Source organism: Cupriavidus sp. UGS-1, from assembly GCF_021213615.1.
Taxonomy (GTDB): Bacteria; Pseudomonadota; Gammaproteobacteria; order Burkholderiales; family Burkholderiaceae; genus Cupriavidus.
Genome location: NZ_JAJQJF010000005.1, coordinates 1 through 55000 on the forward strand (window position 1 = coordinate 1; position 55000 = coordinate 55000).

Annotated in this window: 56 protein-coding genes and 1 rRNA gene (1 of these 57 cut by a window edge); 24 read left to right on the forward strand and 33 right to left on the reverse strand. The window is 68.2% G+C overall.

Annotated elements, in window-relative coordinates:
• Positions 1-5: 5 nt before the first annotated feature.
• A 5S ribosomal RNA gene (gene rrf / locus LRR16_RS08520) occupies positions 6-119 on the forward strand.
• 156 nt (positions 120-275) lie between these two features.
• Here rrf and LRR16_RS08525 read toward each other — a convergent pair.
• The 6 genes from LRR16_RS08525 to LRR16_RS08550 form a co-directional block, all read right to left on the reverse strand.
• Entirely contained in the window at positions 276-746 is a 471-nt protein-coding gene (locus LRR16_RS08525) for a VOC family protein (RefSeq protein ID WP_232205596.1), read from the reverse strand.
• A gap of 71 nt (positions 747-817) precedes the next feature.
• Complete coding sequence (locus LRR16_RS08530) at positions 818-1258, reverse strand: YciI family protein (RefSeq protein ID WP_006577246.1); 441 nt, start codon at positions 1256-1258, stop codon at positions 818-820.
• A 48-nt stretch (positions 1259-1306) separates the two neighbouring features.
• Positions 1307-1756: a nuclear transport factor 2 family protein gene (locus tag LRR16_RS08535; protein ID WP_232205597.1), complete on the reverse strand. Its 450-nt coding sequence runs from the start codon at positions 1754-1756 to the stop codon at positions 1307-1309.
• Between the two features lie 71 nt (positions 1757-1827).
• Positions 1828-2202, reverse strand: a complete 375-nt coding sequence (locus LRR16_RS08540) for a YciI family protein (protein WP_064573660.1) — start codon at positions 2200-2202, stop codon at positions 1828-1830.
• A 107-nt stretch (positions 2203-2309) separates the two neighbouring features.
• Positions 2310-2675, reverse strand: coding sequence for a YciI family protein (locus LRR16_RS08545; RefSeq protein ID WP_232205598.1), 366 nt, complete (start codon positions 2673-2675; stop codon positions 2310-2312).
• A gap of 233 nt (positions 2676-2908) precedes the next feature.
• The gene (locus LRR16_RS08550; protein ID WP_006577250.1) at positions 2909-4210 is read right to left on the reverse strand and encodes an RNA polymerase sigma factor; all 1302 of its coding nucleotides are present in this window, start codon (positions 4208-4210) and stop codon (positions 2909-2911) included.
• 470 nt (positions 4211-4680) lie between these two features.
• Here LRR16_RS08550 and LRR16_RS08555 point away from each other — a divergent pair, with 470 nt between their 5' ends.
• Positions 4681-6006: an Nramp family divalent metal transporter gene (locus tag LRR16_RS08555; RefSeq protein ID WP_232205599.1), complete on the forward strand. Its 1326-nt coding sequence runs from the start codon at positions 4681-4683 to the stop codon at positions 6004-6006.
• Between the two features lie 120 nt (positions 6007-6126).
• On the opposite strand, the gene LRR16_RS08560 is transcribed toward LRR16_RS08555, so the two are convergent.
• A complete protein-coding gene (locus LRR16_RS08560) occupies positions 6127-7083 on the reverse strand; it encodes a manganese catalase family protein (protein WP_232205600.1) in 957 nt (318 codons plus the stop codon).
• A gap of 297 nt (positions 7084-7380) precedes the next feature.
• Positions 7381-8274 carry a cytochrome c gene (locus tag LRR16_RS08565; RefSeq protein WP_006577096.1) on the reverse strand — a complete coding sequence of 298 codons (894 nt, stop codon included), beginning with the start codon at positions 8272-8274 and terminating at the stop codon, positions 7381-7383.
• Between the two features lie 207 nt (positions 8275-8481).
• On the opposite strand from LRR16_RS08565, the gene LRR16_RS08570 reads away from it, so the two are divergent.
• The gene (locus LRR16_RS08570; RefSeq protein ID WP_232205601.1) at positions 8482-9162 is read left to right on the forward strand and encodes a J domain-containing protein; all 681 of its coding nucleotides are present in this window, start codon (positions 8482-8484) and stop codon (positions 9160-9162) included.
• Positions 9163-9294: 132 nt separating this feature from the next.
• Here LRR16_RS08570 and LRR16_RS08575 read toward each other — a convergent pair whose 3' ends face one another.
• The 4 genes from LRR16_RS08575 to LRR16_RS08590 form a co-directional block, all read right to left on the reverse strand.
• Positions 9295-10281 (reverse strand): tripartite tricarboxylate transporter substrate binding protein, encoded by a 987-nt coding sequence (locus tag LRR16_RS08575; protein ID WP_006577098.1) that lies wholly within the window; start codon positions 10279-10281, stop codon positions 9295-9297.
• A 167-nt stretch (positions 10282-10448) separates the two neighbouring features.
• A complete protein-coding gene (locus LRR16_RS08580; protein ID WP_232205602.1) occupies positions 10449-11372 on the reverse strand; it encodes an alpha/beta fold hydrolase in 924 nt (307 codons plus the stop codon).
• Positions 11373-11518: 146 nt separating this feature from the next.
• Positions 11519-13933, reverse strand: coding sequence for a DUF3772 domain-containing protein (locus LRR16_RS08585; protein ID WP_232205603.1), 2415 nt, complete (start codon positions 13931-13933; stop codon positions 11519-11521).
• Positions 13934-14191: 258 nt separating this feature from the next.
• Entirely contained in the window at positions 14192-15604 is a 1413-nt protein-coding gene (locus LRR16_RS08590; RefSeq protein ID WP_023263851.1) for a PLP-dependent aminotransferase family protein, read from the reverse strand.
• Positions 15605-15800: 196 nt separating this feature from the next.
• Between LRR16_RS08590 and LRR16_RS08595 the strand changes: the two genes are divergently transcribed.
• From LRR16_RS08595 to LRR16_RS08605, 3 genes are read left to right on the forward strand one after another with little or no spacing between them, the layout of a single operon-like run.
• On the forward strand, positions 15801-16187 hold the full coding sequence (locus tag LRR16_RS08595) for a cupin domain-containing protein (protein ID WP_006577103.1): 387 nt from the start codon (positions 15801-15803) through the stop codon (positions 16185-16187).
• Complete coding sequence (locus LRR16_RS08600; protein WP_023263853.1) at positions 16184-16639, forward strand: carboxymuconolactone decarboxylase family protein; 456 nt, start codon at positions 16184-16186, stop codon at positions 16637-16639. The genes LRR16_RS08595 and LRR16_RS08600 overlap by 4 nt, the downstream gene beginning before the upstream one ends.
• A gap of 45 nt (positions 16640-16684) precedes the next feature.
• Entirely contained in the window at positions 16685-17329 is a 645-nt protein-coding gene (locus LRR16_RS08605; RefSeq protein WP_006577106.1) for an HD domain-containing protein, read from the forward strand.
• A 31-nt stretch (positions 17330-17360) separates the two neighbouring features.
• Here LRR16_RS08605 and LRR16_RS08610 read toward each other — a convergent pair whose 3' ends face one another.
• From LRR16_RS08610 to LRR16_RS08695, 18 genes are all read right to left on the reverse strand, one after another.
• Positions 17361-17792 (reverse strand): YeeE/YedE family protein, encoded by a 432-nt coding sequence (locus LRR16_RS08610; protein ID WP_023263854.1) that lies wholly within the window; start codon positions 17790-17792, stop codon positions 17361-17363.
• Between the two features lies 1 nt (position 17793).
• Positions 17794-18228, reverse strand: coding sequence for a YeeE/YedE family protein (locus tag LRR16_RS08615; RefSeq protein ID WP_006577107.1), 435 nt, complete (start codon positions 18226-18228; stop codon positions 17794-17796).
• A gap of 18 nt (positions 18229-18246) precedes the next feature.
• Positions 18247-19011 (reverse strand): arsenical resistance protein ArsH, encoded by a 765-nt coding sequence (gene arsH, locus LRR16_RS08620; RefSeq protein ID WP_232205604.1) that lies wholly within the window; start codon positions 19009-19011, stop codon positions 18247-18249.
• Positions 19008-19436 carry an arsenate reductase (glutaredoxin) gene (arsC, locus tag LRR16_RS08625; protein WP_064573640.1) on the reverse strand — a complete coding sequence of 143 codons (429 nt, stop codon included), beginning with the start codon at positions 19434-19436 and terminating at the stop codon, positions 19008-19010. The genes arsH and arsC overlap by 4 nt, the downstream gene beginning before the upstream one ends.
• A 48-nt stretch (positions 19437-19484) precedes the next feature.
• Positions 19485-20561: an ACR3 family arsenite efflux transporter gene (gene arsB, locus LRR16_RS08630; protein WP_232205605.1), complete on the reverse strand. Its 1077-nt coding sequence runs from the start codon at positions 20559-20561 to the stop codon at positions 19485-19487.
• Positions 20558-20914, reverse strand: a complete 357-nt coding sequence (locus LRR16_RS08635; protein ID WP_043438160.1) for a helix-turn-helix transcriptional regulator — start codon at positions 20912-20914, stop codon at positions 20558-20560. The genes arsB and LRR16_RS08635 overlap by 4 nt, the downstream gene beginning before the upstream one ends.
• A 93-nt stretch (positions 20915-21007) precedes the next feature.
• On the reverse strand, positions 21008-21997 hold the full coding sequence (locus tag LRR16_RS08640; protein ID WP_006577112.1) for a tripartite tricarboxylate transporter substrate binding protein: 990 nt from the start codon (positions 21995-21997) through the stop codon (positions 21008-21010).
• A 42-nt stretch (positions 21998-22039) separates the two neighbouring features.
• A complete protein-coding gene (locus LRR16_RS08645; RefSeq protein ID WP_232205606.1) occupies positions 22040-23509 on the reverse strand; it encodes an aldehyde dehydrogenase in 1470 nt (489 codons plus the stop codon).
• Positions 23510-23537: 28 nt separating this feature from the next.
• The gene (locus tag LRR16_RS08650; protein ID WP_172682446.1) at positions 23538-24746 is read right to left on the reverse strand and encodes an iron-containing alcohol dehydrogenase family protein; all 1209 of its coding nucleotides are present in this window, start codon (positions 24744-24746) and stop codon (positions 23538-23540) included.
• Between the two features lie 17 nt (positions 24747-24763).
• On the reverse strand, positions 24764-26302 hold the full coding sequence (locus LRR16_RS08655; protein WP_232205607.1) for an AMP-binding protein: 1539 nt from the start codon (positions 26300-26302) through the stop codon (positions 24764-24766).
• Positions 26303-26314: 12 nt separating this feature from the next.
• Positions 26315-27367 (reverse strand): nitronate monooxygenase family protein, encoded by a 1053-nt coding sequence (locus LRR16_RS08660; protein WP_232205608.1) that lies wholly within the window; start codon positions 27365-27367, stop codon positions 26315-26317.
• A gap of 12 nt (positions 27368-27379) precedes the next feature.
• Positions 27380-28192: an SDR family NAD(P)-dependent oxidoreductase gene (locus LRR16_RS08665; RefSeq protein ID WP_232205609.1), complete on the reverse strand. Its 813-nt coding sequence runs from the start codon at positions 28190-28192 to the stop codon at positions 27380-27382.
• 46 nt (positions 28193-28238) lie between these two features.
• On the reverse strand, positions 28239-29030 hold the full coding sequence (locus LRR16_RS08670; protein WP_232205610.1) for an enoyl-CoA hydratase/isomerase family protein: 792 nt from the start codon (positions 29028-29030) through the stop codon (positions 28239-28241).
• Between the two features lie 36 nt (positions 29031-29066).
• Positions 29067-30218 (reverse strand): thiolase family protein, encoded by a 1152-nt coding sequence (locus tag LRR16_RS08675; protein WP_232205611.1) that lies wholly within the window; start codon positions 30216-30218, stop codon positions 29067-29069.
• Complete coding sequence (locus tag LRR16_RS08680; protein WP_232205612.1) at positions 30218-30619, reverse strand: hypothetical protein; 402 nt, start codon at positions 30617-30619, stop codon at positions 30218-30220. The genes LRR16_RS08675 and LRR16_RS08680 overlap by 1 nt, the downstream gene beginning before the upstream one ends.
• Positions 30616-31608 (reverse strand): tripartite tricarboxylate transporter substrate binding protein, encoded by a 993-nt coding sequence (locus tag LRR16_RS08685; protein ID WP_064573617.1) that lies wholly within the window; start codon positions 31606-31608, stop codon positions 30616-30618. The genes LRR16_RS08680 and LRR16_RS08685 overlap by 4 nt, the downstream gene beginning before the upstream one ends.
• Before the next feature lie 119 nt (positions 31609-31727).
• Positions 31728-32459, reverse strand: coding sequence for a TetR/AcrR family transcriptional regulator (locus LRR16_RS08690; RefSeq protein ID WP_232205613.1), 732 nt, complete (start codon positions 32457-32459; stop codon positions 31728-31730).
• A 112-nt stretch (positions 32460-32571) separates the two neighbouring features.
• Positions 32572-33081 (reverse strand): hemerythrin domain-containing protein, encoded by a 510-nt coding sequence (locus tag LRR16_RS08695; protein ID WP_006578614.1) that lies wholly within the window; start codon positions 33079-33081, stop codon positions 32572-32574.
• Positions 33082-33285: 204 nt separating this feature from the next.
• On the opposite strand from LRR16_RS08695, the gene LRR16_RS08700 reads away from it, so the two are divergent.
• The 8 genes from LRR16_RS08700 to LRR16_RS08735 all read left to right on the forward strand — a co-directional run bounded on the left by LRR16_RS08700 (position 33286) and on the right by LRR16_RS08735 (position 40900).
• Positions 33286-33456 (forward strand): hypothetical protein, encoded by a 171-nt coding sequence (locus tag LRR16_RS08700; protein ID WP_023263859.1) that lies wholly within the window; start codon positions 33286-33288, stop codon positions 33454-33456.
• 19 nt (positions 33457-33475) lie between these two features.
• Positions 33476-33847, forward strand: a complete 372-nt coding sequence (locus LRR16_RS08705; protein WP_370646771.1) for a hypothetical protein — start codon at positions 33476-33478, stop codon at positions 33845-33847.
• A 62-nt stretch (positions 33848-33909) separates the two neighbouring features.
• Positions 33910-34263, forward strand: coding sequence for a hypothetical protein (locus LRR16_RS08710; RefSeq protein ID WP_006578616.1), 354 nt, complete (start codon positions 33910-33912; stop codon positions 34261-34263).
• A gap of 291 nt (positions 34264-34554) precedes the next feature.
• Positions 34555-35577, forward strand: a complete 1023-nt coding sequence (locus LRR16_RS08715) for a TolC family protein (protein ID WP_370646772.1) — start codon at positions 34555-34557, stop codon at positions 35575-35577.
• Entirely contained in the window at positions 35574-36146 is a 573-nt protein-coding gene (locus tag LRR16_RS08720; protein ID WP_232205615.1) for a hypothetical protein, read from the forward strand. The genes LRR16_RS08715 and LRR16_RS08720 overlap by 4 nt, the downstream gene beginning before the upstream one ends.
• Before the next feature lie 18 nt (positions 36147-36164).
• Entirely contained in the window at positions 36165-37337 is a 1173-nt protein-coding gene (locus LRR16_RS08725) for an efflux RND transporter periplasmic adaptor subunit (RefSeq protein ID WP_232205616.1), read from the forward strand.
• A gap of 8 nt (positions 37338-37345) precedes the next feature.
• Entirely contained in the window at positions 37346-40450 is a 3105-nt protein-coding gene (locus tag LRR16_RS08730) for an efflux RND transporter permease subunit (protein WP_232205617.1), read from the forward strand.
• Positions 40451-40513: 63 nt separating this feature from the next.
• Complete coding sequence (locus LRR16_RS08735; RefSeq protein ID WP_232205618.1) at positions 40514-40900, forward strand: hypothetical protein; 387 nt, start codon at positions 40514-40516, stop codon at positions 40898-40900.
• A 46-nt stretch (positions 40901-40946) separates the two neighbouring features.
• Here LRR16_RS08735 and LRR16_RS08740 read toward each other — a convergent pair whose 3' ends face one another.
• Positions 40947-41720, reverse strand: coding sequence for an SDR family NAD(P)-dependent oxidoreductase (locus LRR16_RS08740; protein WP_064573607.1), 774 nt, complete (start codon positions 41718-41720; stop codon positions 40947-40949).
• A gap of 152 nt (positions 41721-41872) precedes the next feature.
• On the opposite strand from LRR16_RS08740, the gene gcvA reads away from it, so the two are divergent.
• Entirely contained in the window at positions 41873-42793 is a 921-nt protein-coding gene (gene gcvA, locus LRR16_RS08745) for a transcriptional regulator GcvA (protein WP_232205619.1), read from the forward strand.
• A gap of 27 nt (positions 42794-42820) precedes the next feature.
• On the opposite strand, the gene trpS is transcribed toward gcvA, so the two are convergent.
• Positions 42821-43837: a tryptophan--tRNA ligase gene (trpS, locus tag LRR16_RS08750; protein WP_232205620.1), complete on the reverse strand. Its 1017-nt coding sequence runs from the start codon at positions 43835-43837 to the stop codon at positions 42821-42823.
• A 346-nt stretch (positions 43838-44183) separates the two neighbouring features.
• Here trpS and LRR16_RS08755 point away from each other — a divergent pair, with 346 nt between their 5' ends.
• The 8 genes from LRR16_RS08755 to LRR16_RS08790 all read left to right on the forward strand — a co-directional run bounded on the left by LRR16_RS08755 (position 44184) and on the right by LRR16_RS08790 (position 53388).
• Entirely contained in the window at positions 44184-45401 is a 1218-nt protein-coding gene (locus LRR16_RS08755; protein WP_023263861.1) for a chromate transporter, read from the forward strand.
• Positions 45402-45588: 187 nt separating this feature from the next.
• Positions 45589-46512, forward strand: coding sequence for a LysR substrate-binding domain-containing protein (locus LRR16_RS08760; protein ID WP_064573602.1), 924 nt, complete (start codon positions 45589-45591; stop codon positions 46510-46512).
• Between the two features lie 174 nt (positions 46513-46686).
• Positions 46687-47829: an FAD-binding oxidoreductase gene (locus LRR16_RS08765; RefSeq protein ID WP_064573601.1), complete on the forward strand. Its 1143-nt coding sequence runs from the start codon at positions 46687-46689 to the stop codon at positions 47827-47829.
• Positions 47813-48121, forward strand: coding sequence for a (2Fe-2S)-binding protein (locus LRR16_RS08770; RefSeq protein WP_232205621.1), 309 nt, complete (start codon positions 47813-47815; stop codon positions 48119-48121). The genes LRR16_RS08765 and LRR16_RS08770 overlap by 17 nt, the downstream gene beginning before the upstream one ends.
• The gene (locus LRR16_RS08775; RefSeq protein WP_370646773.1) at positions 48118-49614 is read left to right on the forward strand and encodes an NAD(P)/FAD-dependent oxidoreductase; all 1497 of its coding nucleotides are present in this window, start codon (positions 48118-48120) and stop codon (positions 49612-49614) included. Before LRR16_RS08770 ends, LRR16_RS08775 begins: the two co-directional genes overlap by 4 nt.
• A gap of 175 nt (positions 49615-49789) precedes the next feature.
• Complete coding sequence (locus tag LRR16_RS08780) at positions 49790-50755, forward strand: tripartite tricarboxylate transporter substrate binding protein (RefSeq protein ID WP_023263865.1); 966 nt, start codon at positions 49790-49792, stop codon at positions 50753-50755.
• Between the two features lie 198 nt (positions 50756-50953).
• Positions 50954-51919 (forward strand): tripartite tricarboxylate transporter substrate binding protein, encoded by a 966-nt coding sequence (locus LRR16_RS08785; RefSeq protein WP_232205622.1) that lies wholly within the window; start codon positions 50954-50956, stop codon positions 51917-51919.
• Positions 51920-51930: 11 nt separating this feature from the next.
• Complete coding sequence (locus LRR16_RS08790; RefSeq protein ID WP_232205623.1) at positions 51931-53388, forward strand: amidohydrolase family protein; 1458 nt, start codon at positions 51931-51933, stop codon at positions 53386-53388.
• On the opposite strand, the gene LRR16_RS08795 is transcribed toward LRR16_RS08790, so the two are convergent.
• A complete protein-coding gene (locus LRR16_RS08795; RefSeq protein ID WP_232205624.1) occupies positions 53366-54307 on the reverse strand; it encodes a LysR substrate-binding domain-containing protein in 942 nt (313 codons plus the stop codon). The genes LRR16_RS08790 and LRR16_RS08795 overlap by 23 nt on opposite strands.
• A gap of 98 nt (positions 54308-54405) precedes the next feature.
• Between LRR16_RS08795 and LRR16_RS08800 the strand changes: the two genes are divergently transcribed.
• Positions 54406-55000, forward strand: partial view of an amidase family protein gene (locus tag LRR16_RS08800; protein ID WP_232205625.1) — the start only. It continues 965 nt past the right edge of the window; 595 of the gene's 1560 nt are visible here — the first part of the coding sequence; it begins with the start codon at positions 54406-54408; the stop codon falls past the right edge of the window.

A 55000-nucleotide genomic window follows, 5' to 3' on the forward strand; every position in this document is an offset into this window, starting at 1 on the left:
TTATGCCTGGTGACCATAGCAAGTCGGAACCACCCCTTCCCATCCCGAACAGGACCGTGAAACGACTTCGCGCCGATGATAGTGCGGACTACCCGTGTGAAAGTAGGTCATCGCCAGGCTCTCCATTGAAAAACGCCCCAGATCCCAACAGGTCTGGGGCGTTTTGCTTTGCGGTGCAGCCGTGAAAATCACTGCCGTGAAAATCACTGTCCGCGCCGACGCAAGAGCATAAAAAAAGCGGCCGCACGGGCCGCTTTTTACTATCCCGCTACCGATCAAGCACCGCAGCCGTGTTCCGCGGCCTTGGCCAGCTCTTCCGGCGGTACGTCACGCACGTGCGTGGCCACCGACCAGCGATGCCCATACGGGTCTTCCAGTTGGCCGTAGCGGTCCCCCCAGAACATGTCCTGGACGGGCATCGTGACCTTGGCGCCCGCGTCGACGGCGCGGGCCACGGCGGCGTCCACATCCTCGACGTACAGATGCAGCACCACCGGCGTTCCCTTCAACGTCATCGGCCCCAGGCTCTGCCATTCGGGCATTTCCTCCGCCATCATCACCGGCGAATTGCCGATGCGCAGCATCGCGTGCATCAGCTGGCCTTGCGGGGTAAGCAGCTTGAATTCCTCGGCCGCGCCGAACGCGCGCTTGTAGAACTCGATTGCTTCCAGCGCATTCTTGCAGACGATATGCGGGGTCAGCGTCGGCATGCCTTCGGGAATCGGCTTGACTTGCGTTTGTGCCATCTTGGTTCTCCTGTCTGATCGTGCTGTGCGAACGGTCCTGGACCGTGTCTGTGTTGCGCGTGATCGCGTCGTTATTGCGATTGCTGTGGCGATTGCTGTCGCTGCTGAATCTGTTCCAGCTCGCGGAAGCGCTCGATACCTTCGCTCGGCGGAAAATCCTCGAGGTCGTACAGCTGGCGTACCTCGATCTCGCAGTTGTCGTCGTCGGTGGCCGGATTCGGGAAGCGCCGCGTCCATTCCAGCGCCTCTTCGCGCGACTTCACCTGGATGATGGTGTAGCCGGCGATCAGCTCCTTGGTCTCGGCGAACGGTCCATCGGTGACGGTCCGCTGCTGGCCTTGATAGCGGATCCGCCAGCCCTTGGCGCTCGGTTGCAGGCCGGACGCATCGACCAGTACGCCGGCCTTCGATAGCTCCTCGTGGTAGGCCGCCATTTCGGCAATCAGCCCGTCCTCCGGCATCACGCCGCTTTCGGTCTTTTGCGTGGCTCGAACCAGAATCATGAAGCGCATTGCGGTATCTCCTGTCGGTAGATCAGTCTAGGCGATGCCATCGGCCGCTCAGGGCTGCAGTTCGAACAGCGCCTTGCCGCTCTCGATGTCGAACGGTGCGGAAAAATGATCGTGGGCAATCTTCCAGCCCTCGGCCGTCTTGCGCAGGCCGACGGTAACGCGCATCCACGAGGCACTCTCTTTGCCGGTCTCGTCCTGGTGGCCGCAGCGCAGCAGGTAGTGGCCATAACCGAGCTGCTGGTCGACGAACAGTTGCAGGTCATGCATCTCGAACACCATCGGCCCCGTGCACATTTCCATGCAGGCCGCCCAGTGCTTGCCGTAGGCGTCGGCGCCCTTGAATTGCAGCTGCATCACGGCGTCGAAGGCGACGACGTCCGGAGTGTAGTGCGACATGATGCGTGGCACGTCGCGGGCGATCGAGGCCTGCCGCCACGCTTCGAGCATGGTCCGGATTTCGTCGTGGGCGGCGGTCTGGGATTGCGTGGCGTTGCTCATCTTTGAATCTCCTGGAAGGAAAAGGTGGACAGCGAGTTGAACGATGCGAGGTCGTGGCTGAAATTGGGCGGTCACTGCGCGGGCGGCGTACTGCCGACCGCCAGTGACATCACGGGCCGCACTTCGATGCTGCCCAGCCGCGCGGCGGGAATTCCCGCCGCCGCGTGCAGCGCCTCGTGCAGGCCTTCGGCCTCGATCAGATAGAAGCCCGCCAGCTGTTCCTTGGTCTCCGCGAACGGCCCGTCGGTGAACGACACCCTGCCGGCGCGTACCCGCAGCGTGGTGGCCGTTGCCGCGCTTTCGAGCGCCTCGCCGGCCAGATACATGCCGTCGCGCTCGAGTGCGGCGCTGAAGCGCAGACACTGTTCCACCAGGCTGCGCCATTCCGGCTCGGGCATCGCTTGCAGGACACGCTCGTCGGTATAGATCAGGCACAGGTATTTCATCGTCGCCGCTCCTCGGATTTCGGTCGCTGTTCGGACTTCTTGTTACCTAGTCGTACGGCGAACGCCCCAATCGACAATGCCCTGCAAAAAAATTCGCGACCCCGTGTTTACGATCCGCTGGCGCCCGGCAATTCCCGGATCGGCCGGATCTCGACGCTGCCGTGGCGCGCGGGCGGAATCTTCGAGGCGACCTGGATCGCCTCGTTGAGGTCGGCCGCCTCCATCAGATAGAAGCCGGCCAGCTGCTCCTTGGTCTCGGCGAACGGCCCGTCGGTGACGGTCACCTTGCCGTCGCGCACGCGCAGGGTCTTGGCGGTCTCGACCGGCTGCAGCGCCTCGCCGCCGATGTAGTGGCCGCTGCTGCGCACCTTGTCGCCGAAGCGCAGGCATTCGCCGACCAGCGAATTCCATTCGTCGGGCGGCATGCTGTAGACCTGCTTCTCCTGGTAATAGATCAGGCAGAGATATTTCATCGGAGGCTCCTCGGTAATGGTGGCGTTGGCGTTCGGCAAGCGACGCGGCAACGAAACGGCACGGAAAATCAGCATAGACGGCGCCGGCGACGATGCCATGACGCCGGCAGGGCGATGGCCCTGTCATGGGATAGTCGTTCGGGACCGGGTGAAATCGACAGCGGGGATCGAAAGAACGGGTCGACGGAGGGCCGACAGCAAAAAAGTCCGTCGCCACAACCGCTGGAAGCCCGTTATTGCGGCAGTGCGGCAAGCCGCCGTTCGATAAAGCGCCGCTCCGGGCCCTGGCGGACCAGCTCGAGCACGGTCCGATAGGCGGCACGCGCATCAGCGTAGCGGCCCAGGCGCCGGCACAGGTCGGCCCGGGCGGCGTGGGCCAGATGGTAGTCGCCCAGTTCGCCGCGGGCCAGGATCGCGTCGACCAGCAGCAGGCCCGCCTCGGGTCCGTCCCGCATCGCCACGGCGACCGCCCGGTTCAGCTCCACCACGGGGGAGGGCTGCAGCGCCAGCAACACGTCGTACAGCGCGACGATTTGCGGCCAATCGGTCGAAGCCGCGTTGTCCGCTTCGGCGTGCACCGCCGAAATCGCGGCCTGCAGCGAATAGGGGCCGAAGCGGCGCGAGGACAACGCGCGCTCGACCAGCGCGGTGCCCTCGGCGATCAGCGCCCGGTCCCAGCGGCTGCGGTCCTGCTCGTCCAGCAGCACCAGTTCGCCGTCGGACGAGGTGCGCGCTGCCCGGCGCGACTCGTGCAGCAGCATCAGCGCCAGCAGTCCCATGACCTCGGGTTCGGGCAGCAGTTCGAGCAGCAGCCGCGCCAGCCGGATCGCTTCGCCGGACAGGTCGTGGCGGGTCAGCTGGTCGCCGGAGCTGGCCGAATAGCCCTCGTTGAAGACCAGGTAGACCACGCGCAGCACGCTGTCGAGGCGCTCCGGCAGGTCCTGGCGGTCGGGCACCTGATAAGGAATGCGCGCGTCGCGGATCTTGGCCTTGGCGCGCACGATGCGCTGGGCCAGCGTCGACGGCGCCGTCAGGAAGGCGTGGGCGATGTCCTCGGTGGTCAGGCCGCAGACCTCGCGCAGCGTCAGCGCGACCTGGGCGTCCGGCGCCAGCGCAGGGTGGCAGCAGGTAAAGATCAGGCGCAGCCGGTCGTCTTCCAGACAGGCGTCCTCGAACAGTTCGTCGAAGGCGCGCGTCGCGCTCTCGTCGACGATCGCTTCGACCTGTTCGGTGACGTCGTCCAGCGGCCGGAAGCGGGCATGGCGGCGGATGCCGTCGATCGCCTTGAAGCGGCCGGCCGAGATCAGCCAGGCACAGGGATTGGCGGGTACGCCGTCACGCGGCCATTGCTCCAGCGCAGCCTTGAAGGCGTCGTGCAGCGCCTCCTCGGCCAGGTCGAAGTCGCCCAGCAGGCGGATCAGCGTGGCCAGCACGCGCCGCGATTCGGCGCGGTAGACGGCGGCGACGGCGGCCTCGGAGGCTGCGCGGGCATCGGCAGCGATGGTTTCGGACGGTGCGGCGATGGGATCAGGCATCGGTCGTGGTCGGCGGAGGCCGCCGCGGACCGCGGCTGGCAGAGCGTGCACTGGCGCACGGGCATGCCGATTCTGCGGCGGATGGTTGGCGATGGCAAGGCAAGCCGGACCGTTGTAACAAAGTGCCGGCGTCGCGTTGGGGTGCGGGAGAACGGATGGACGCAGCCGACGTGCTGACGTCGGCAAGGAAAGCGCGATCCGGCGCCATCCGGACGCCTATAGTGTTCAGACCACGCGGGCATGGCTCGTGCTTGATATGGCGGCCGCGAGCAGAGTCGAGCCGAACCGAGCGCGCGCGAAAAAACGAGGAGACGCGAAGCCATGGAACGATTCCGGCGCGACTGGCGTGACCATCCTGTCCGGCTGCTGCTTGGCCTGACGATCAACGGCGGCGGCGTGGCGGTGCTGCTGGCCCGGCTGTTCGCCGATGTCTGAGCGCCCGCCGTCGCACTGTCTGCGGGGGAAGCGCGATGCCGCCTGACGCGACCCCGCCACCGGACGCCGGCGCGCAGGCCGCGGGGCCGCTCGGCGCCTGGCGACGCCCGCCCGGCGGCAAGTTGCATTGGCGCCGTCTGCTGGCCTTCCTCGGGCCCGGCTACCTGGTCGCGGTCGGCTATATGGATCCAGGCAACTGGGCCACGGACCTCGCCGCCGGTTCGGGCTATGGCTACGCGCTGCTGTGGATCGTGCTGATGTCCAGCCTGATCGCGATGCTGCTGCAGACGCTGGCGGCGCGATTGGGCGTGGTATCCGGCATGGACCTGGCGCAGGCCTGCCGGCAGCATTCGAGCAAGCGCTCGGCGCTGGCGCAATGGCTGCTGTGCGAGCTGGCGATCTGCGCGACCGATCTGGCCGAGGTCATCGGCACCGCCATCGCGCTGAATCTGCTGTTCGGCATTCCGTTGACCTGGGGCGTGGGCGCGACCGTGCTCGACGTGCTGCTGATCCTGGCGCTGCAGCAGCGCGGCTACCGGCAGCTGGAGGCGGTGGTCATCGCGCTGCTGGCCGTGGTGTTTCTCTGCTTCGCGATCAACCTGGTGCTGGTGCAGCCGCAATGGGGCGAGGTCGCGCGCGGCTTCGTGCCAAGCACGCGCGTGCTGACCGACACCAACATGCTTTACATCGCGATCGGCATCGTCGGCGCGACCGTGATGCCGCACAACCTGTACCTGCATTCGTCGATGGTCGGGCCGCAACGCATCCGTCGCGGCAACGAAAGCATCGGCACCACGCTTGCCTATTACACGGTCGACATCATGCTGGCACTGGTGATCGCCTTCTTCATCAATGCCGCCATCCTGGTGACCGCGGGCGCGGTGTTCCACACCGGTGGCATGCACGAAGTCAACGACCTGCGCGCCGCCTACCAGCTGCTCGGGCCGCTGACGGGCACCGCGATCGCCAGCGTGCTGTTCGGCGTCGCGCTGCTGGCCTCGGGTCAAAGCTCCGCGGTCACGGCGACGCTCGCCGGGCAGATCGTGATGGAGGGCTTCGTCAAGCTGCGGCTGCCCGCGTGGGCGCGCCGGCTGCTGACGCGCGGCATCGCGGTGGTACCGGCGATGTTCGTCGCGCTCGCCTACGGCGAGGCCGGCATCGGCCAGCTGCTGGTGCTCAGCCAGGTCATCCTGAGCCTGCAATTGCCGTTCGCGGTGGTGCCGCTGATCTGGCTGACCAGCCGCCGTTCGGTGATGGGCGCCTACGTGAACAGGCCGTGGGTCACGGTGCTGGCAGTGATCGCGGTGACGTTGATCATCGGCATGAACGTGACGCTGCTGGCGACGACCGTGTTGCCCTAGCGACAGCCATCGCCAAGGCGGGAGCGCAAGACAACGCGCGTTGCCGACGTCCAAAGGAAAAGAGGCGGCCAATCCGGCCGCCTCGTTCTTCATCGCCCAACATCTCGACGCGCGCAGCGGTCAGGCCTTGCCGGGAGGAGTCTTGGGCGAGCCCGATGCCGCACCGCCTGCGCCGGGTGCGCCCGGCGCGACGGTGGCGGTCGGCAGCTCGGACTCGTCGACGCTGCCCAGATCCGCGCCCGTGACCGGATCGCTGTTGACGTCAGACTCGGTGCGCATCGCCGCCGCTTCCACCGCGCTGGCCTGGGTCGGCTCGAGCTGGACTTCCGGCATGCCGCTGCCGCCATCGACCGCCGGCGGGGGATTCTCGACGAACTCGAACGTCGAATCGGCATTCCACGGGCCGCGCAGCGCGTCGCCCTGCGACATCTTGTAGTAGACGCTGGCGAACTCCGGCATCGGCGGCGCCTTGCCCGGCGGGAAGCTGGGCTGGATCGAGTACAGGGCCTTTTCGAACGACTTCTGGTGCGACACCTCGCGCGTCATCAGGAAGCCCAGGGCTTCCTGCACGCCGGGGTCGTCGGTGACGTTGATCAGCCGCTCGTAAATGATCTTGGCGCGGGCCTCGGCCGCGATATTCGAGCGCAGGTCCGCGGTGGGCTCGCCGATCGTGTCGATATAGGCCGCGGTCCACGGCACGCCGCCCGAGTTCGTCAGCGGCGGGCCGCCGCCGTACAGCAGCTGGGTCACGTGGCTGTCATTGCCGGGGCCCGACAGCGAACGATAGAGCTCGGCTTCCTGTTCGACGCCCTCGGCAAGCTGACCCTTGGCCCCCTTGTTCAGCATGGCGACGATCGAGCCGATCACCTCCAGATGGCTCAGTTCCTCGGTTGCGATATCGAGCAGCATGTCCTTGCGGCCAGGATCGTCCTCGGCGAGCGCTTGCGTGAAATAGCGCAGGGCGGCAGCCAGTTCGCCCTGCGGACCGCCGAACTGCTCAAGCAACAGATTGGCCAGGCCCGGATCGGGCCGTGCTACGCGTACGGTGTACTGCAATCGTTTGTTGTGAATGAACATGGGGATCCTCCGATCTCGGTCAACGGACATCAAGCAGGGACTCAAGCGGTACTTCACGCCGCATGGGCGTGGGTTGCGCTGCAATGCCCATGCCCGCAGCGCGGAACGGCGCGGAGAATCGCCGTCGTGGACACGGCCGCCGGAGCCGCGGGGGCGAGACCGGGAAGGGAGGAGGGCGCTTATCGTAGTTGCCGCCCGGTGAAATTCGGCAAACGTGTAAAACTTTCGCCTTCGGCTCTGTGCTGCGCGGGATGTCGCAAGCCGGCAACGCTTGCGGTCAATCTCGGCCGAGTCGCCTCAGCGCGCCGCCTGCGTCACCGGCAGCGCCTTCAGATGGAGATAGAGCGCGGTCAGGTCGGTGTCGCTCATCTTGGCCAGGCTTTCGAACGGCATCACCTTGCTGACCTCGGTGCCGTCCGGCCGCACGCCGGTGCGCATCATCTCGATGAAGCGATCCGGCGTGCGGTAGCGCAGCATCACGGCACCGGGCCGCAGGTCCGCGGCGGCCGGCCAGTCCGGCGGCGCGCCCGGAATCTTGCCCCCAGCCAGATCGGCGCCGTGGCAGCCGATGCAGGCATTGGCGACATAGGCGCCATATGCGGCCGTGGGCGCGGGCTCCAGCGCCGGCGACGGCGGACGGCTGTGGTCGATCTTTGCGGCCGCGTCCTCGATCATGCCGAAGCCGTACAGCACGCGCGCCATCATCGGCAGGCGGATCTCGGTCATGCCGCTGAGCAGCGGCGGCAGGCTGCGCATATAGGCGACCAGCGCCGACAGGTCCTCGTCGCTGAGCTGGTTGTAGTCCTCGCTCGGCATGATCATCAGCGGCCGGCCGGAGGGCGCGACGCCGTGGCGGATCGCCAGCACCCAATCGCGTTCGCGATAACGCGCGACATCCGGATTGCCGGCGGTCACATTGGGCGTGCGCACGAACATGCCACCCGGGTCGTTGATCATCACGCGGCCGCGGCCGTCGGCCCCGTGGCATTCCATGCAGCCGCGCGATTCATACAGATATTTGCCGCGCGCCAGCGCTTGCGCGTCATCGCGGTAAGCGACGGGAACCGCTGGCACATGCACCCGCCGCTGTGCCTTGCGTTCGGCGAGCAGAATGCCGGTCGCCAGCACCAGGCCCGCGACGACCACCAGTCCGGCGATCGTCCAACCCGCAATACGGATCACGCGCTTCATCGTCGCCCCTGTCGATGCGGAAAGGCGATATTGCAGCGATGGCGGTGGTAGCGGTATGTGCGCGAGCGCACCGAGGCGCGATGAGCGTCAGTCGCGGCGGGAGTCGCGGTATGAGAGGCAAAAGCGAAAGCCAGTTGGTTTCCGCGGTAGCGGCCTTGCGGTCATGGCGCAAAGATGGCAGCCCCATGTCCTCAAGGAGAGTTATCAATGTCACCCATTGCCATTCACGCCCAGCGGCCATTCGACATGCCGCCGGTCCCGCCGCAGGCGAAGTCCCCCGATCAGCGTTACGCAATGTCGCCGCAGGATGCCGCCAATGTGCTGCTGATGAACCTGCTGATCGCCAACCTGACCGCCAACGCATTCGCCCCCCGGGCATCGGCGCCGATCCGGATCAATGCGGTCGTGCTGATCGACAATGCCGGCAAGCTGTCGGCGGCCATCGTGGTGCTGTGGCCGGCGGGGAATCCGGAGCCGCAACCGAAGCAGCGCGACGAACGGCAGAGCGAGCGCGCCAGACAGCAGCGTCATCGGCCCGAACCGTCGCACACCACGCCACAGCCTCAGCGGCCCGAACCCGCGTACAGCGCGCCCCCGCCGCAGCGGCCCGAACCATCGCACAGCGCGCCGCCCCCGCAACGCCCCACCCCTCCCGTCAATCCCTACGCGCCTGACGGATGGAGCCATGACCGTCTGCCGCACGAAATCCTTGGGCTGAACGCCGGCGAGACCGATGTCGCGAAGATCGGCAAGGCGTTCCGGGCGGCATCGCTGAAGGCCCATCCCGACAAGGGTGGCACTCAGGAGGCAATGCAGGCGGTGTCCGCGGCGCGGGACTTCATGCAGGCCCAGGCCGAGCAGGCGACCGCAGGCTCGGCTGCCCGCTAAGCGGCTTCTCACCAAGCGGCTTCTCACCAAGCGGCTGCCCACCAGGCGGCAGACAGCATAGGCGCCCCGAGGCGCCAACACTGGCCCGTCCAGCGCAACACGCGGACGGGCCAGTCTGTTTTGAGTCTGTTCTCAGTCGACCTGCGCGCCCGATGCCTTGACGATGCGCGCCCACTTGTCGATATCGCCCTTGAGCTGGGTCGCGAACTGCTGCGGCGTGGCCGACAGCGCTTCGGCCCCCTGCGCGCCCAGCTTTTCGCGCAGCGCGGGGTCGGCCAGCGCGGCCTGCATGGTCTGGGCCAGCTTCTGCGTGATCTCCTTCGGCGTCCCCTTGACCGCGAACAGGCCGACCCACAGGTCGCCGCTATAGCCAGGCACCGTCTCGCCGATGGCCGGGATGTCCGGCGCGAACGGCGAGCGCCTGGCCGAGCTGACGCCCAGCGCGCGGACCTTGCCGGCCTTGATATGCGGCAACACGGAGGGCAGGCTGGCGAACGCCATCGGCACCTGATTGCCCAGCACATCGTTCAGCGCCGGTGCGACGCCCTTGTAGGGCACATGCTCCAGCTGGATACCGGCCATGCTGTTCAGCATCTCGCCGAGCAGATGGTTCAGCGTGCCGTTGCCGGCCGACGCAAAGCGATACTGGCCCGGTTTCGCCTTCGCCATCGCGATCAGTTCGGGCAGCGACTTCGCCGGGAAGGCGGGATTGACCACCAGCACGTTGGGCACGGTCGCGACCAGCGCGATCGGCTCGAAGTCCTTGATCGGATCGAATGGAACCTGGCGGTACAGCGACGGATTGATCGCCTGCGTGCTGCTGATCGTCATCAGCAGCGTATAGCCGTTCGGCGTCGCGCGGGCTGCGAACTGCGTGCCGATATTGCCGCCGGCGCCGGGCCGGTTCTCGACGACGACCTGCTGGCCGAGGCGTTGCGACAGATCCGCGGCCACCAGCCGGGCCACGATGTCGTTGGTCCCGCCCGGTGCCTGCGGCACGATCATCTGAATCGGCTTGCTGGGCCAGTTGTCGGTCGGGCTTGCGGCACCGGCCTGCGTGGCGCCGAGCAGTGCCACCGCTGAAACGACGCAGGCCAGGGCCTGGCGAATGCCTTGCATGATGTCTCCTCCTTGTTGACGCGCACCTCGGACGCGCACCTTGGTCGCGCACCTTGGTCGCGATGCGCGAGCGACTTTACCGAAGGAGAACCGCGGCGGGAAATTGAATCTGCGACTACGGGCATAAGCGCCGCTTATCGGCGGCTTGACGCGCGTGTCGGCGGACCTTACTTCTCGAGGAAGGGCAGCGCGTGCGCCAGCAGCACGTCGGGCGCTTCCTCGGCGATATAGTGCCCGCACGGCAACGAGCCGCCGTCGACGTCAGACGCCACGCGCTGCCATTCCCGTAGCGGCTGGAAGCAGCGATGGACCACGCCCTGTTCGCCCCACAGCACCAGCAGCGGCATCGTCAGGCGCTTGCCGGCCTCGCGATCGGCGCGGTCGTGTTCGAGGTCGATGCCGGCGGCAGCGCGATAGTCCTCGCAGACGCCATGCGCGGCGCCCGGCAGCGCGGCACAGCGCTCGTATTCGCGCAGCGCACGCGGATCGAAGGGACTCAGCCCGGCGCTGCGGCCGCCCATCAGGTCGCGGATATAGCGCGACGGATCGGCCTCGATCAGCCGCTCGGGCAGCGGTGCCGGCTGGATCAGGAAGAACCAGTGCCAGTACGCGCGGGCGAAGGCTTCGGTCGTCTGCTCGTACATGGCCAGCGTCGGCGCGATATCGAGCAGCACCATGCGCTCGATCGCGGCGGGGTGGTCCATGCCGAGCCGATGGGCTACCCGCGCGCCGCGGTCGTGCGCCAGCACGCGAAAGCGTTCGAAACCGAGCGACTGCATCACGCGCAGCGCGTCGCGCGCCATCGTGCGCTTGCTGTAGTTGCCGTGGTCCGCGGCACCGGCCGGCTTCGACGAATCGCCATAGCCGCGCAGGTCGCAGGCCACCACGGTGAACCGCTGCGCCAGCGTTGGCGCAACCTTGTGCCAGATCGCATGCGTCTGCGGATGGCCGTGCAGCAGCAACAGCGGCGGCCCGTCACCGCCGACGACGGCATGGATCGTGACCTCGCTGTCGGTCTCGACGTCGATGCTGCGAAATTGCGGGAAAAGGGAAAGGTCCACGGCGCGATCTCCGAACGGGAATCGCGCCATTCTAGTGCGTCGGCGGCGCGGGATTGGTCGCCTGCCAGGCAACACAAGGCTAACTGGCAGGAAAGAACGGCCAAGGGATGGCGCCTGTGCCGCCGAGCCGCCGCCGCCGCGCCCAAGGCGCCGCCCCGACATCAGGCCGCCAGCGCCTACGAATTGAGCAGCCGCAGCGTCTGCGGGTTGGTCAGCGGAATCTCGGCCGCGCGCAGCCGCTTCAGGATGTCAAACAGCAGATCGCTCTTGGTGCCGCCGGCGATGCGCGGGCTGGAGACGAAGCCGGTCACGGTCAGCGTGATGCCGTTCGGCGCGAGCTGGCTGAAGGTCACCGACGGCGCCGGGTGCTCGAGGATCGCCTCGTTGTCGGCGTAGGCTGCGAGCAGCATGTCGCGCACCTCCTCGGGATCGATGTTCAGCGGGAAGGTCAGCGTCAGCGAGGCCACGCCCAGCGTGCTGTTGTTCATCGTCACGTTGCGCACGCTCTGCGAGATCAGCTGCGAATTCGGCACGATCATCGTCGAGCGGTCGCCCAGCTGGATCTCGGTGGCGCGCACGCTGATGCGGCGGATATCGCCCTCGACGCCGCCGATATTGACCATGTCGCCGACCTTGACTGGCCGCTCGGTCAGCAGGATCAGCCCCGAGATGAAGTTCTTGACGATCTCCTGCAGGCCGAAACCGATGCCGACCGACAGCGCGCTGACGATCCAGGCCAGGTTGTCCCAGCGCACGCCCAGCAGCGACAGCGTCATCAGCACCAGCAGCACGTAGCCGATATTGCTGAACAGCGTGACCAGCGAGGCGCGCATGCCGGGCTCCATGCCGGTCTTGGGCAGCAGGTCCGCATCGAGCCAGCGGCGCACCGAACGCAGGATGTAGACGCCCACGCCGGTAGCGATCACCGCGTTCAGGATGCGCTCCGGCATGATGTTCATCGCCCGCAGCCGCTCGCCGCCCAGCACCATCAGCAGGCTGTCGAGCAGGTCCTTGGGCGTGGTGCCGAAGCCCCCGGTCAGCAGCGCAATCACCGCCATCAGCAACAGCAAGCTCGAGCCGAGCCCCGACAGCACGGTCGACACCTGGTCCAGATGGCTGTCGCCGAGCCCGAACAGTTGCTTGATGATCCGGCCGCTCGAATAGTTGACCGAGAACAGGCTTTCGCAGGCATCGCGCGTCAGCTTGGTCAGCAGATAGAGGCTGCACAGCACGATGTCGAACCAGACGATCTCGTAGGTCAGGAAGCGGGCGAACGTGATATAGCCGGTCAGCAGCGCGGCCAGCGTGACGACGATGGTGACGGTCAGCGCGGCCAGCACGATGCCGGTCAGCGTCGAGCCGCTGCCCGGCCGCTCGCCGGCCGCGACCAGCCTCGCACGCACGCGGTTGGCCCGCAGCAGCGCGGCGCCGATCGTCAGCGTGACCACCAGCGAGACCAGGCCGCGTCCGAACAGCGTGACCTGCACGCTGGTGTCGATCGTGCGGTTCAGCTGCTCGATGGTGCCGGCCAGCAACAGCAGGCCCGCCAGCACGATGGGGAAGGGACGCAGCGCGCGGGCGATGTCGTCGTGCAGCGACGGCAGGCGCCAGGTCGGATGGCGCGTGCACAGCAGCGCGCGGCCCAGGCCGGCGATCAGCGCGCTGGTCATCGTCAGCTTGATCAGCTCGTCGGCCAGATCGCGCATCGGCTCGGACAGCTCGTAGTCGCGGGTGAAGGCAAACAGCACGATGCGCACCGCCAGCGCGGTGGTCAGCACCGTGGCCAGCGCGGTCGACAGCGCCAGCGCGCTGCGCCGCAGCCGGTGCTCCGGCAGCCGGTGCAGGCAAACCCATGCCATGCCGCGCTCGATCAGCCGGCGGCCCAGCGACCAGATCGCGAAGGCCAGCGCCAGCAGCATCACCGTGCCGGTCCGGTGTTCGGCGTCCCAGGCCTGTTTCGCCATCGGCGTGATCAGCGAGCGCAGCGATTCGAAGCGCTGCCGGTCCTGGCGGCTCGGATCGAATGCCGGCATCCAGAAGTCGCCGCTGAGGATGCTGTTGGAGCGCAGCGCGACCTGGTCCTTCAGATGGCCGCGCTGCAGCTTGGCGATCTGCTCGGCCAGATTGCCCAGGCTTTCCTTGTCCTCTTCGGCCTTCGTCAGTTGCTCGTCGAGCGCCTTGGCGCGCCCGTTCAGCTCGGCGCGCTGACGGGCCACCGCGGGCGCCTCCGATGCGCTGCCATCGGCCGGCGGCGGGCCCAGCAGATCGATCTGTGCCTGTACCTTGGCGCGCTCGGCCACCAGCGTGCCGCTCAGCGTATCGACGTCGGCCAGCAACCGGTGCACGGCGTCGTCGAGCTCGGTCAACTGGTTGCCGCTGGTGTCCCTGGAGGCTTGCTGCTTGATGCGGTCCTGCTCGGTCTGCAGCCGCTTGAGCTCCGCGCTGGCCGCGGCGGCGGAGAACGGGGCCGCAGGCTTGTCTTCGGTCTGGGACGGCTCGTCCGCGCCCAAGGCCGCAGGCGCCGCGGCGGGTAACAAATGCAAAAAGACGATCAGCAGCAGGCTGAGCGCCATTCCGGGAAGTCGACGCATGTAGGGAGCACCTTTGAGCCGGCGCCTGCAGGCGCCGGACGTTGCCGTGGGGTCATCCGATGCGTGCCGGACGTCGCGCCATGCCGCGGGAAGTGGGCACGGCCACGAGCGGGCGTCGCAGCCAACGCGGATGGACGCCGCCGGCACTGGAAAGCCCGGAATTATACATACGTCGTCGAACGCCACCGCAAAAGTGGCTAATTAGCCTCTATCGTGCGGAATGGTGGATGCCGATGTCAGCCGGCAAGCGCCATCGCATTAGCGCCGGAAGCGCTCCACCACCGCCAGCAGACGGTCGCAGGCAGCCGCAACCTGCTTGGGCGGCGCCGTCGCGATGCCGAGCAGCAGGCCGGATCGGGCGCGAGCCGGCGACGCATACCAGACCGACAGCGGCGACGGCGCGATGCCGAACGCCGCCGTTTCCTTCGCGATCGCGACATCGGCGCTGCCATCCGGCAGCGCCAGCAGCACGGCCAGCCCGGTCGGGGCCGCCGCGTCGCCGACGCGCGGCCGCAGATGGGCCAGCAGCCCGTCGCGCTGCGATGCATAGAGCCGCTTGGTGCGCCGCAGATGCCGCAGGTAGTGGCCGTCCTGCATGAACTCGGCGGTGGCGAGCTGGATCGACGACGCCGGAGCGGGCGCCAGACAGGCCGCGATCTCGGCGAAGCGGGACACCAGCGACGGCGGCGCGACGACGAAGCCCAGCCGCAGGGTCGGGCTGATGGTCTTGCTGAACGAGCCGATGTGGATCACGCGTCCGGCGCGGTCCAGCGAGGCGAGGGCAGGCGCCGCGCGGCCCTCGAGCCGCAGTTCGCTGAGGTAGTCGTCCTCGATGACCCAGGCGCCTTGCGCCGCGGCCCAATCGAGCAACTGCAGTCGCCGCGGCAGCGACAGCGTGCCGCCGAGCGGGGCCTGCTGTCCGGGCGTCAGCACCACCACCGCCGCATCCGGCGCGTGCTGGATGCCATAGTCCACATCGATGCCATCGGCATCCACCGGCACCGGTACCAGCGACAGGCCCGCCAGCTCCAGGCCGCGGCGCGTGTACGGAAAGCCCGGGTCCTCCGTCCAGGCCTTGCGCCCGTCCAGGCCGAGCACCCGCAATGCCAGCCCGAGGCCGCCGGCGAATCCGCCGGTGATCAGTACCTGCGAGGGCGAACACTGGATGCCGCGCGCGATGGCCAGGTAGGCGGCGATTTCGCGGCGCAGCGCGGCTTCGCCGCGCGGGTCCGGATAGAGCGCGGCGGCGCCGAGTTCGGCGCGCGCGGCATGGGCGCGCACCCGCGAGAACAGCTTGGCCGGAAGGCTCTGCTGGGCCGGCACGCCCATCTGGAAGATCGCCGGACCGGCCATGAATTCCAGATATCTGTCCATGAACGAGCCGGGATCGGGCCGCTCGTCTGCATCGGGGCGCCGCGCGGGCCGGTCGGCGACCCGGGTGCCGCTGGCGCGCGAGGCGACGACGAGCTGCGCATCGGCCAGCTTCTCGTAGGCCGCCTTGACCGTGCCGCGCGCGACGCCTAGCTGGGTCGCCAGGTCCTGCCATGACGGCAGCCGCGCGCCGGGCGCCAGCACGCCGTGTTCGATGGCGTTGCCGATGCCGTCGCGGATCTGGTCGGCCAGCGGCGTCCTGGCGGACCGGTCGAGGGCGAGATGCAGGGGCTGGGTCATGGCCGGTTGATGGCCCGGTCACGGCTGCGGTGACCGGGCGCGTAGTACATGGAAATCAATCATTCTTGGTTCTTTTATTTGTACCAGCGCGCGACCAGAATGGGAACACTTATCTGGAGAGTGTCCCGTGAATATCCGATCCTTGATTGGCGTCGCCTTTGCCGCGACTTACGCCACTGCCGCTGTTGTCTGGAGCATGTCCGCCTTCGCCCATGGCGCGGGAGAAACCGTCACCGAGAATTTCAACCAGCGGATCCCCAACGTGCCGGGCAAGTCGCTGATTGCCGTGGTGGTCGACTATGCGCCGGGCGCCGCATCGCCCGCGCATCTGCACGCGAACTCGGCGTTCATCTACGCCTACGTCGTGTCGGGGGCGATCGAGTCGCAGGTCAATGACGGCCCGAAGCGCATCTACCGGGCGGGCGAGAGCTTCAGCGAGTCGCCGGGCTCGCGCCACCCGGTCAGCCGCAATGCCAGCGCGACGCAGCCCGCGAGGCTGCTGGCCGTGTTCGTCGTCGACACCAGCGACAAGGTGCTGACCACCCCGATCCATTCCTCTGTCACCAAGGAGTCAAAGCAATGAGCAAGCGTCTCGACTACAACCAGATCGCCCCGGCCGGCATGAAGGCGCTGGGCGGTGCCTACGGCTACGTGATGCAGTCCGATCTGCCGCCGGTGCTGGTCGACCTGGTCTACCTGCGCGTGTCGCAGATCAACAACTGCGCCTACTGCCTCGACATGCATACGCGCGACCTGCTGAAGAAGGGCGTCAAGGTCGAAAAGCTTGCGCTGGTCCAGGCCTGGGCGGAGGCCGGCAATCTGTTCGACGAGCGCGAGCGCGCGGCGCTGGCGTGGGCCGAGTCGGTGACGCGCGTCGCGCAGACCGGCGTGCCGGATGCCGATTACCAGGCCGCCCGCGCGGTGTTCGACGAACGCGAACTGGTCGACCTGACCATCGCGATCGGCGTGATGAACCTGTACAACCGCATGGCGATCAGCTTCCGCAATACGCCGCAGGCCGCGCTGGCGCAGTAAGCGGCTCGTTCAGCCGTTTCCGATCCATCTCCGAGGAGTACCGCCGTGGCGACCGACAACATCGCGGGCATCGCGATTCCCGACAGCAAGCTCGCCCGCGAGGCGACCGAACTGATCCGCGATACCGAGAGCGACCTGCTGTTTCACCACTCCGTTCGCGTCTATTTGTGGGGCAGCCTGCTGGGACGCCGGCGGCAGTTCCGTTTCGATCCGGAACTGCTCTACGTCGCGGCGTTGTTCCACGATATCGGCCTGACTTCCCGCTATCGCGAGAGCCAGCTGCGTTTCGAAGTCGACGGCGCCAATGCCGCGCGCGACTTCCTGCGCAGCCACGGCATCGCCGAGAGCGAGATCGCGACGGTGTGGGCGGCCATCGCCCTGCATACGACGCCGGGTATTCCGGAACACATGCATCCCGAGATCGCGCTGCTCCAGGCCGGAGCGGGAATGGACGTGGCAGGGCGGGGCTTCGAGCATTTCGGCGACGACGAGCGCGCAGCGGTGATCGCGGCCCATCCGCGCGGTCACGGCTTCAAGCACGGCATCATCGACGCCTTTTATGAAGGCATGAAGCACCGGCCCGATACCACGTTCGGCACCTTCAACGACGACGTGCTCGCGTTCAAGGATCCAGGTTTCCGGCGCGGCAACATCTGCAGCATCATTCTCGGCTCGCGCTGGCCGGATTGAGTCCGGGGCTCACAACTGCGACGGGGCTCGTTCAGGCTTGCTGGCTGCGAGGCTTCAGCCGTTGGACCCCCTCGAACACCAGCATGCCGGCCGCCATCGCGCCGACGAAGCCGGCTGCCTTCGGATAGCCGGCTCCGAGCGCCACCAGGGCGGGGCCCGGGCAGAATCCGGCCAATCCCCAGCCGATGCCGAATGCCGCGCTGCCCAGCACCAGGCGCAACGTGACGCCGGTCGCGGCGGGAAGCTGCATCGGCCGGCCCAGCAGCGAGCGCTGGCGCCGATTCGCGAGGAAGAACGCCGGTGCCGCGACGGCAATCGCGCCGATCATCACGAAGGCGAGCGAAGGATCCCATGCGCCGGCCATGTCGAGGAAGCCCAGTACCTTGGCCGGGTTCGCCATGCCGGACACCATCAGGCCGATGCCGAACAACAGTCCGGCGACCAATGCGGCAATCGCGGTCATGTCAGCCGCCCACCAGATGACGTTGCACGAAGACGGTCAGCAGCCCCGTGCCGATGAAGGTCAGCGTGGCGACCAGCGAGCGGACCGAGCCCCGTGAGATGCCGCATACGCCGTGGCCGCTGGTACAACCGCTCGCGTAGCGGGTTCCCAGCCCGACCAGAAAGCCGGCGATCAGTATCTGACCCCAGCCACTGTCGATGTCGGCCGTTGCCGGCATGCCCAGCAGCGCAGCGAGCACAGGGACGCCGATCAGTCCCGCCAGAAAGATCAGGCGCCAGCCCGTGTCCCCGCGCGGCAAACTCAACAGACCGCCCAGGATGCCGCTGATGCCGGCAATCCTGCCGTTGAACAGCACCAGCACGGCGGCCGCCAGTCCGATCAGCAGGCCGCCAAAGAAGGAGAGGCCCGGCGTGAAGTTGGCAACATCGATTTGCATATCCGTTCTCCTGACGCGCTATTCGACCTCGCCGTCGTCGGTGTCGCCGGCCCTGGCGTCCTGCTCGTGGCGCATCGCCGCGGCGGTCAGCGTCGTGGCGACCGCCGGCGCGGCTTCCTTGCGTTCGCTGTAGCGGTCCGTCAGATAGTCCGAACGGTCGCGCGTCAGCAAGGTGAACTTGATCAGTTCCTCCATGACGTCGACCACGCGATCGTAGTACGAGGACGGCTTCATGCGGCCATTCGCATCGAATTCCTGATACGCCTTCGGTACCGACGACTGGTTTGGGATCGTGATCATCCGCATCCAGCGGCCCAGCACGCGCAGCGCGTTGACGGCGTTGAAGGACTGCGATCCGCCGCAGACCTGCATCACCGCCAGCGTGCGGCCCTGGGTCGGCCGAATGCCGCCGCTTTCCAGCGGCAGCCAGTCGATCTGGTTCTTGAAGACAGCGGTCAGCGTGCCGTGGCGCTCGGGGCTGCACCAGACCTGTCCCTCGGACCACTCGGACAGCTTGCGCAGCTGCGCGACCTGCGGGTGGTCCGCCGGCACGCTGTCCGCGATCGGCAGTTCGTGCGGATCGAACACGCGCGTTTCCGCGCCGAGGCGCTTGAGGATGCGTTCGGCCTCCAGCGTCAGCAGCCGGCTGTACGAGGTCGCGCGCAGCGAGCCGTAGAGCAGCAGGATGCGCGGCGGGTGGGTGCTGGTCTTCGCCGGCTCCAGCTTGCGCGGGTCGGGAATGTCGAGCAGCGACGGCACGACGTTGGGCAGGTCGGCGCTCATCGGCCGACCCTCCGGCCCTCGGCGTCGATGACCAGCTCACCGTCCTCCTTGGCAAACGGACCCTGCTGCGGCGAGGGCAGGATGTCCAGCACCAGTTCCGACGGCCGGCACAGCCGAACGCCAAGTTCGGTGACCACGAGCGGCCGATTGATCAGGATCGGGTTCGCCAGCATCGCGTCGAGCAACTGGTCATCGGTCAGCGACGGATCGTCGAGGCCGAGCTCGGCATAGGGTGTGCCCTTTTCGCGAATGGCTTCGCGTACGCTCAGGCCGGCCTGCCGGATCATGCCTTCGAGTTCGCCGCGCGTGGGCGGCGTCTTCAGGTACTCGATGACCGTCGGCTCGATGCCGGCATTGCGAATCATTGCCAGCGTGTTGCGGGACGTGCCGCAGGCGGGGTTGTGATAGATCGTGACAGCGGACATGGCGTTTATCGGGAGGCGTTTTTCGGAGCGCTTTGCAGCAGGCGTTTCTCAGCAGGCTTCGTACCAACGTTGCGAGCGATTGACCACGCCGACGACCAGCAGCATGATCGGCACCTCGATCAGCACGCCGACCACGGTGGCCAGCGCCGCCCCGGATTCGAAGCCGAACAGGCTGATCGCGGTGGCGACGGCCAGCTCGAAAAAGTTGCTGGCGCCGATCAGGGCGGACGGACCGGCCACGCAATGCGCCACGCCCAGTTTGCGGTTCAGCACATAGGCGAGGCCGGAATTGAATACGACCTGGATCAGGATCGGCACGGCCAGCAACAGGATGATCACCGGCTGTTCGACGATCGCATTGCCCTGGAAGCCGAACAGCAATACCAGCGTCGCCAGCAGCGCGGCGATCGAATACGGGCCGAGCGCGCCGGTCACGCGCCGGTAGGCCGCCTCGCCGCGCGCGAGCAGCAGCCTGCGGATGGCCTGCGCGATCAGCACCGGAATCACGATGTACAGCACCACCGACACGATCAGCGTGTCCCATGGCACCGTGATCGACGACAGCCCGAGCAGCAGCGCAACCACCGGCGCGAACGCCACCACCATGATCGCGTCGTTGACGGCGACCTGCGACAGCGTGAAATACGGATCGCCCTTGCACAGCTGCGACCAGACGAACACCATCGCGGTGCAGGGCGCGGCCGCCAGCAGGATCAGGCCGGCCACATAGCTGTCCAGCTGTTCGGCCGGCAGCCACGGCGCAAACAGATGCCGCACGAAGATCCACGCGAGCAGCGCCATCGAGAACGGCTTGACCAGCCAGTTGACGAACAGCGTCACGCCGATGCCGCGCCAGTGGCCCGCGACCTGTCCCATCGCGCCGAAGTCGATCTTGATCAGCATCGGCACGATCATCACCCAGATCAGCAGCCCGACCGGCAGGTTGACCTGCGCGACTTCCATCGTGCCGATCGCCTGGAACACGCCCGGAAACCACTGGCCCAGCAGGATGCCGGCAACGATGCACAGCGCGACCCAGATCGTCAGATAGCGCTCGAAAAAGCCGATGCCGCCGGCCGGCGACACCGTTCCGGCAGCCTTCGCCGTCTGTTCGGCCGCCGTCATGCCTTCGACTCCACGGCGCGCGGCGACGACACCGATACGGGGGAACAAGCGGGCACGGGGGAGCACGGATTGCCGCCGCAGCAGTTCTCCGTCAGATAGCCGAGCAGCGCGTTCATGGTCTCGTAGCGCGCCATGTAGACGATCGAGCGGCCGTCCTGGCGGCTGCGCAACAAGCCGGCGCGATGCAGCTCCTTCAGGTGGAAGGACAGCGACGAGGCCGGCATTTCCATCCGTTCGGCGATCCGGCCGGCAGGCAGGCCTTCCGGGCCGGCCTGGACGAGCATGCGGAAGACGGCCAGCCGCGCGGAATGGGCGAGGGCGGAGAGCGCTTCGAGGGCGTTTTCAGTTTCCATCGTTCGAATATATTCGAAGCATGGAAACGAAGCAAGCATGCCCATGCAATGGACGCAACCCACGTCCTCCGGGCCCGGGCCGCTCCTTATTGGTCAGTCCAGCTTGATCCCGGCCCGAACGATGGTGCGTTCGACCCGCTCGCGCTCCTTGTCGAGGTGACTGGCAAAGGCCGCCGGGCCGGCGGCGGCCAGGCGGCTGCCGCGTCGTTCGATGGTCTCTACGTAGCGGGGCGCCCGCGAGCCGCGTTCGACGGCCTTGGCCAGCACCGCGACAATCTCGGGCGACAGGCCGGGCGGTCCGACGACGCCGAGCCACGACGAGGCCACCAGGTTCGGATAGGTCTCCGCGAGCGTTGGCAGATTCGGGAATTGCGGCAGCCGGGACGGTGCCGCGGTGGCCAGCACCTTCAGCTGTCCGGACTGCACCGCCTGCGAGACGGAGCCGAGGCTGTCGATCATGAAATCGACCCGGCCGGCGATCAGGTCGTTGGTCGCCTGCGCGCCGCCGCGATAGGGCACGTGCACGGCGTCGATGCCCGCGGCTACCTTCAGCATCTCGCCGGCGATATGCATCGTGGTGCCGATGCCGGGCGAGCCGAAGCTCAGTTCGCGCGGATGGGCCTTGCCCCAGGCGACCAGGTCCTGGACAGTGCGGAACTTCGACGTGGCCGGCACCAGGAAGACGAAGGGGCTTTCGTTGACCAGGCTGATCAGCGAGAAGCGGGTGTTCGGATCGAAGCCGAGCGACTTCTGCGTCAGCGGATTGACGACCAGCTGGCCCGGCGAGGCCAGCATCAGCGTGTAGCCGTCCGGCCTGGCGCGGCTGAGCTCCGCCGTCGCGATATTGCCGCCGGCGCCGGTGCGGTTGTCGACCACTACCGGCTGGCCGAGCAGCTCGCCCATTTCGGTGGCGATCTGGCGCGCGGTGATATCGGTGACGCCCCCGGCCGCGAAGCCGACGATCATGCGGATCGGCCGGCTGGGAAAGTCCGTCGGCGATGCAGCAGATGCGGGCGACGCGGGCGGCGCGGCCCACAAACCGGCAGCGGCGAACGCAAGCAGCACGCCAGCGAAGCGTTTCATGGTCTGTCTCCTGGATAGTTTTGTGTTCGTGGCAAGTCGCCGCTACCGCATCGAGAACCGCACGTTCTTGACCTGCGTGTTCTCCAGGATCGCGTCGATGCCACGCTCCTTGCCGAGCCCCGATTCCTTGTATCCGCCGAAGGGGGCGTCGACCGTCGCCTTGATCGGATTGTTGATCGCCAGATTGCCGATCTGCAGCGCCTGGCACAGGCGCATGGCGCGGCCTGCATCGCGTGTATAGACCACGCCCGCCAGACCGAAGCGGCTGTCGTTGGCCAGGCGCACCGCCTCCTCTTCATCGCCGAAGCGGATCAACGCCTGCGCGGGCCCGAAGATTTCCTCCTGCGCGATGCGCATGCCGTTGTCCGCCGTGGCAAACAGCATGGGCGCCACGAAATAGCCGTCGCGCAGCTCGGCCCGGTCGCCGAGTTCGGCCATCGCGACGGGCGACGCGCCTTCGTCGCGGCCGATGGCCAGATAGCCGTTGACGCGATCGAACTGCGCGCGGCTGACCAGCGGCCCCATCTCGGTGGCGGGATCGTCCGGCAGGCCGATGCGCACGCCAGCGCAAGCGGCGCGCAGCTTGTCGGCGAAGGCGTCGGCGATGTCATGCTGGACCAGCAGCCGCGTGCAGGCGATGCAGATCTGGCCGGTATTGCGGGTGATGTCCTGCAGTGCGACGCCGACCGCTGCGTCGAGGTCGGCATCGTCGAACACGATCAGCGGCGACTTGCCGCCCAGTTCCAGCGTCACGCGCTTGATCCGTTCGGCGGCGCTGCGGTAGATCGCCTTGCCGGTCGCGGTGCCGCCGGTGAACGAGACCTTCTCGACCAGCGGATGGTCGACCAGCGCCTGCCCGATGGTCGCCCCGGGGCCGTGGACGATGTTGATGACCCCGGGCGGAAAGCCGGCCTCGAGGATGGCTGCGCCGAGCTCCACGGTGGACAGCGGCGTGACCTCCGACGCCTTGATCACCGCCGTGTTGCCGGCCGCCAGCACCGGCATCAGCTTGCTGATGGTCAGCGTCAGCGGATAGTTCCAGGGCAGGATCAGCGCGACCACGCCAAACGGCTCGCGCAGCGTGAAATTGATCACCGAGGTATCGGCAACGTTCAGCGTCTGTCCGCCGATGCCCTGCGATACGCCGGCGACGTAGTCGATGCCGTCCAGCATGGTCAACAGCGACGCGCGCGTCGTGGTGATCGGCCGGCCGACGTTCCACGTTTCCAGCCACGCCAGCTGTTCGCGCCTCGCGTCCAGCGCCTGCGCGAGCTTGCGCAACAGGCGGCTGCGCTCGCGCGCCGAGGTCTTGCGCCAATGGTGGTCGAACGCGTGCCGGGCGGCGCGCACCGCAGCGTCGACGTCCTCGACGCCGGCCTGTGCGACATGCGCCAGCGTGCGGCCGTTCGACGGATTGCCCACGGCAAAGCTGGCGCCGCTGGCGGCTTGCCGTTCGGCGCCGTCGATCAGAAGGGGGTAGATGCCGGTGCGCAGCACGGAGGTCGGTTGCATGGCGAATCTCGATGGATGGAGGCGGGGTTCAGCCGCGCGGCACGTCGGGCTCGCCGCGCATCGCGGCATAGAGCGCGGCGATGTCGTCGTCCGACAGCGGCCGGCCGTTCAGGCGCGCCGATGCGTTGTTGGCCGCCGCGGCATGAACGGCGCCGAGGTCGGCCGGAACGTCGCCGAGCGCATCGAGCGAGCGCGGCAGACCGGCGAGGTCGCGCAGTTCGCACACCTTGTCGATCAGCGCCGTGGCTTGCCGCACGGTGGACACCTGCGGCGCTGCGAGGCCGCAGGTTCGTGCCGCCGCGGCATAGCGATCGGCGATCGCCGCCATGTTGAAACGCATCAGCGGCTCGCAGACCACCGCCAGCACATGCGCATGCGGTGCGTCGACGATCGCCTCGAGCGGCGTGCACAGGCCGTGGATGCCATCGACGCCGCGCAGGCTCATCGCCACGCCGGCGAGATAGCTGGCCAGCAGCATGTCGGCGCGCGCCGACTCGTCGTCTGGACAGGCCAGGACGGCGGGCAGGGCGGAGACGGTCCGGCGCAGCGCGTCGAGCGCCAGCGCTTCGCCAATTGGATGGCTGGCGCAGTTTGTTGCCGCGCCGAGCGCGTGCATCAGTACGTCGAAGCCCGTGCTGGCGGTGACCGCCCGCGGCACGGTCAGCGTCAGCAGCGGGTCCAGCGCAATCCACTGCGGGCGGCAGCGATGGCTTCGCATCACGTGCTTGCGTCCGGCCTCGTCCTTGATCAGCGCCGCGACGGTGCTCTCGCTGCCGGTGCCGGCGGTGGTCGGCACCGCGGCAAACGGCGGCACGGGCCCAGACAGCGCGGCGTCGCCGCGCTGCAGGAGGTCGGCCAGCGGCGCGTCGCTGGCCAGCACGGCGGCGAGTACCTTGCCGACATCGATCACGCTGCCGCCGCCGAGCGCGATCAGCCCATCGCAGTGGTGCGCGCGCCAGCGCTGCGCGGCCGCATGGACATGAGCTGCCGACGGGTTCGCGGCGACATCGTCGTGACATACCGGATCGATGCCGGCCCGGCGCAGATCGTCCGCGACGCGGGTGAGCAGCCCCGTGGCCGCCAGTCCCGCATCGCTGAGCAGCAGCGGGCGGTGCACGCCCTCACGACGGGCCCATTGCGGCAGCCGATCCACGCACCCCGCGCCGAACACCGCCTCGCCGGGCCAGCGCGTGCCGAAGTGTCCTGGCGTCGTGCCGAAGAAGGAGGCGGCGGGCATTGGCATGGCGTCGCGCATCAGATCTTCCGTCCGATGCGTTCCCAGTGCGGCGCGCGCAGCCGGTTCTTGAAGACCTTGCCCATGCTGTCGCGCGGCAACGCGTCGTGGAACTCGACATGGCGCGGTACCTTGTAGCCGGCCACGCGTTGGCGCAGCCAGCCGCGCACATGGGACGCGTCGATCGTGCTGCCCGGCGCGCGTACCACCGCGGCGGCCACCGCTTCGCCGAATTCGGCATCGGGGACGCCGAACACCGCGCAGTCGGCGACCTGCGGATCGGCGACCAGCGCGTGCTCGATCTCGGCCGGATAGATATTGACCCCACCGGAGATGATCATGTCGCGCTTGCGGTCGGTGATGAACAGATAGCCGTCGGCATCGAGATAGCCGACATCGCCATTGGTGATGTAGCCATCGCGCTCGATCGCGCGGCGCTGGGCCTCGTTGTGGCGATAGGTGAAGGGCAGGGCGTTGTCGCCGGTATCGACATAGATCTCGCCGACTTCGCCGGGCGGCAGTTCGCGGCCCGCCTCGTCGAGGATGCGGATCGACGTGCCGGGAAACGGCCGTCCCGCAGTTCCCGGCCGCGCCAGCCATTCGGCCGCCGTCACGAAGGTGATCAGGCCCGCTTCGGTCGAGCCATAGGTCTCGTTGACGATCGGTCCCCACCACGCGATCATCGCGCGCCGCACCTCCGGTGCGCAGGGCGAGCCGCCGTGGGTCACGTTCTCCAGCGACGACACGTCGTAGGCGCGACGCACCGCCTCCGGCAGCTTCAACAGCCGGACCAGCATGATCGGCACCAGCGACAGATGCGTGATCCGATGGCGTTCGATCGTCTGCAGCAGCTGCTCGGCGTCGAAGCGAGGCAGCACCACGATGTCCTGTGCCAGTTCGAGCGCCACGCGCGCGGCGGCGTTGGGGCCGGCGTGATATAGCGGACCGACTACGGCGCAGCGCATGCCGGGGCGCGCGGCGCTGGCGATCGAGCGGATGCGCAGTGAGCCCTGATGCTGGGCCGGCGTGCCCGGCAGCCGCATCACGCCTTTCGGACGGCCGGTTGTGCCCGATGTGTAAAGCATGCTGCCGACCGAGGGCACGCGATCGGCCGTCGACGGGGCGAAGCGATCCCGCCATTCGTTCCAGCACCGCGCGCCGTCGGGCAAACCGGGGGGCGATTCGGGCAGGCGGTAGGCGGCGACGATCTCCGGCGGCGTCGGCACGACCAGCAGCGGCATGCCGTCCGGTACGCCGCTCGCGATGCCGGGCAGCAGGTCCGCATGGACGACGAAGGCCTTCGCGCCGCTGTCGCGCAGGATGAAGGCCGCCTCCTCGACCTGGAAGTGCCAGTTGATCGCGACCAGATGGACGCCCAGTCGGTCGAGCGCGACGATCAGCTCGAGGTACGGAATATCGTTGCGCAGCATCACCGCGACGGCATCGCCGGGCCGCAGCCCCAGCTCGGCGAAACCGCTAGCCGCGCGCGCCGCACGGTCCTGCAGCGTTGGCGAATCGATACGGCGCTCGCCGAAGTGGATGGTCAGGTTGGCTTGCATGAGGTATCGCTGTCAGGTTGTAGTGGCGTTGGCATTGGCGGGCGGCGGCGGTGCGGACAGCGACTGCAGCCGCCGCGCGGCGCCGCTTGCCTGCGCCATCAGCCGCTCGACGGTCGCGGTCACCGGCTCGATCGCATTGGCAAAGCCGATCGCAGGCCCCATCGACAACAGGCCAGTGTCCCAGTCGCCGTGCCGGTAGCCGTGATCGCGCCCAAGCTTGCCGGTCGCCAGCACGCCGAAGTCTTCGTAGCGGTGCGCGCCGTCCGCTTCGAGCCGCCGCGTCTCGCGCACCGTGGCGTTGTCCAGCACACGCCACGGATGCCCGGTGCTGCGCAGCGCCAGCGTGGAAGACTGCGCCGGCTGCGCGGCGAGGTGGCGCTTGTACCCGTCGTGCGCCCAGACCTCTTCGCAGGTCAGGAAGCGGGTTCCCATCAGCACCGCATCGGCGCCGAGCGCGAGCGCCGCGGCAATCTGCCGGCCATCGCCGATGCCGCCGCCGATCGCCAGCGGCACGCGCAGGCGCTCGAGCGCGAGTGCCCCGAGCGTGAAGGCGGACATCTCGTTGGTCCCCGGATGACCGCCGGCTTCGGCCCCGACCAGCGCGACGGCATCGGCGCCGGCCTGCTCCGCCTTCAGCGCGTGTTCGACAAAGGCGCATTTGTGGATCGCCAGTCCGCCGCCGGCGTGAATCCGCTCGAACAGCGGCCCCGGCGAGGCACCCACCGTCTCGAAGTGCCGCACGCCTTCTTCCAGCGCGATGTCGAGCCAGGCAGGGACCAGGCGATTGGCGTCCGCGCGGCGCGATTGCGTCAGGTTGACGCCGAACGGCAGTCCCCGCGTCAGCGCCTTGCAGTCGCGCAGCGCGGCGCGATAGGCCGCGAGTCCGTCGAACGAGCGCGGCGTCAGGAATGCCATCGTGCCGGCGTCGACATGGGCGGCGACGTAGCGCGCGTCCGACAGCCACATCAGCCCGCCGGCAAGGATCGGATGACGGATGCCGAAGCGCTCCGTGATCCGTGTGCGGAACGATGGGGAAGCGCTGTCGTCGGCGCGAGGGCTCGTCATGATGGCGGCAGCTCAGAGCATCACAAAGCCGCCGCTGACGCCGATGCTCTGGCCCGTGATGTAGGCGGCGCGGTCGGAGGCCAGCAGGCACACCATGCCCGATACGTCCTCGGGACGCGCCAGCCGCTGCAGGCCGCGGCCGATGGGGTAGGCGTTCAACATCCTGGCCAGGCGCTCGTTGTTCTCGGGCGTCGCATCGGGATGCAAGGCGCCTTCCTTGATGCCCTCGTGCGACACCGCGCCCAGCGCCACCACATTGACGTTGATGCAGTCGCGCCCATGCTCCTGCGCGATCGCCTTGGCGAAGCCGAGCATCGCGGCCTTCGCGCCCGAGTACACCGCCAGCCGGCCTTCGCCGGCCCGGCCGGCTTCGGACATGATGTTGACGATCTTGCCGTAGCGGCGCGCCTTCATGCCGGGCAGCACCGCGCGGCAGCAATGCATCATGCCGAACACGTTGAGCGCGACGATGCGCTCCCAGGCCTCGGGCGTGGTGTCGATGAACATTGGTGCGGCGCCGCCTTTCTCGCGCCGCTCGACCAGCACGCCGGCGTTGTTGACGAGGATGTCGATCGGGCCCAGTGTCTCCTGCGCGGCCGCGATGGCCGTGTCGATGTCGTCTTCGCGCGTGATGTCGGCCACGGCGGCAAAGCCGCGGCCGCCGGCGGCCTCGATCTCGGCGACCACCGCCCGCGCCCGTTCGGCGAACAGGTCGTTGACCGCGACGCGGGCGCCCTCGGCCGCCAGATCCAGGCAGATGCGCCTGCCGACGCCCTGGCCGCCCCCGGTGACGAACGCCACCTTGCCTTGCAGATTCAGATCCATGTCGATGCCTTTTCTCGTTGTCGTTGGACAGTTGCGATGGCGCGGCCTAGCGTCCGCGGAACACCGGCTTGCGCTTCTCGATGAAGGCGCGCATGCCTTCCCTGCGGTCCTCGCTGGAGACCACCAGTGCCGCGGCGTAGCGCTCGTATTCCAGGCCGGCGTCGATACCCACCTGCATGCCGAGGTCGATCGCATGCTTGACGTAGCGCAGCGCCAGCGGCGCGTTGGCGGCCATGCGTCCGGCCATCGCCAGTGCCGTCGGCAACAGCGCATCGGGCGGCACCACGTGGTTGACCAGCCCGATCGTCAGCGCGCGCTCGGCGTCGATATGGTCCCCGGTCAGCATCAACTCCTTGGCGATGCCGACACCGACCAGCCGCGGCAGGCGCTGCGTGCCGCCGGCCGCGGGCAACACGCCGATGCGCGCTTCGGGCAGGCCTAGCCGCACGCCTTGGGCGGCGATGCGCACGTCGCAGCAGAGCGCGATCTCGAGGCCGCCGCCGAGCGCCACGCCGTTGATCGCGGCGATCACGGGCTTCTCGAATTGCTCGAGCGCGCGGAACAGTTCGTGCGTGGCCTTCTGCAGCAGGTGATATTCGGCCTGGGGCACGACGCGATCGGCGCGTTCCTTGATGTCCGCGCCCGCGCAGAAGGCCTTGTCGCCGGCGCCGGTGATCACGACGCAGCGCACCGTGTCGTCGCCACGGGCGCGCTCGAACAGCGCATGCGCCAGTTCGGCCTTCATGTTTCCGCCGATCGCGTTCATCCGTTCGGGCCGGTTCAGCTGGATCAGCGCGACGCCGTCGCGCGTGTCGTAGAGCAGGGTGGAGTAGTCCATGTTCAATGTGGCTCGCTGGTCGGTGAGAGAAGCGGCTCAGCCGCGCGACAGCACATGGGCGACGGCCACCGAGCCGAGGCCGATCATGTGGGCAAGCGCCAGGCGCGCGCCGGGGTGCTGGCGGTCGCCGGCCTCGCCGCGCAGCTGGCGCGTGATTTCGGCGACCTGGCCGATGCCGGTCGGTCCGAGGGGATGGCCCATGCCGATCAGGCCCCCGGACGGATTGACCGCGCACTGGCCGCCGATCTGCGAGCCGCCGCGGGCCAGGAACGCTGGCCCTTCGCCGGCCTCGCAGACGCCGATCGCCTCGCTGTACAGCAGCTCCTCGATCGTGAAGGCGTCATGCAGTTCGACGATGTCGAGCTCGCGCGGCCCGATGCCGGCCTGATCCAGCGCCTGGGCGGCGGACTTGCGCACCAGTTCGACCAGCGCCGGTGCGTCGTCGACCAGTTCCTCGCTGCTGGCCACCGACGACAGCACGCGCACCGCGCGGGAGCGATCCAGCCCCAGTTCGCGCATGGCCTGTTCCGACACGACGATTGCCGCCGCAGCCCCTTCGCCACGCGGGCAGCATTGCATCGCCGTCAGGTCGCCGGCGATGCGCGGCGAGTTCAGGACCTGCTCGATGGTCCTTGGCTTGCGGAATTGCGCATACGGATTGCGCGCGGCGTTGCCATGGTTCTTGACCGCGACCGCCGCCAGATCCTCGATGTGCAAGCCGCCTTCGCGCATGGCCCGGCGTGCCAGCAGCGCGAATTTGACCAGGGGCACGTTGGCGGTCGGGCTCAATGGCGGCAGGCCGTCCTTCAGCACGGCGCGCCGGCCGTCGCCAAACTTGTCGACGCCGACGGCGAGCACGACATCGCGTTCCCCGGAGGCCACCTGCAGGCAGGCCAGACGGAAGGCGGTCGAGCCGGAGGCCGACGCATTCTCGACCTGCGCCACCTCGAGCCCGGTCGAGCCCAAGTGGCGCAGCATCACGCGGCCGGCTGCCATGCCCAGCGCCGCCGTCCCGACGAAGGCGCTCTGCACCTGCGCCCATGCCAGCCCCGCATCGGCCAGCGCCTCGCGCACCGCGCGCAGGCCCAGCTGCGGGTAGGGCGTCTCGCTCGGAAACTGGTACGGGTGCATGCCGATGCCGATCACGTAAACCGGCCGTTGTTGCAGCAGCGTGGTTGGGCGGCCCATCACACGTTCTCCTGCAGCGGCACCGCTTCCGCGCTTGCCGCGCGAAAGATCCAGCCACCGCCGTTCTCGTCGTCGATCCACACCGGCCGCACCGGCGTGCCCGGCGGTACCGCGCTCTCGTTCTCGGCGTCGATGCGGACCTCTTCGACCAGGCCCGGGCACAGCTCGACCTCGCCGATGATCGCGGGCACGGCGAGTCCGGGGGCGAGCGGTGCATGCACGGTGATCACGTTGCGCAGCGGGACCGGGCCCATGCAATCGACCGCGTCGAGCGCTTCGGCCGGGGCGCCGCAATGGCGGCATCCGGGCACGTTCGCGGGGTAGCTGTAGCCGTGGCAGTGACCGCAGCGCGCGGCCTGCAGGGTGGACGGCCGGCCGTCCATGGGGGAGCTTGCGTTCATTCGATCGACATTCCGGAGTCGCGCACCAGCTGGCGCGCATTGCTGCGTTCGGCATCCAGTGCCCTGGCGAATTCCGCCGGCGTGCTGGCCTTGATGCCGGTGCCCAGCTCCGCGAGGCGGGCCTGCACCGACGGTTGCTTCAATGCGCCGGCGAACGCGGCGTGCAGCCGCTGCACGATCGGCGCCGGCGTGCCGGCCGGCGCGACGATGCCGAGCCAGGTGGTCACGTCGAAGTTCGGGACGCCGGCCTCGGCGACGGTGGGCACGTCCGGCAGGTCCGCCACACGCCGGCCGCCGGTCACCGCCAGCGCGCGCAGCCGGCCGTCGCGAATCAGCGGCAGCGTGGTGGAGCGGCTGTCCGCCATGAAATCGAGCTGGCCGGCCAACAGATCGTTCAGCGCCGGGCCGCTGCCCTTGTACGGAACGTGGATCAGTGGCGTGTTCAGCCGCACCTGCAGCGTCGCGCCGGCGACATGCATCGAGCTGCCGTTGCCAGCCGAGCCGTAGCTCAGCTTGCCGGGTTGCTGGCGTGCCCTGGCCAGCAGGTCGCCCATCGATCGGAATGGCGAGTTCGCCGGGACCACGACGACCATCGGGCTTTCGGTCAGCTGGGTGACCGGCACGAAGGCCTTGACCGGGTCGATCGGCACCCGCTTGTAGAGGAAGGGGTTCAGCACCAGCGGCCCCGGATTGCCGAGCAGCAGCGTGTAGCCGTCCGGTTCGGCGCGCGCCACCACTTCGTTGGCAATGTTGCCGTTGGCGCCGGGGCGGTTCTCGATGACGACCGGCTGGCCGAGATCCTTCTGCAAATGGGGCTGCAGCAGACGCGCGACGATGTCCGACGCCCCGCCCGGCGGGAAGCCGACCACCAGCCGGACCGGCTTGCCGGGAAAGTCGGCGGCATGGGCGGGCGCGGCCGCGGCGGCGAAGACGGCGGCACAGGCCGCTGCAACGGCCGCGGTGCCAGCCTGGAACCAGCGATGTGACATGGGCCTTGTCTCCTGTATTTCTTGGTGTTGTTGTTGTTGTACGGGCGAGCGCGGTCCGGCCGCGTCGCATCATGGATCGGCGCGCAGTCAGCGTGGGAACGGCAAGGGGAACGCGCCGGCTACTCGGGCGCTTCGGCAGGCTTTGCGGGGAGCACCAGGCGCGCGCGCAGGTTGTCCTTCAGCGCCCGGATCGCAACCGCGATATTGCTGGTGGTCGGATTGAGCATCGACTGCATTCGCAGTCCGCGCACCGTGGCGATCAACAGCTGCGCTTCTTCCGAGGCGACGATATCGGGGCGAATCTGCCCGGTGCGCTGGCCGGCTTCGATATGGCGAGTGATCGCACGGTGCCAGCGCGCGCTGATCGCGGCGAAGGTCGGTCGGACCTGCGGGGCCGGGCCGATCGACTCGAGCATCAGCACGAAGAAGGCGCGAGAGTTTTCGGACGGATCGTCCATGCCTTCGAGGTAGCAATCGATCTCGCAGAAGATCGCGTCCAGGCCGGTCAAGCCCTGCATCCGTGCCAGCAGGCGTTCGCGGTGGGCGTTCGCAATATGCTTGACCAGCTCTTCGAGCAACCGGTCCTTGGTGCCGAAGCGGTGCTGCACCAGGCCGCGGCTATATCCGGCTTCGATGCCGGTCGCTTCCAGCGTCGTGTGCGTGTAGCCGCGGGTCGCGATCAGCCGCGTCGCCGCGGCCATCAGCCGGCGGTCGGACTCGGCGACGCGCTCGGCCTGCGTGCGGCGCGGCCGTTTGATCGGTACCGCGTCAGCGCCATCGGGCAGCGCGCGGCTTTCCGCTCCAGACGAATCGGCCTGGGAGCCGGGGAGGGTGGCAAGTGTCTTGGGCATGCGAGCCAGTGTATTTACAAGCGGTACGTACCGCAAGTTAACGATGTTAGGCGTATACCCGCAGATACTTGCTGGGCGTACCGCAAGTTTTCTGTTTGAGGGCCGGGCGTCCTTAACCGCCGCGGCGCTGCGCCATCCGTTGCCCGATCGCCTGCAAGGTCGACTCCGGCAGCCGGATCGCGAAGGGAAAGATTTCGTGCTCCTCGCGTTCGACATGACGCAGGTAAGCGGCGGCGAACTGCGCCAGCGCTTGCGGCGCCGCGCCGGCCGATCCCTGCTGCACGGCCTCCAGCCACGGCCGGGCCTGGTCCCACAGCGCGTCGAGCGCGTCGTGGTCGTGCTCCAGGGCCCGCATCGCCGACGTCAGCGCCTCGTCGCCGAGCGCGCGAAGGGCGGGGAACAGGTCCTGTTCCTCATCGTCATGGTGCAAGGGCGCGGCAACGGTGAAGTACCGTACGATGCCGGCCGCCGCGGTGCGCGCCTGGTCGTCCGCGCCATGCCGGGCGGTGTGCTCGGCCAGGCGGCCGCACAGCGAGGCAAAACGCCTGATCTTGTCGTGGCAGGCGATCAGCAGTTCGATCGGGGAATCGAATGAAGGAATGGTGGTCGTATTGGGCAGCATGGCGCGCCCATTATCGCGCCGTCGGGTGGGCGCCGTCTGGACGCCATGGTCCAAGCGCCCTTCCGGGGGCGGGCGGGCAATCTTTACCGGCCGGTTCGGCGCGCACCGCACGTGTCCGGCCATTCCAGCGGTGGCGCAGGGCTTGCTTGGCGTCAAGGGATTCCGCTGCGGTTCGACCACTTTAGTGACTCTCTGGAGACCACCATGTCCGATGGAAAACTTGGCATCGCCGGCACGACGTTCATCGCCTTTGCCGTGGCCGGGCTCGCGCTGGCCGCTTCGATGTATCTGGCGTACCTGGCGGCGCCGCCGAAGGGCAGGGCCCTGATCCGCAATGCACTGGATCACGACTCGGGGCCGGGTCCGCAAGGCTGATCCTTTGGCGATGAAGGCGTTGCGCAATCCCAGGTGCCTGCTGCTCGAGAGCCGCTGGCTGGTCCCACGGCATTTCGACGGCATCAGTCTGGGCCCGATCGTGCTGCTTCGGCCGGGCGTTTCGGCCGGGCTGATCGCGCATGAGCTGGTTCATGTGCGCCAGTTCTGGCGCCGGCCGTTCACCCACGGGCCGCGCTATCTGCTGTCAAAGGCCTATCGGCAGGCCTGCGAGGTCGAGGCCTACCGTGCGCAGCTGGAAGCCGCGGGAAGGACGCCATCTCGCATTGCCAATCTGGCGCGCTACCTGGCGACAAAGTACCGGCTCGATCTCGACGAGGAGACGGCGGCGCGGCTGCTTTCCGCCGTTTCCGCCGACGATTCGCCACCGTGATCCCGCCAGCGCCGCCGGCGCGATTCCAGGGCGCCGGCCACGATTCCGGTAGAATCCCGGCCATGTCGCGCGTCGTTGCCATCCTCCTGATGCTGTTGCTGCCGCTGCAGGCCATGGCCGCGGTGGACCGGCAGTTCGCGCACGCCTCCGAGGCCATGCTCGAGCACATGGTCGCGCATGCCGAGCATGTGCCGCACCATCACGACGAGGACGGTGCGATGCACGAGGACGACTCGACGGCCTCGGCATCGCATCAGCTGGACTTCGATTTCGCGTCCGGCCTGTACGGCACCGTCGGCCTCGCGTTTTCGGTACCGCTGGTGCCGCCGCGCTACCTGACGCCGTCATTCCTTCCTGGGCCCATTCCCAGTCCCTTCAGCAGTCCGCCTTTACGTCCGCCTCACGCCGCCGCCTGACGGCGGGGAAGCGTTCGTTCCATGTCTGCGCCGCGCCGGCACCGGCGCGGCACCCCGTCGCATCGTCGATCCGCTTTCGTTGCGTTGGGGTGTTTCATGCAGAAGATATTGTTCATTGCGACAGCCGTCGTGCTGACGCGCATTGCCTGTGCGCAGGCGCCGGCAGGCCAGGCCGCGCCCGCCGACCTGCACGCGCTGTTCGAAGCCGCGTGGGCGCATTCGGTCGCGCTGCAGGCCGCCGAAGGTCGGCGGGGGGAGGCGGCCGCCAGCCGCGTGCAGGCCGACGCCTGGATGGCCGGCCCGCCGGTGGCCGAACTGCGGCATCGCGGTGATCGCCTGGCCGATCGCCGGGGCGTGCGCGAGAGCGAGGTCTCGCTTGGCGTGCCGATCTGGATGCCGGGCCAGCGTGCCGCGCGCGCCGAGCTGGCCGATGCGCAGATGGCGGAGGCCGACGCCCGCGCAAGCCTGGCGCAACTGGCGCTGGCCGGTGACCTGCGCGAGCGTGTCTGGGAACTGGCGGCCGCCACCGCCGAGCAGCAGGTGTTGCGCCGCCGCGTGGCGGTCGCGACATCGCTGCGCGACGATGTGGCGCGCCGGGTCGATGCCGGCGACCTGGCCCGCACCGATCTGTTGCTGGCGGACCAGGATCTGCTCGCCACGCGTGCGCTGGTGACCGAGGGGCAGTCGCGGCTGAACCAGCTGGCGACGCAGTTGTTCCAGCTGACCGGCGTAGCGGCGCTGCCCTCGCGATACGAAGAGCGGCCCGCCTCGTCGCAGGCCGCGATGACCCATCCCGCAATGGCGGCGGCGGACACTGCGCTGCTGCGGGCGCAGCGGCAGCTGGGCTACCTGCGGAAATCCCGGCGCGACGCACCGGAGGTGGGCGTCTCCTACCGGCGCGATGCGGCAGGCGGCGGCTTGCCGTCCGACCACACCGTCGGCGTGTTTGTCCGCATCCCGTTCGCGACCGACGCGCGCAATCTGCCGCGCGAAACCGCGGCGCACACCGACGTCGCGACGGCGATCGCCGAACGCGACCGAACCGAACGCGTGGTGCGGTCCGAGACGGATGCCGCGCGGCAGGCGTTGACGCTGGCCGACGAGCAGCTGTCCCTGGCCGAGCAGCGCAGCGCGATGCTGGCCGAGCGGGCGCAGCTGCTGCGCAAGACCTTCGACGCCGGCGAGATCGGGCTGCCCGAAGTGCTGCGCGCGCAAAACCAGGCGCTCGAAGCCGAGGCCGAAGCCGCACGCCAGCGTGCGCGTCGGGGCCTTGCCATCGCGCGACTGAACCAGTCCCTTGGAGTGTTGCCATGAACCGTTGTCTCGTTCTTGTTCTGCTGGCATGGGTCTGCGGCGTCGCGCAGGCCGGTCCCGGCGCGCATGGTCCGGACGGAGAACACCTCGATGCGCCGCCCGCCCAGGCAAACGCGGCCGTTGCGCCCACTGTCGAGGCCAGTACCGAGACGTTCGAGCTGGTCGGTACGCTGCTCGACGACGAGCTGTCTGTGCTGGTCGATCGCTACGCAACCAACGAGCCCGTCACGGAGGGCACGCTGGAGGTCGAAGCCGGCGACGTCAAGGCGACGGCGAAACTGCACGCGGACCTTGGCGACTTTTCGTTCACCGATCCGGCGCTGCTCGCGGCCCTGCGCCGCCCCGGCGAGCATCCCCTGGTCTTCACGCTGATGACGGGGACCGATTCGGACCTGATCGAGGGTCGCCTTGCCGTGGCCGCAACGGGCGACGACCACGATCACATGGATTGGACCGTTGCGGGCTGGGCCGCGCTGGCCGTGGCAGGCGCGGCCGCGCTCGTCATGGCGATCCGCCGGTTCCGGCGGAACCGCCGGAACCATCCGATCCCGCGCCATCCGTCGGCGTGAAGCGACAAGGACGACCCGATGATGAACAAGACTTGGTTCCGGACGCCGGTGGCCTTCGCGCGCATTGCACGGGTAGCACTGGTTGCGCTGGTTGCGCTGATCGGTGCCATCGATGCCAACGGCCCGGCCTCTGCCGCGCCGGGCGCCCATGGGCCGGATGGCCAGCATCTCGACGGACCGGTCGCCGGCCCGTCGGCGGCAGGGCTGGCACGGCTGCCGGATGGCAGCGTGCAGGTGTCCAAACTGGCGCAGCGGCGCATGGGCATCCGTACGCTGATGCCGCAGGCCGGCGATCACCCGCTTGCCGTCGAGCTCAACGGCACGGTGGCGATCGACCCGAACGCCGGCGGTCGCCTGCAGGCGGGGCACCCCGGCTGGATCGAGGCGCCGGCGGGCGGCTTTCCGGTGCTGGGCCAGCGCGTCGGCAAGGGCCAGGTGCTCGCGGTGTTGCGGCACAAGCATGAGCCGTTCGATATCGGCAATCAGCAGGCACAGTTCGCCAACCTGGAGGCCAACCTGAAGCTGGCGCGGCAACGGCTGCAACGCCTGGAATCGCTGCGCGACAGCATTCCGCGCAAGGACATCGAAGCCGCGCGGGCCGAGGTCCAGAGCCTGTCGGGCCAACGTGCCGCGGTGGCCGCCAGCCTGCATCGGACCGATGCGCTGCGCGCTCCGGTCGGCGGCATCGTCGCGTCGGCCAACGCGATCGCCGGCCAGTACGTCGAGGGATCGGACGTGCTCTACGAGATCGTCGATCCGGCGCGGCTGCTGATCGAGGCGCAAAGCGCCGACGCATCGCTGGCCATGCGGATCCGGGACGGTGCGCTGGCCAACGTCGACGGCGGGACCCTGCAGTTCGTCGGAGCGGGGCGCAGCCTGCGCAACGGCGCGGTACCGCTGACGTTCCGGCTCGCCGGCGGGTCGGCCGTGCCGCTGGCGGTTGGCCAGCCCGTCACCGTCGTGGCTCATCTGACCGACACCATCAACGGCATCGCGTTGCCGAGCGAGGCCGTCGTGCGCGGCACGAACAACGAGACGATCGTCTGGGTCAAGTCCGGGACGCAGCGCTTCATCGCGCAGCCGGTACAGGTTCGCGTCCTCGATGCCCGCCGAGTCGTGGTGGTCCAGGGCCTGTCGCCGGAGAACCGCGTGGTGGTGCAGGGCGCGGCCTGGATCAACCAGATCCGGTAGGGGCGGACATGTTCGACTGGATCGTTCGAGCGAGCCTGGGCAACCGCCTGCTCGTATTGGCGCTGGCGGCAATCCTGATGGTCTGCGGCGCCGTGACGGCCTGGCGTACGCCGGTCGATGTGTTCCCGGACCTGGACAAGCCGCTGGTCACCGTCATCACCGAAGCGGGTGGCATGGCGCCGCAGGAGGTGGAGCTGCTGGTGTCGTTCCCGATCGAAACGGCGCTCAACGGCATGCCCGGTGTGACGCGGGTGCGCTCGGTCTCCGGCGTTGGCCTGTCGATCGTCTATGCCGAGTTCGACTGGGGCAGCGACGTGTACCGGAACCGGCAACTCGTATCCGAGCGGCTTGCGCTGGTGCGCGAGCAATTGCCGGGCGGATTGACGCCGATCATGGGACCGGTCTCGTCGATCATGGGCGAGATCATGCTGATCGCGCTGCCGATCGATGCGGCGGCGGTCAGCCCGATGGCGGCGCGCGAGTACGCCGACTTCGTGTTGCGGCCGCGCCTGCTGTCGGTGCCCGGCGTGTCGCAGGTGATTCCGATCGGCGGCGAGGTACGGCAGCTGCGCGCCGAGCCGGACACCGCCAGGATGGCGCAGTTCGGGGTATCGCTTCGCCAGCTGACCGACGCCTTGCGCGACTTCGCCGCCAACAGCAGCGGCGGTTTCCTCGACTTGAATGGCCAGGAATACCTGATCCGCAATCTGGGCCGTACCACGCGCGTGGACGATGTGGCCGGCCTCGCGGTGGCCTACCGGGACGGTGCGCCGGTGCTGCTGCAGCAGGTTGCCACGGTTGGGTACGCGGCCGCGGTCAAGCGCGGCGACGCGGGTTTCAACGGCAAGCCCGCGGTGATCGTCAGCGTGCAGAAGCAACCGGCCGCCGATACCGTCAAGCTGACGCGCCAACTGGAAGCGGCGTTGTCCGAGCTCAGGCCCGGCATGCCGAAGGGGTTGGAGGCGCCGCGCGTGCTGTTCCGTCAGGCCGACTTCATCGAGGCATCGATCGGCAACGTGGTGGAGGCGCTGCGCGATGGCGCGATCCTGGTCGCCATCGTGCTGTTCGCCTTTCTGTTGAGCGCACGCACGACCGCCATTTCGCTGATCGCGATTCCGCTGTCGCTGGCGGTGACCGCCCTGGCGTTCCATCTGCTGGGCCAGTCGATCAATGTGATGACGCTGGGCGGACTGGCCATCGCCATCGGCGAACTGGTGGACGATGCGGTGGTCGATGTCGAGAACATCCTGCGCCGGCTTCGGCAGCGCGAGCGGGCGAACGATCCGCCTTCGGTGCTGGAGGTGATCTGGCGCGCCTCGGTGGAGGTGCGATCCGGCATCGTCTACGCGACGCTGATCGTGGTGCTGGTGTTCGTGCCGCTGTTCGCCTTGCCGGGCATCGAGGGCCGGCTGTTCGCCCCGCTGGGCGTCGCCTATATCGTGTCGATCCTGGCCTCGATGCTGGTGTCGATGACGGTCACGCCGGTGCTGTCGTATTACCTGCTGCCCGGCATCAAGCGGCTGGAGCGGCCGGACAGTCCGCTGGTGCGCTGGCTGAAGGCGTTGGACTCGCGCGTGCTCGAGTGGTCGTTGCCCCGCGCGCGCGCCGTGCTGGCGGCGGCCGGCATCGTCGCCCTGATCGCGGCGGCGTCGGTGCCGTGGATGCCGCGTGCGTTCCTGCCGCCGTTCAACGAGGGCTCGTTGGTGCTGTCGCTGATGTTCCAGCCGGGCACCTCGCTGGCCGAGGCTAACCGGATGGGAGCACTGGCGGAAGCGCTGATCCGGCAGGTGCCGGAGGTCGCGCAGGTGGGCCGTCGGACCGGGCGCGCCGAACTGGACGAGCATGCCGAGGGGGTGCACTCGTCCGAGATCGATGTCGACCTGAAGCCGTCCGCGCGGGGCCGCGAGCAGGTGATGGCGGCCATTCGGACGCAGCTCGCCTCGCTGCCGGCGTCGGTCGCGATCGGCCAGCCGATCTCGCACCGGCTGGACCATCTGCTGTCGGGGGTGCGCGCGCAGATCGCGCTGAAGATCCATGGTGACGACGTCGATACGCTGCGCGGCGTCGCGGAGTCGATTCGAGCCCGCCTGTCGCGGGTGCCCGGTCTGGTCGACATCACGGTCGAGCGGCAGGTATGGATTCCGCAGGTCAATGTCCGGCTCGACCATCGCAAGGCGGCCCAGTATGGGATCACGCCCGGCGACGCGCTCGCCGCGATGCAGACGCTGTCCGAGGGCACGCGCGTCGCCCAGCTGATCGATGGCGTCAGGCGCCACGATGTGGTCGTGCGCCTGCCCGATACCGGGCGCACGCCACAGGACCTGGCCCGCGTCATGCTGCAGTCGCCGCGCGGACCGATACCGCTTGCCGCCATCGCATCGGTGGAGCAGGGCGATGGTCCCAATCAGATCGGCCGCGAGAACGGCCGGCGGCGCATCGTCGTCTATGCAAACACCGACGGCACCGACATGGGCCGCGTGATCGAGGGCGTGCGGGGTGCCGTCACGGGCGCGAGCCTGCCCGGCGGGTACTTCGTCGGCATCGAGGGACAGTTCCAGGCGCAAGAGCAGGCAACCCGGCTGATCGCGCTGCTGGCCGCGATGTCGCTGGCGCTGATCTATCTGGTGCTGTATTCGCGTTACCGCTCGCACCGGCTGTCGCTGATCGTGATGGCCAATATCCCGTTCGCGCTGATCGGCAGCGTCGTCGCGATATGGGCGACCGGGCTCGCGCTATCGGTGGCCTCGATGGTCGGCTTCATCACGCTGACCGGCATCGCGAGCCGAAACGGCATCCTGAAGGTCAGCCACTACATCAATCTGTGCCGGCTCGAAGGCGAGCCGTTCGGCATGCCGATGATCGTCCGCGGCTCGCTGGAACGGCTGACGCCGGTGCTGATGACCGCGCTGGTCGCCGCGTTCGCGCTGACGCCGCTGCTGCTTGCGGCCGATGCGCCGGGCAAGGAGATCCTGCATCCGGTGGCGGTGGTGATTTTTGGCGGCCTGATCAGCTCGACGCTGCTCGACACGGTGTTGACGCCGCTGGCGGTCTGGTTGTTCGGCCGGGAACCGATCGAGCGTCTGGTTGCCCAGGCGGGTACGGAAGCGTTTTGACACGACACGACACGACACGACGGCGCGCGCGCGTCGTCGGTCATTCCTTTTCAGGAGAACGGCATGAACCCACGCATTGGCGCGGCACTGGCCGCCATCGGCATCTCGCTCGGCACGCTGCCCGGTGCCGTGATCGCCCACGACGCGACACCGGCCCAATATGGCGGCATCGTCCAGACCGCCAGCGAGCTGCAGTTCGAGCTGGTGGAAAAGGACGGCAGAGTCAGCCTTCATGTCGACGATCACGGCCGCAAGAAGGCCGTGGCCGGGGCAAGCGGCAAGCTGACGGTGCTCGATGGCGCGAGCAAGAGCGAAACCGCGCTCCAGCCGGCGCGGGACAACGTGCTGGTGGCCGCCGACAAGATCGTGCTGGCGCGCGGTGCCAAAGCCGTGGCGAAGGTGACCTTCGCCGACGGCAAGATCGTGACCGTGCGGTTCGTGGTCAAGTAGGCTGCGGCGGTCCCGGCAGAGGCGCGGGTCGGCGTGCTGTCGTGGATCAGTTGCGGCCGGCCATCACGCCGCCGTCGACGTCCCAGATTGCGCCGGTGACCCAGCCGGCCTTGTCCGACAGCAGGAAGGCGATCACCTCGGCGACATCCTGCGGCGTGCCGACGCGGCCGATCGGGTGGAAGCCGTTGAAGCCCTGCAGCGCGCTGTGGACCTCGGCCTTCGGGATGAAACCTTCGTAGATCGGCGTCTGCACCACCGCGGGCGACACCGCATTGACGCGAATGCCGTTGGGCGCCAGCTCCATGGCCAGGTGCTGCGTCAGCGAGTGCAGGCCGGCCTTGGCCATCGAGTACGCCGACGACGGCGTGGCGGCGATGGCCTGCTTTGCCCACATCGAGCCGATATTGACGATGGCGCCGGGACGTTCAGCGGCAACCAGATTGGCAGCGACCTTCTGCGTGATGAAGAAGAACGCCTTGTTCAGCTTCATGTACTGGTCGTAGTCCGCTTCCCGATGTTCGAGGAAGGGCTTGGGGAAGAACACGCCGGCCGCATTGACCAGCAGATCGACATCGGCGTGCTGCTCGTCGATCGCCCGCAGCAGCGTGGCGAGGCCTTCGTCGCTGCTCAGGTCCGCCGTCAGCGCCGACACGGGGCCGAGCGCCGCCAGTTCCTTGCGCGCGTCTTCGGTCTTCTCGGGCCGGTGGCCGACGATGACTGCGCTGCCACCGCCGGCGAGGACCATGCGGGCCGTCTGCAGGCCGATGCCGCTGGTGCCGCCGACCACCAGCAGCTTGCTGCCGTTGAATTGCTTGTCCATTCTGGGATCTCCAAGAAAAGCTATCGAGCCGGCTGGCTCGCAACCCTTGGGGGCGCCTGCCGCCGGCGCTGACTGAAGCGAATTCTTGGCCGATTTCGCGCGACCGGCAAACGAGATAAAGTGTGCGGCATCGAAAGAAAAACTTTGCCGACATGAAGTCACTCGTTCACCTGAACGCGTTGCGGGCCTTCGAGGCCAGCGCGCGCCATCGCAGCTTCTCGGCCGCGGCGGACGAACTGCACGTCACGCCCGCCGCGGTGGGCCAACTGGTGCGCACGCTGGAGGAGTGGCTGGGAACGTCGCTGTTCCTGCGCGGCAGCAGCGGGCGCGCTCGCCTGATGCCCACCGATGCGGCCGAGCGGGCATTGCCGGACATCCGCGCGGGGCTGGACCGGCTGGCGTTGGGTCTGGAGCGGCTGAAGGAGGGCGCGATCAGCGGGGTGCTGACCGTGACCGTCAGCCCGGCCTTTGCCGCCAAGTGGCTGCTGCCACGGCTCGATCGCTTCCAGGCCGCCTGCCCGGACACCGATGTGCGGCTGGAGACCAGCCTGAAGCCGGTCGATTTCGTCGCGCAGCGCATCGATATCGGCGTGCGCTATGGTGGCGGCAGCTGGCCAGGACTGGTGGCTGACAAGCTGATGGATGAGGAGGTCTATCCGGTCTGTTCCCCTGAACTGCTGCGTCAGCGCCGGGCTCCTCGCGAGCCCCGCGATCTGGCGCAGCAGACGCTGATCCACGATCTGTCGATGGACGGCCACGCGGGATTTCCATCGTGGGACGTGTGGCTGCGCAAGGCAGGCGTGACCGACGTGCCAACCACGCGCGGCTTGAAGATCAACAACTCCGCCGCCGTGCTGCAGGCAGCGATCGACGGGCAGGGCGTGGCGCTGGCCCGCAGCGTGATGGCGCATGACGATGTCGCAGCCGGACGCCTGGTACGGCTGTTCCCGAAGACGACGTTTCCGTCGGCGCTGGCGTACTACGTCGTCTATCGCGCCGAATCCGCGAACCTGCCGCGGCTGGTGGCGTTCCGCGAGTGGTTGCAGCGCGAGGCAACGGCCCGGTCGAAGTGAGCATCGGCCCGCCGCCGAGCAGGGGGTTCAACTGCCGAAGTAGTTCAGCCCCAACGCGCCCTTGACCTCGGCGAGCGTCGCGCCGGCGGTTTCCCGCGCGCGCATCGTGCTTTGCCGCAGGATCTCCAGCACGCCCGCGCGGTCGCGCTCGAACTCGCGACGCCGCTCGCGGATCGGCGCGATCAGCGCCTGCAGGCGCTCGTCGAGCCGGCGCTTGACGACGCTGTCGCCAAGGCCGCCACGGCGATAGTGGGCTTTCATCTCGTCGATCGCAGCGGTATCCGGATCGAACGCATCGAGGAACATGAAGACGACGTTGCCCTCGACCTGGCCCGGATCGCTGACGCGCAGATGATTCGGGTCGGTGTACATCGCGTGGACCGCCTTCGAAATCTCGTCCGGCGTGGCACCGAGCGTGATGGCGTTGCCGAGCGACTTGCTCATCTTGGCCTTGCCGTCGATGCCGGGCAGCCGTGGCACCTGCGACAGCACCGCCCGGCATTCGACCAGCACCTCGCGTCCGACCGTCTGGTTGAAGCGGCGTACCAGCTCGTTGGTCTGCTCGATCATCGGCTGCTGGTCGTCCCCGACCGGCACGAGCGTCGCCTTGAACGCGGTGATATCGGCGGCCTGGCTCACCGGATAGGTCAGAAAGCCGGCAGGGATGTCGCGCTCGAAGCCGCGCAGCCGGATTTCTTCCTTGATGGTCGGATTGCGCTCGAGGCGGGAGACAGTCACCAGGTTCAGCAGGTATTGCGTCAGTTCGGCCAGCTCGGGCACCTGCGACTGGATCACGATGGTGGACTTGTCGGGATCGATGCCGACGGCGAGATAGTCGAGCGCGACCTCGACGACGTTCTCGGTGACCTTCTGGTGGCGGCCGACGTTGTCGGTCATCGCCTGCGTATCGGCGAGCAGCAGGAACTGCTTCGCTTCGTGCTGCAGCTGCACGCGCGAGCGCAGCGAGCCGATGTAGTGGCCGAGGTGAAGCGGACCGGTGGTGCGGTCGCCGGTCAGGATGACGGGCTGTGAGGTGGTGGTCATTCGATGGTGTTCCGGTTGCCGACACCACCAGCCACTGTGCGCAGAAACGAAAATGCCGCCAGCAGGCTGGCGGCATCGCGTTTTCGAGGTGCGTATGGAAACGGGCCGCCTGGGTCAGGCGCGCCACCAATATTGCCGGGAGGGCGTGTTGTGCCTCGTGTGGGCTTTCATATTGGGCTTCGTATCCATGGGGAGCGAGTATAGCGCAGGGGAGGCGGATCAGCCTGAGCTGCCCGATCCGCCCGCATGCCCCGGCGACGGCTGCCATGGCGGTTTCTACGGTGTTGCCGCGATCGATCGGCCTGCATATGCTCGCGGTATGCCATTTTCCGGCCGATCGCCAACCATGACCTCGCATCAGCAACCGCCGAAGACCCCGCCCGCATCGATCGATGCCACACCCGGCGCCGGCCGGCCCGGCTACACCCTGCGGCAACTGGTGCTGTATTTCCTGCGCCTTGGCACGCTGGGCTTCGGAGGACCGGTGGCGCTGGCCGGCTATATGCACCGCGACCTGGTCGAATCGCGGCAATGGATTGGCGAGGCCGACTACAAGGAGGGCCTTGCGCTCGCACAACTGGCGCCGGGGCCGCTGGCCGCGCAGTTGGCCATCTATCTCGGCTATGTGCATTACCGCATCGTGGGCGCGACGCTGATCGGCATCGCCTTCGTGCTGCCGTCGTTCCTGATGGTGGTGGCGCTGGGCTGGGCGTACGTGCGCTTCGGCGGGCTGACGTGGATGCAGTCGGTGTTCTACGGCGTCAGCGCTGCCGTGATCGGCATCATCGCCATCAGCGCATACAAGCTCACCAGCAAGAGCGTCGGCAAGGACAAGCTGCTGTGGGCCGTCTACCTGGTGCTGGCGGCGGTGACGGTGATCACCGAGTCGGAGATGGCGTGGTTGTTCCTGGCCGCCGGCATTCTGGTCTGGTTCTGGCGGGCGCCGCCTCGATGGCTTCCCAACCGGCTGAACGCGGCAGCCGCGGCGCCGATTGCCGCCTCGGGCGGCTTGCTGAGCACCATCGACTGGCCGCTGCTGACGCAGATCGGGCTGTTCTTCGCGAAGGCCGGCGCCTTTGTGTTCGGCTCGGGGCTGGCCATCGTGCCGTTCCTGTATGGCGGCGTGGTCACCGAACACCAGTGGCTCAACGAGAGGCAGTTCGTCGACGCGGTGGCGGTGGCCATGATCACGCCGGGTCCCGTCGTCATCACGGTCGGCTTTATCGGCTATCTGATTGCCGGACTGCCCGGTGCGTGCGTGGCCGCGGTCGCCACCTTCCTGCCGTGCTACCTGTTCACCATCCTGCCGGCGCCGTACTTCAAGAAATACGGCAAGTTGCCCGGCATCCTCGCCTTTGTCGATGGCGTGACCGCGGCCGCGATCGGCGCGATTTCCGGCGCGGTGATCGTGCTGGCCAAGCGTTCGATCGTCGACGTGCCTACCGCCCTGGTGGCGCTGATCACGGTCGTCTTGCTGCTGAAGTTCAAAAGGTTGACGGAACCGGTGATCGTCTTTGGCGCCGCCGTGATCGGCCTGGTGGCCTATCCGCTGCTGCATCACTGAGCCGATAGACGGTTCCTGCCGGCTCTTCGGCGTAGCGCGCGCAAGCACGCTGCTGGTGCCGCTCGCCATACGCTCTGGCCGGCATTTTCGGGGAACATATACGGATTTGTTATACCATCGGGGCGGTCGCGTGCCGCGGCTGCTGCTTGTCTTTTCGTCCCCCGTTTTCCGTTCGAAGTCCCCTGGCATGAAGTTCAAGGAAATCAGTGCGTTCCAGGCCGTGATGCGCTCCGGCTCGATGACCGCGGCAGCGGCCGAACTCTATACCTCCCAGCCCAATATCAGCCGCATGATTGCGCAGCTCGAGCACTCCACCGGGCTGACGCTGTTTGCGCGCAGTGCCGGCCGGCTGACGCCGACCGAGGAGGGGCTGGCGTTCCTGCGCGAAGTCGAGCGCGCGTTCGTCGGTCTCGATGCGTTGAAGGACGCGGCCCGCAATATCCGCCAGTTCGGCAAGGGCCGGCTGCGCATTGCCGCGGTGCCATCGCTGGCGATGACGGTGCTGCCGCTGGTGCTGCAGCGTTTTCATGCCGAATTTCCCGACGTCAACGTCGCGATGGAGACCGGCAGCACGCAGCTGGTTGCCGACCGCGTCGGCAGCCGCTACTGCGACCTGGGCCTGGTGTCCTTCCTGCCGCCGGCCGCGGTGACCGAGTCCCAGCCGATCGCCCAGCTCGCCGGATGCTGCGTGGTGCCGCCAGGGCACCGGCTCGCCGAACGGGAAGTCATCACGCCCGCGGACCTGGCCGGCGAATCATTCATCTCGATGAGCCACGGCGATGGCCTGCGCGCCGCCGTCGACGCCGCCTTTGCCGGCGATGACCAGCGCGTGATGCATTTCGAGACGCCCTATGGCGCCACCATCTGCAAGCTGGTGGGCCTCGGGCTCGGCGTGGGGATCGTCAACCCGCTCGTCGCGCGCGAGCATGCCGGCGAAGTGGTGGTTCGGCCGTTTCAGCCGCAGATTCCGTTCGTCAGCTATCTGCTGCTCGCTCGTAATCGGCCCGTCAACGTGCTGGTGGACCGGTTCACCGAGCGGATGATCGAGGTGATCGACGCCGAAATGGCATCGCTGCCGCCGGGCCTATCAGGTTATTGCATGGGAGCCTGACGGACTCGTATTTGCCGCTGCGGCGCACGCGCCGCATACTCGCTCGAACCGACACACCGGGTCCGATCCATTGCCGATCGGGCGATTTGACCGGTGGCATCACGATTCTTGCGAGACCCACATGAGATTCACCAGGGCCCAAGGCCCGCATCGTTCGCTGCGGAGGCGCGCCCGATGACGGCAGCCTCCACCTCCCGATATCCGTTGTTCGACGTTGCCGTGGTTGGCGGCGGCCTGGTCGGCTCGGCGCTGGCCTATGGGCTGCGCCAGCATGCCGGTTCGATCGCCGTGCTCGACGAGGGCGATATCGCGCTGCGGGCGTCCCGCGGCAATTTCGGCCTGGTCTGGCTGCAGAGCAAGGGCTATGGCATGGGCGCCTACAGCCGCTGGACCCTGAAGTCCACGCGGCTGTGGCCGACGCTGGCGGCCGACCTGCTGCAGGAGACCGGCATCGACGTCGCGCTCGAGCAGAAGGGCGGGCTGACGCCGCTGATGGGCGACTACGAGATCGAGGCGCGGCTGGCGTGGGTAAACACGCTGATGTCGCAGCCGGACGTCGAGCCTTATGAGTGGAAGCTGCTGGACCACCATCAGGCCGCGTCGCTGGTGCCGGGCCTCGGACCGGATGTCACCGGCGCCATCTGGACCCCGCACGACGGCATCGTCAATCCGCTGAAGCTGCTGCGCGCGTTCCATACCGCGTTCAGCACCAGCGGAGTGCAATACCTGCCGCACCACGGCGTGACCGGCATCGTGCAGCAAGCCGGCGGCGAATTCGTGCTGACCACCGCCAACGGGGTCGTGCGTGCGCGCAAGGTGGTGCTGGCCGGCGGGCTGCGCAATGGCGATCTGGGCCGCATGGTCGGCATCGATCTGCCGATGGCCCCGCAACGCGGCCAGATCCTGGTCCTCGAACGGACGCGCCGGCTGCTCGATACGCCGATGGTCACGCTGCGCCAGAACGACGAGGGCAGCTGGCTGGTCGGCGACTCGCAGGAAGACGCCGGCTACAACGACCACGTCACCACGCTGCCCGTGCTTGCCACACTGGCCGACCGCGCGGTGCGTACGCTGCCCGCGCTGCGCGACGTGCGCGCGGTGCGCGCCTGGTCCGCGCTGCGCGTGCGGGCCAAGGACGGTTTTCCGGTCTACGAGCAATCGGGCACGCATCCTGGCGCGTTCGTCGTGACCTGCCACAGTGGCGTGACGCTGGCGGCCACGCATGCGCTGCATCTGGCCCCGATGATCGCCGCCGGCGAACTGCCGCCCGAGCTGGCCACTTTCTCGACCCGGAGGTTTCATGTTCCGAAGAATTGACGCGGCCGTCTCGCAAGCGGCGGACCGCAAAGTGCGGGTCACGGTCGATGGTGCCTCGCTGGAATGCCGCGAGGGCGACAGCGTCGCCGCGGCGCTGTTTGCCGCCGGCGTGCTCGCCTGCCGGGACACCGCGGTGTCCGGCGCCGCGCGCGGACCGTTCTGCATGATGGGCGTCTGCTACGACTGCCTGGTGTGCATCGACGGCCGGCCCAACCAGCAGGCCTGCATGACCCCGGTGCGCGAGGGCATGACGGTGGAGCGCCAGCTTGGCGCGCGTGAGGTGGCCGCATGAGCGTGGACATCATGACCTGCGACCTGCTCGTGGTCGGCGCCGGCCCCGCGGGCCTGGCCGCCGCGACCCGTGCCGCCGGGCTCGGCCTGTCGACGGTGCTGATCGACGAGCAGCCGGCTCCGGGCGGGCAGATCTATCGCGCCATCGGCAATACGCCGGTGCGCAATCGCGCGATTCTCGGCGAAGACTACTGGCATGGCGAAAGCCTGCTTGAACCGTTCGCCAATAGCGGGGCGCGGCATCTGTCCGGCGCCACCGTGTGGTCGATCAATGCCCACGAGGGGCAGGCCGCGGCTGGCGCCGAAGGGCAGGGCGAGGGCCCGCGTGCCGGCTTCGAGGTCGCCTATTCGATCGCCCGGCCCGGCCAGGACCCGCAGGCCGCGCTGCTGCATTGCCGCCATATCGTGCTGGCCACCGGCGCGCAGGAACGGCCATTCCCGATTCCTGGCTGGACGTTGCCGGGCGTCATCACCGCCGGCGCGGCGCAAATTCTGCTGAAGACCTCGGGCGTCGTCCCGGAGGGGCGCACGGTGCTGGTCGGCGGCGGTCCGCTGCTCTACCTGCTGGCCTGGCAGTACCTGAATGCGGGCGTCAAGCTCGAAGCCATTCTCGAAACCACCGACGCCGGCCAATGGCGCAAGGCGCTGCCGCATGCCTGGGGTTTCCTGCGTTCGCCTTATCTCGGCAAGGGGCTGAAGCTGCTGCGCAAGGTCCGCAAGGCGGTGCCGATCGTCAACGGCGTGACGGCGCTCGAAGCGATGGCAGGCGCCGACGGCAAGGTCGCCCAATTGCGCTACCGGGCCGGAGGGCAGGACCGCACGATCGTGGTCGACCAGGTGCTGCTGCACCAAGGCGTCGTGCCCAATACCAACCTGTCGCGCGCGGCCGGCGCCAAGCATGCATGGAACGAGCGGCAGGACTGCTGGGAGCCCGTGGTGGACGCCTGGGGCGCGACCTCGGTGCCGCACCTGACCATTGCCGGCGATGGCGCCGGCATCGCCGGCGCGGTGGCCGCCGAGCATCGCGGCCGGATCGCGGCGCTGCATGCCGCAGCGGACCTCGGCCGGATCGGCATCGCCGCGCGCGACAGGGAGGCCGCGACGCATCTTGCGGCGCTCGCCAGGGCGACGCGCGGGCGCGAGTTCTTCGAGATCCTGTATCGCCCGCTGGCCCAGTTCCGGCGCCCGGTCGGCGACACCATCGTCTGCCGCTGCGAGGAGGCCACCGCGGAGCAGGTGCGCCACGCCGCGCGCATCGGCTGCCAGGGTCCCAACCAGCTGAAGGCGTTCCTGCGCTGCGGCATGGGTCCTTGCCAGGGGCGCTTCTGCGGGCTGACGGTCACCGAGCTGATCGCCGACGAGCAGCAGCGCCATCCGCGCGACGTGGGCTACTACCGGCTGCGTTTTCCGACCAAGCCGGTGACGCTCGGCGAGATCGCGACGCTGCCGCAGACGCAGGCATCGCGCGAGGCCGTGGTGCGCTTCAAGAAATGAAGCGGCGCACGGCGAGGCAGCACACCGGCCCGCACGGCGGGCCGGTCTGAATACAGCAACACCACAATAAGCGAGCAAGGCCGGATCGCCCCGTGGCATGCCGAGTCTTGCCGATTGCACCAGCACAGCGACGAAACCTGAGAGCACTCCCCAAACTATCTATCGAGGTTCAACCATGGCGTTTTCCAAGATTGTCCCGGCTCTCGCCCTCGCATTGGCCGCCACCCATGGCATCGCGCAGGACTTGCCGGCGGGCCCCATCCGGATGCTGGTCGGCTTTGCACCCGGCGGCGGCAACGATGTGATTGCCCGCCTGGTTTCGACGCAGTTTCAGTTGAATACCAAGACCACCGTCGTGGTCGAAAACAAGCCCGGTGGCGGCAGCACGATCGCGACCGCCGAGATGACGCGCGGCAAGCCCGATGGCTCGGTGCTGCTGCTCGGTTCGGTGGGCGGGCAGGCGATTGCGCCGTCGATCTACAGCAAGCTGCCTTACGATCCGGTCAAGGGCGTGCAGCCGGTTTCGCTGGTCGCCAAGTCCGCCAACGCGCTGGTGGTCAACAACGATCTGCCGGTCAAGACCGTGCAGGAGCTGGTGGCCTATGCCAAGGCCAATCCCGGCAAGCTGAACGTGACGTCGCCGGGCAACGGCACCATCTCGCACCTGTCGGCCGAGCTGTTCAAGAGCATGGCCGGCGTCTCGATCACGCACGTGCCGTACCGCGGCGATGCGCCGGCGATGCAGGACGTGATGGCGGGCCAGGCGCAGATGACGTTTGCCAGCCTGCCGTCGGCGAAGGCCGGCGCGGATTCCGGCAAGGTCCGCATTCTGGCGGTCACCAGCACCAAGCGCGTCGAGACGATGCCGAACGTACCGACGATCGCCGAGTCCGGCGTGCCGGGCTATGAGGTCGTGTCGTGGTACGGCGTGTTCACCACCGGCGGCACGCCGATGCCGACGGTCAACCGCCTTGCACAGGAAATCGCCGCGGTGATCGCCCAGCCGTCCATCCGCGACGCGATCGCCAAGCAGGGCATGGAGCCGAGCGCGCTCGGTCCGGTCGAGTTCACGCAGCTGGTCAACCGCGACACGCAGAAGTGGGCCAAGGTCGTGAAGACCGTCGGCATCAAGCTGGACTGAACGGCCTGCGGTCCGCTGGCCGGCGGACCTGCCGCCGCCGCGAGGCTGTGCGGCGCGACGCCGAACCTGGTGCCGGTCCGGTAGCGCCTGGCGATGTATTCCTTCCCGGAATACATCGCCGAAAAATCTTCAAGCCGGACTTCGCGCGCTACTCCATACTCGCTGCATCATCGAACGCAGCGATCGTGGAGGAGCACCGTGAAAATTGCATGCGCATGGATCTTGACGGCGGCCGCACTCGGCATGTCGATGCCGTCGGCACAGGCGGCCTGGCCCGAGAAGCCGATCAAGCTGATCGTACCGACCGCGGCCGGCGGCGCCCCCGACATCGTTGCCCGCCTGTTCGGCGACGCGCTGTCCAAGCGGCTGGGCCAGGCCATCGTCGTGGAAAACCGGCCCGGCGCCGGCGGCAACATCGGCATGCAGGCATTGCTGCAGGCGCCCGCCGACGGCTACACCATCGCCTACGGCAACAACGCCACGCTGGCGACCAACCGGTTCCTCTATAGCAAGCTGCCGTACGATCCGGACAAGCTCGTGCCCATCGTCGGGCTCGTGACGACGTTCAATATCCTCGCGGTCAACAACGCGCTGCCGGTCAAGTCCGTGCGCGAGCTGATCGCCTATGCGCAGGCCAATCCCGGCAAGCTGTCGATGGGGTCCGCCGGCAATGGCACGACCAGCCATCTGGGCGGAGAGTTGTTCAAGACCCTGGCCCATCTCAATATCGAACACGTGCCATACAAGGGCAGCACGCCGGCGCTGCAGGACCTGGTCGGCAATAATGTGCACCTGATGTTCGACAACGTGCCGTCGATCGGGCCCTATGTCAGCAGCAACAAGGTACGGGCGCTCGCCGTGACATCGACCAGGCGCTCACCGCATTTCCCGCAGGTGCCGACGATGGACGAAGCCGGCATCAAGGGCTACGAATTGACCGCATGGGCCGGCCTGGTCGGTGCGCCCGGCATGCCGGCCGAGGTGGTCGACCGGCTCAATCGCGAGGTCAATGCGGTGATCCGCGACCCCGGTTTCCGTGCGCAGCTGGACCGGCTCTCGTTCGAACCGCTGGGCGGATCGCCGCGCGACTTCCAGGCGCTGGTGACATCGGAGACCGTGAAGTTCGGCGAGCTGGTGCGCAAGAGCGGCGCCAAGGTCGATTGAGGGTGAACGGCATGCCATCTCATTTCGATCTGATCATCCGCAACGGCGACCTGATCGACGGCAGCGGCGCGCCCCGACGCTGCGCCGACGTGGCGGTGCGCGACGGCGTCATCGCCGCGATCGGCGTCGCGCCCGACGCCACCGCCGACGAGGTCGTCGATGCCGCCGGCATGGTGGTCGCGCCCGGATTCATCGACACCCATACGCACGACGACTGGATGGTCTTCCAGTCGCCGCAGATGCTGCCCAAGGTGACGCAGGGCGTCACCACGATCATCGCGGGCAACTGCGGCATCAGCCTGTTTCCGCTGGTCACCGACACGATTCCGCCCGCGCCGCTCGACATCATGCGCGGCGGCTTCGTCTTCGAGTCGGTGAGGGACTACCGCGAGGCGTTCGCCGCGCGGCCCGCCGCCGTCAACGTATCGGTGCTGGTCGGCCAATCGACGCTGCGCGCGCGGCGTGTGGGAGAGCTGGGACGCCCCGCGCGCGACGATGAGATCGAACACATGCGGCGCGACGTGGAGCAAGCCCTGCTGGAGGGCGCGATCGGCGTTTCCACCGGCACCTTCTATCCGCCGTCGGCGGCGGCGCCCGAGCAGGAGATCCTGCGGATGTGCGAGCCGATGCGGCGGCTGGGCGGCGTGCTGGTCTCGCATATGCGCGACGAAAGCGACAAGGTGGCCGAGGCGATCGACGAGACGGCTCGCCTGGGCCGCGCGCTCGAGGTGCCGACCGTGATCTCGCACCACAAGCTGGTCGGGAAGCGCAATCATGGCCGCAGCCGCGAGACGCTGGCACAGGTGCGGGAACTGGCGCAGAACATGCCGCTCTGCATGGACTGCTATCCGTACGCAGCGTCGTCGACCATGTTGCGCCCGGAACGGGTGGACCAGTGCGACCGCATCCTGATCACGTGGTCCGCCTCGCATCCCGAGGCGGCGGGCCGTTATCTGGAGGACCTGGCGCGGGAGTGGCAGCGTTCGCGGCGGGAGGTGGCCGAGGCCTTGCTGCCCGGCGGCGCGGTGTACTTCATCATGGACGAAGGCGATGTGCGGGACATCCTGCGCTACCCCGACACGATGATTGGCTCCGATGGCATTCCGTCCGACGAAACGCCGCATCCCCGGCTGTGGGGTACCTTCCCGCGTGTGCTGGGGCTGTACTCGCGAGATCTCGACCTGTTTCCGCTTGAGCGCGCCGTTCACAAGATGACTGGTCTGCCCGCACAGCGCTTTGGACTGGAGGGGCGGGGCCACTTGGCCGTCGGCAAGGTCGCCGACATCGCGGTGTTCGATCCGGCAACCGTCCGCGACTGCGCGACCTTCGATGCGCCCACGCAGCCGTCGGTCGGCATCCGTGACGTGTTCGTCTCGGGCCAGGCGACGCTGCGCGATGGCGTGCCCACCGACAACCGGCCCGGACGCTTCGTGACGTCGACCCTGGTCAGGTCGGGCGCGCCGGCGTGAGCCGATGTCGCGGGCGGTGCGCGTCAGCCTTGGCCGTCTGCAGCAGCCAGTCGAGAAAGGTGACGAGGGTAGGATTGGCGCGCTTCTCGTCGAGGCAGACGAAGTAGTACGACTTCGGCGACAGATAGCTGATGTCCGACAGCCGGATCAGCCGGCCGGCCCGCAGGTCGTCGCCGGCCACGAATTCCGGCAGCAGCGCGATGCCCATGCCGCTGACCGCGGCCTGCAGGCCCATGGTCAGCAGCCCGTAACGCGGACCGTCACCCGGCCTGGCCACCTTGGCGCCGATCTGTGCGAGATAGGCCGGCCATGCGTCCAGCGCGGTATGTTGATGGAGCAGCGGCAACTGCCGCAGCGCCTGCGCCAACGAGCCACCGCGTGGCAGCCGGTCCGGCGCGCACACCGGGAACAGCTCCAGCGGCATGACCTGGACGCCGAAATGGCCGGGCGGGGGTCCGCCGCAGTACATGATGGCGGCGTCCAGGCCGCTGTGGGGCAGGTCGACAGGCCCGACCTTGGTGGTGATATTCAGCTGGATCTGCGGATGCTGCTTGGCAAACTGCAGCATGCGCGGCAGCAGCCAGATGTTGCCCAGCGAGACCGGCACCGACAGGTCGAGCCGCCCGCCGGAGCCGCGGCCGGTGAGCACTTCGAGCGTGGCTTCCTCGAGCAGGTTCAGTACCTGCGTGACGCGCTTGAGGTATTCCGCTCCGGTCGCGGTCGCGACGACGCCACCCTTGCGCCGGTCGAGCAGCCGCACGCCGAGGAAGTTTTCCAGCTCCGTCAGCTGCTTGCTGACCGCGCTCTGCGTCAGGCACAGCTCGTCGGCGGCCTCGGTCACGCTTCCCTTGCGCACGGTCGCTTCGAGAGCGACCAGATTGGCAAGGGCAGGCAGGTTCCGGCTGGTGGTGCTTTTCATCGCGACATCCTCGGGGCGGGCGGCAGCTTTCGGTGCCATGGCGGAAAACCGGGGCTGCGCCATTGTCGTTCATGTATTCCGTGAAGGAAACCAACACGATGTCCGATCGTTCTGCGGATGAAACGCCCACCACCGCTGATCCGGCGGCCACCAGCGAGATGGCCCCGGCATGCGATGTCTTCGAATTGCCGATCGCGGAACTGGCGCGCCGCATGGACGCCGGCACGCTGACCGCCGAACAACTGGTGGTAGGCCACCTGGCACGCATCCAGGCGTTCGATCGCGACGGCCCGTCGATCAATGCGATCAGCCACCTGCACCCCGACGCGCTGCGCGAGGCGGCTCGGCTGGACCGTGAACGGCGGCGGTATGGTGCCAGGAGTCCGCTGCATGGCATCCCGATGGTGGTCAAGGACAATATCGACACTGCGGGATTGCCAACCACGGCCGGCTGCGCGGCACTGTACGACGCGCAGGCCGCGGCCGACGCGCCGGTGGTCGCACGGTTGCGTACCGCCGGTGCGATCGTGCTCGGCAAGGCCAATATGTCGGAGCTTGCCGCCTCCAATGGACGCTTCGGCTACAGCTCGGCGAGCGGCCTGACGTTGAATCCATACCGGCTGTCCCGCAACGCCAGCGGCTCCAGCAGCGGCACGGGCGCCGCAGTGGCGGCCGGCTTTGCGGTGTTCGGAC

What these genes read in the sequence shown, in the direction of transcription:
- LRR16_RS08700 (WP_023263859.1), top strand. Translation starts at nt 33,286, where the DNA reads ATGTCCGATGGAAAACTTGGCATCGCCGGCACGACGTTCATCGCCTTT.
- LRR16_RS08795 (WP_232205624.1), bottom strand. Translation starts at nt 54,307, where the DNA reads ATGAAAAGCACCACCAGCCGGAACCTGCCTGCCCTTGCCAATCTGGTC.
- LRR16_RS08730 (WP_232205617.1), top strand. Translation starts at nt 37,346, where the DNA reads ATGTTCGACTGGATCGTTCGAGCGAGCCTGGGCAACCGCCTGCTCGTA.
- LRR16_RS08765 (WP_064573601.1), top strand. Translation starts at nt 46,687, where the DNA reads ATGACGGCAGCCTCCACCTCCCGATATCCGTTGTTCGACGTTGCCGTG.
- trpS (WP_232205620.1), bottom strand. Translation starts at nt 43,837, where the DNA reads ATGACCACCACCTCACAGCCCGTCATCCTGACCGGCGACCGCACCACC.
- LRR16_RS08570 (WP_232205601.1), top strand. Translation starts at nt 8,482, where the DNA reads ATGTCACCCATTGCCATTCACGCCCAGCGGCCATTCGACATGCCGCCG.
- LRR16_RS08740 (WP_064573607.1), bottom strand. Translation starts at nt 41,720, where the DNA reads ATGGACAAGCAATTCAACGGCAGCAAGCTGCTGGTGGTCGGCGGCACC.
- LRR16_RS08780 (WP_023263865.1), top strand. Translation starts at nt 49,790, where the DNA reads ATGGCGTTTTCCAAGATTGTCCCGGCTCTCGCCCTCGCATTGGCCGCC.
- LRR16_RS08755 (WP_023263861.1), top strand. Translation starts at nt 44,184, where the DNA reads ATGACCTCGCATCAGCAACCGCCGAAGACCCCGCCCGCATCGATCGAT.
- LRR16_RS08535 (WP_232205597.1), bottom strand. Translation starts at nt 1,756, where the DNA reads ATGAGCAACGCCACGCAATCCCAGACCGCCGCCCACGACGAAATCCGG.
- LRR16_RS08590 (WP_023263851.1), bottom strand. Translation starts at nt 15,604, where the DNA reads ATGACCCAGCCCCTGCATCTCGCCCTCGACCGGTCCGCCAGGACGCCG.
- LRR16_RS08715 (WP_370646772.1), top strand. Translation starts at nt 34,555, where the DNA reads ATGGCCGGCCCGCCGGTGGCCGAACTGCGGCATCGCGGTGATCGCCTG.
- LRR16_RS08550 (WP_006577250.1), bottom strand. Translation starts at nt 4,210, where the DNA reads ATGCCTGATCCCATCGCCGCACCGTCCGAAACCATCGCTGCCGATGCC.
- LRR16_RS08580 (WP_232205602.1), bottom strand. Translation starts at nt 11,372, where the DNA reads ATGGCGCGATTCCCGTTCGGAGATCGCGCCGTGGACCTTTCCCTTTTC.
- LRR16_RS08645 (WP_232205606.1), bottom strand. Translation starts at nt 23,509, where the DNA reads ATGCAACCGACCTCCGTGCTGCGCACCGGCATCTACCCCCTTCTGATC.
- LRR16_RS08525 (WP_232205596.1), bottom strand. Translation starts at nt 746, where the DNA reads ATGGCACAAACGCAAGTCAAGCCGATTCCCGAAGGCATGCCGACGCTG.
- arsH (WP_232205604.1), bottom strand. Translation starts at nt 19,011, where the DNA reads ATGAGCGCCGACCTGCCCAACGTCGTGCCGTCGCTGCTCGACATTCCC.
- LRR16_RS08690 (WP_232205613.1), bottom strand. Translation starts at nt 32,459, where the DNA reads ATGCCCAAGACACTTGCCACCCTCCCCGGCTCCCAGGCCGATTCGTCT.
- LRR16_RS08635 (WP_043438160.1), bottom strand. Translation starts at nt 20,914, where the DNA reads ATGGAAACTGAAAACGCCCTCGAAGCGCTCTCCGCCCTCGCCCATTCC.
- LRR16_RS08615 (WP_006577107.1), bottom strand. Translation starts at nt 18,228, where the DNA reads ATGCAAATCGATGTTGCCAACTTCACGCCGGGCCTCTCCTTCTTTGGC.
- LRR16_RS08595 (WP_006577103.1), top strand. Translation starts at nt 15,801, where the DNA reads ATGTCCGCCTTCGCCCATGGCGCGGGAGAAACCGTCACCGAGAATTTC.
- arsB (WP_232205605.1), bottom strand. Translation starts at nt 20,561, where the DNA reads ATGACGGCGGCCGAACAGACGGCGAAGGCTGCCGGAACGGTGTCGCCG.
- LRR16_RS08725 (WP_232205616.1), top strand. Translation starts at nt 36,165, where the DNA reads ATGATGAACAAGACTTGGTTCCGGACGCCGGTGGCCTTCGCGCGCATT.
- LRR16_RS08555 (WP_232205599.1), top strand. Translation starts at nt 4,681, where the DNA reads ATGCCGCCTGACGCGACCCCGCCACCGGACGCCGGCGCGCAGGCCGCG.
- LRR16_RS08640 (WP_006577112.1), bottom strand. Translation starts at nt 21,997, where the DNA reads ATGAAACGCTTCGCTGGCGTGCTGCTTGCGTTCGCCGCTGCCGGTTTG.
- LRR16_RS08660 (WP_232205608.1), bottom strand. Translation starts at nt 27,367, where the DNA reads ATGACGAGCCCTCGCGCCGACGACAGCGCTTCCCCATCGTTCCGCACA.
- LRR16_RS08610 (WP_023263854.1), bottom strand. Translation starts at nt 17,792, where the DNA reads ATGACCGCGATTGCCGCATTGGTCGCCGGACTGTTGTTCGGCATCGGC.
- LRR16_RS08575 (WP_006577098.1), bottom strand. Translation starts at nt 10,281, where the DNA reads ATGCAAGGCATTCGCCAGGCCCTGGCCTGCGTCGTTTCAGCGGTGGCA.
- gcvA (WP_232205619.1), top strand. Translation starts at nt 41,873, where the DNA reads ATGAAGTCACTCGTTCACCTGAACGCGTTGCGGGCCTTCGAGGCCAGC.
- LRR16_RS08775 (WP_370646773.1), top strand. Translation starts at nt 48,118, where the DNA reads ATGAGCGTGGACATCATGACCTGCGACCTGCTCGTGGTCGGCGCCGGC.
- LRR16_RS08720 (WP_232205615.1), top strand. Translation starts at nt 35,574, where the DNA reads ATGAACCGTTGTCTCGTTCTTGTTCTGCTGGCATGGGTCTGCGGCGTC.
- LRR16_RS08685 (WP_064573617.1), bottom strand. Translation starts at nt 31,608, where the DNA reads ATGTCACATCGCTGGTTCCAGGCTGGCACCGCGGCCGTTGCAGCGGCC.
- LRR16_RS08695 (WP_006578614.1), bottom strand. Translation starts at nt 33,081, where the DNA reads ATGCTGCCCAATACGACCACCATTCCTTCATTCGATTCCCCGATCGAA.
- LRR16_RS08650 (WP_172682446.1), bottom strand. Translation starts at nt 24,746, where the DNA reads ATGCCCGCCGCCTCCTTCTTCGGCACGACGCCAGGACACTTCGGCACG.
- LRR16_RS08665 (WP_232205609.1), bottom strand. Translation starts at nt 28,192, where the DNA reads ATGGATCTGAATCTGCAAGGCAAGGTGGCGTTCGTCACCGGGGGCGGC.
- LRR16_RS08585 (WP_232205603.1), bottom strand. Translation starts at nt 13,933, where the DNA reads ATGCGTCGACTTCCCGGAATGGCGCTCAGCCTGCTGCTGATCGTCTTT.
- LRR16_RS08545 (WP_232205598.1), bottom strand. Translation starts at nt 2,675, where the DNA reads ATGAAATATCTCTGCCTGATCTATTACCAGGAGAAGCAGGTCTACAGC.
- LRR16_RS08565 (WP_006577096.1), bottom strand. Translation starts at nt 8,274, where the DNA reads ATGAAGCGCGTGATCCGTATTGCGGGTTGGACGATCGCCGGACTGGTG.
- LRR16_RS08655 (WP_232205607.1), bottom strand. Translation starts at nt 26,302, where the DNA reads ATGCAAGCCAACCTGACCATCCACTTCGGCGAGCGCCGTATCGATTCG.
- LRR16_RS08530 (WP_006577246.1), bottom strand. Translation starts at nt 1,258, where the DNA reads ATGCGCTTCATGATTCTGGTTCGAGCCACGCAAAAGACCGAAAGCGGC.
- LRR16_RS08680 (WP_232205612.1), bottom strand. Translation starts at nt 30,619, where the DNA reads ATGAACGCAAGCTCCCCCATGGACGGCCGGCCGTCCACCCTGCAGGCC.
- LRR16_RS08540 (WP_064573660.1), bottom strand. Translation starts at nt 2,202, where the DNA reads ATGAAATACCTGTGCCTGATCTATACCGACGAGCGTGTCCTGCAAGCG.
- LRR16_RS08790 (WP_232205623.1), top strand. Translation starts at nt 51,931, where the DNA reads ATGCCATCTCATTTCGATCTGATCATCCGCAACGGCGACCTGATCGAC.
- LRR16_RS08770 (WP_232205621.1), top strand. Translation starts at nt 47,813, where the DNA reads ATGTTCCGAAGAATTGACGCGGCCGTCTCGCAAGCGGCGGACCGCAAA.
- LRR16_RS08675 (WP_232205611.1), bottom strand. Translation starts at nt 30,218, where the DNA reads ATGGGCCGCCCAACCACGCTGCTGCAACAACGGCCGGTTTACGTGATC.
- LRR16_RS08735 (WP_232205618.1), top strand. Translation starts at nt 40,514, where the DNA reads ATGAACCCACGCATTGGCGCGGCACTGGCCGCCATCGGCATCTCGCTC.
- LRR16_RS08600 (WP_023263853.1), top strand. Translation starts at nt 16,184, where the DNA reads ATGAGCAAGCGTCTCGACTACAACCAGATCGCCCCGGCCGGCATGAAG.
- LRR16_RS08710 (WP_006578616.1), top strand. Translation starts at nt 33,910, where the DNA reads ATGTCGCGCGTCGTTGCCATCCTCCTGATGCTGTTGCTGCCGCTGCAG.
- LRR16_RS08670 (WP_232205610.1), bottom strand. Translation starts at nt 29,030, where the DNA reads ATGGACTACTCCACCCTGCTCTACGACACGCGCGACGGCGTCGCGCTG.
- LRR16_RS08560 (WP_232205600.1), bottom strand. Translation starts at nt 7,083, where the DNA reads ATGTTCATTCACAACAAACGATTGCAGTACACCGTACGCGTAGCACGG.
- arsC (WP_064573640.1), bottom strand. Translation starts at nt 19,436, where the DNA reads ATGTCCGCTGTCACGATCTATCACAACCCCGCCTGCGGCACGTCCCGC.
- LRR16_RS08760 (WP_064573602.1), top strand. Translation starts at nt 45,589, where the DNA reads ATGAAGTTCAAGGAAATCAGTGCGTTCCAGGCCGTGATGCGCTCCGGC.